This window comes from Thioclava sp. SK-1, assembly GCF_001705665.1.
In the GTDB taxonomy this organism is placed as follows: Bacteria; Pseudomonadota; Alphaproteobacteria; order Rhodobacterales; family Rhodobacteraceae; genus Thioclava.
Genome location: NZ_MDHA01000080.1, coordinates 1 through 45,506 on the forward strand (window position 1 = coordinate 1; position 45,506 = coordinate 45,506).

General features: G+C 57.1%; 42 protein-coding genes, 1 tRNA gene and 1 pseudogene. 11 read left to right on the forward strand and 33 right to left on the reverse strand.

Annotated elements, in window-relative coordinates:
• The 6 genes and pseudogenes from istA to BFP70_RS18395 all read right to left on the reverse strand — a co-directional run.
• Positions 1 to 1,379 (reverse strand): annotated as a pseudogene (gene istA / locus BFP70_RS18370) (IS21 family transposase); the annotation flags it as partial.
• 258 nt (positions 1,380 to 1,637) lie between these two features.
• A complete protein-coding gene (locus BFP70_RS18375; protein WP_066013280.1) occupies positions 1,638 to 2,573 on the reverse strand; it encodes a hypothetical protein in 936 nt (311 codons plus the stop codon).
• A gap of 344 nt (positions 2,574 to 2,917) precedes the next feature.
• The gene (locus BFP70_RS18380; protein ID WP_066013282.1) at positions 2,918 to 4,162 is read right to left on the reverse strand and encodes a saccharopine dehydrogenase family protein; all 1,245 of its coding nucleotides are present in this window, start codon (positions 4,160 to 4,162) and stop codon (positions 2,918 to 2,920) included.
• 49 nt (positions 4,163 to 4,211) lie between these two features.
• Positions 4,212 to 5,303 (reverse strand): carboxynorspermidine decarboxylase, encoded by a 1,092-nt coding sequence (locus BFP70_RS18385; protein WP_066013360.1) that lies wholly within the window; start codon positions 5,301 to 5,303, stop codon positions 4,212 to 4,214.
• A 94-nt stretch (positions 5,304 to 5,397) separates the two neighbouring features.
• Complete coding sequence (locus BFP70_RS18390; protein WP_083217614.1) at positions 5,398 to 6,126, reverse strand: helix-turn-helix domain-containing protein; 729 nt, start codon at positions 6,124 to 6,126, stop codon at positions 5,398 to 5,400.
• A complete protein-coding gene (locus tag BFP70_RS18395; RefSeq protein ID WP_066013361.1) occupies positions 6,074 to 6,358 on the reverse strand; it encodes a hypothetical protein in 285 nt (94 codons plus the stop codon). Before BFP70_RS18395 ends, BFP70_RS18390 begins: the two co-directional genes overlap by 53 nt.
• A gap of 169 nt (positions 6,359 to 6,527) precedes the next feature.
• On the opposite strand from BFP70_RS18395, the gene BFP70_RS18400 reads away from it, so the two are divergent.
• From BFP70_RS18400 to BFP70_RS18410, 3 genes are all read left to right on the forward strand, one after another.
• Entirely contained in the window at positions 6,528 to 7,070 is a 543-nt protein-coding gene (locus tag BFP70_RS18400) for a hypothetical protein (RefSeq protein ID WP_066013285.1), read from the forward strand.
• Between the two features lie 146 nt (positions 7,071 to 7,216).
• Entirely contained in the window at positions 7,217 to 7,846 is a 630-nt protein-coding gene (locus BFP70_RS18405; protein WP_066013287.1) for a ribonuclease HII, read from the forward strand.
• A 167-nt stretch (positions 7,847 to 8,013) separates the two neighbouring features.
• Entirely contained in the window at positions 8,014 to 9,129 is a 1,116-nt protein-coding gene (locus BFP70_RS18410; protein ID WP_066013288.1) for a site-specific DNA-methyltransferase, read from the forward strand.
• 216 nt (positions 9,130 to 9,345) lie between these two features.
• Here BFP70_RS18410 and BFP70_RS18415 read toward each other — a convergent pair whose 3' ends face one another.
• Positions 9,346 to 11,607 (reverse strand): NADP-dependent malic enzyme, encoded by a 2,262-nt coding sequence (locus BFP70_RS18415; RefSeq protein ID WP_066013289.1) that lies wholly within the window; start codon positions 11,605 to 11,607, stop codon positions 9,346 to 9,348.
• 129 nt (positions 11,608 to 11,736) lie between these two features.
• Between BFP70_RS18415 and mutS the strand changes: the two genes are divergently transcribed.
• Entirely contained in the window at positions 11,737 to 14,382 is a 2,646-nt protein-coding gene (mutS, locus tag BFP70_RS18420) for a DNA mismatch repair protein MutS (protein ID WP_066013291.1), read from the forward strand.
• 60 nt (positions 14,383 to 14,442) lie between these two features.
• On the opposite strand, the gene BFP70_RS18425 is transcribed toward mutS, so the two are convergent.
• From BFP70_RS18425 to BFP70_RS18440, 4 genes are all read right to left on the reverse strand, one after another.
• Positions 14,443 to 15,048 carry an outer membrane lipoprotein carrier protein LolA gene (locus BFP70_RS18425; RefSeq protein ID WP_066013293.1) on the reverse strand — a complete coding sequence of 202 codons (606 nt, stop codon included), beginning with the start codon at positions 15,046 to 15,048 and terminating at the stop codon, positions 14,443 to 14,445.
• Positions 15,049 to 15,135: 87 nt separating this feature from the next.
• Positions 15,136 to 18,540 (reverse strand): DNA translocase FtsK, encoded by a 3,405-nt coding sequence (locus tag BFP70_RS18430; RefSeq protein ID WP_066013296.1) that lies wholly within the window; start codon positions 18,538 to 18,540, stop codon positions 15,136 to 15,138.
• A 12-nt stretch (positions 18,541 to 18,552) separates the two neighbouring features.
• Positions 18,553 to 19,731, reverse strand: a complete 1,179-nt coding sequence (locus BFP70_RS18435) for an aminotransferase class I/II-fold pyridoxal phosphate-dependent enzyme (RefSeq protein WP_066013363.1) — start codon at positions 19,729 to 19,731, stop codon at positions 18,553 to 18,555.
• Positions 19,732 to 19,851: 120 nt separating this feature from the next.
• Entirely contained in the window at positions 19,852 to 21,174 is a 1,323-nt protein-coding gene (locus BFP70_RS18440; protein WP_066013301.1) for an amidase, read from the reverse strand.
• Positions 21,175 to 21,294: 120 nt separating this feature from the next.
• Between BFP70_RS18440 and BFP70_RS18445 the strand changes: the two genes are divergently transcribed.
• Positions 21,295 to 22,521 carry a UbiH/UbiF/VisC/COQ6 family ubiquinone biosynthesis hydroxylase gene (locus tag BFP70_RS18445; protein WP_066013303.1) on the forward strand — a complete coding sequence of 409 codons (1,227 nt, stop codon included), beginning with the start codon at positions 21,295 to 21,297 and terminating at the stop codon, positions 22,519 to 22,521.
• A gap of 71 nt (positions 22,522 to 22,592) precedes the next feature.
• Here the strand turns inward: BFP70_RS18445 and BFP70_RS18450 are convergent, their stop codons facing one another.
• The 11 genes from BFP70_RS18450 to dapF all read right to left on the reverse strand — a co-directional run bounded on the left by BFP70_RS18450 (position 22,593) and on the right by dapF (position 32,183).
• Positions 22,593 to 22,778, reverse strand: coding sequence for a Trm112 family protein (locus tag BFP70_RS18450; protein ID WP_066013305.1), 186 nt, complete (start codon positions 22,776 to 22,778; stop codon positions 22,593 to 22,595).
• The gene (locus BFP70_RS18455) at positions 22,775 to 23,413 is read right to left on the reverse strand and encodes an LON peptidase substrate-binding domain-containing protein (protein ID WP_066013307.1); all 639 of its coding nucleotides are present in this window, start codon (positions 23,411 to 23,413) and stop codon (positions 22,775 to 22,777) included. The genes BFP70_RS18450 and BFP70_RS18455 overlap by 4 nt, the downstream gene beginning before the upstream one ends.
• Before the next feature lie 26 nt (positions 23,414 to 23,439).
• Positions 23,440 to 24,354, reverse strand: coding sequence for a co-chaperone YbbN (locus BFP70_RS18460; RefSeq protein ID WP_066013310.1), 915 nt, complete (start codon positions 24,352 to 24,354; stop codon positions 23,440 to 23,442).
• Positions 24,355 to 24,417: 63 nt separating this feature from the next.
• The gene (locus BFP70_RS18465; protein ID WP_066013313.1) at positions 24,418 to 25,206 is read right to left on the reverse strand and encodes an exodeoxyribonuclease III; all 789 of its coding nucleotides are present in this window, start codon (positions 25,204 to 25,206) and stop codon (positions 24,418 to 24,420) included.
• Between the two features lie 66 nt (positions 25,207 to 25,272).
• A complete protein-coding gene (locus tag BFP70_RS18470) occupies positions 25,273 to 26,754 on the reverse strand; it encodes an inorganic phosphate transporter (RefSeq protein WP_066013316.1) in 1,482 nt (493 codons plus the stop codon).
• A 78-nt stretch (positions 26,755 to 26,832) separates the two neighbouring features.
• A complete protein-coding gene (locus BFP70_RS18475) occupies positions 26,833 to 27,276 on the reverse strand; it encodes an NUDIX hydrolase (RefSeq protein WP_066013317.1) in 444 nt (147 codons plus the stop codon).
• Positions 27,277 to 27,285: 9 nt separating this feature from the next.
• Positions 27,286 to 28,254, reverse strand: coding sequence for a phosphotransferase enzyme family protein (locus BFP70_RS18480; RefSeq protein ID WP_066013318.1), 969 nt, complete (start codon positions 28,252 to 28,254; stop codon positions 27,286 to 27,288).
• The gene (locus BFP70_RS18485; RefSeq protein WP_066013320.1) at positions 28,248 to 29,513 is read right to left on the reverse strand and encodes an aspartate aminotransferase family protein; all 1,266 of its coding nucleotides are present in this window, start codon (positions 29,511 to 29,513) and stop codon (positions 28,248 to 28,250) included. Before BFP70_RS18485 ends, BFP70_RS18480 begins: the two co-directional genes overlap by 7 nt.
• Complete coding sequence (gene arfB, locus BFP70_RS18490; protein WP_066013322.1) at positions 29,506 to 29,928, reverse strand: alternative ribosome rescue aminoacyl-tRNA hydrolase ArfB; 423 nt, start codon at positions 29,926 to 29,928, stop codon at positions 29,506 to 29,508. The genes BFP70_RS18485 and arfB overlap by 8 nt, the downstream gene beginning before the upstream one ends.
• 168 nt (positions 29,929 to 30,096) lie before the next feature.
• On the reverse strand, positions 30,097 to 31,353 hold the full coding sequence (mtaB, locus tag BFP70_RS18495; RefSeq protein ID WP_066013324.1) for a tRNA (N(6)-L-threonylcarbamoyladenosine(37)-C(2))-methylthiotransferase MtaB: 1,257 nt from the start codon (positions 31,351 to 31,353) through the stop codon (positions 30,097 to 30,099).
• A complete protein-coding gene (dapF, locus tag BFP70_RS18500) occupies positions 31,350 to 32,183 on the reverse strand; it encodes a diaminopimelate epimerase (protein WP_066013366.1) in 834 nt (277 codons plus the stop codon). Before dapF ends, mtaB begins: the two co-directional genes overlap by 4 nt.
• 138 nt (positions 32,184 to 32,321) lie before the next feature.
• Here dapF and BFP70_RS18505 point away from each other — a divergent pair.
• Positions 32,322 to 32,397, forward strand: a tRNA-Lys gene (locus BFP70_RS18505).
• Between the two features lie 4 nt (positions 32,398 to 32,401).
• Here BFP70_RS18505 and xerC read toward each other — a convergent pair.
• The 3 genes from xerC to BFP70_RS18515 are packed head-to-tail and all read right to left on the reverse strand — an operon-like array spanning position 32,402 to position 33,946.
• Positions 32,402 to 33,520: a tyrosine recombinase XerC gene (gene xerC / locus BFP70_RS18510; RefSeq protein WP_066013326.1), complete on the reverse strand. Its 1,119-nt coding sequence runs from the start codon at positions 33,518 to 33,520 to the stop codon at positions 32,402 to 32,404.
• Positions 33,517 to 33,684, reverse strand: a complete 168-nt coding sequence (locus BFP70_RS21155; RefSeq protein WP_176715604.1) for a hypothetical protein — start codon at positions 33,682 to 33,684, stop codon at positions 33,517 to 33,519. Before BFP70_RS21155 ends, xerC begins: the two co-directional genes overlap by 4 nt.
• A gap of 22 nt (positions 33,685 to 33,706) precedes the next feature.
• Positions 33,707 to 33,946, reverse strand: coding sequence for a hypothetical protein (locus BFP70_RS18515; RefSeq protein ID WP_066013327.1), 240 nt, complete (start codon positions 33,944 to 33,946; stop codon positions 33,707 to 33,709).
• 142 nt (positions 33,947 to 34,088) lie between these two features.
• On the opposite strand from BFP70_RS18515, the gene BFP70_RS18520 reads away from it, so the two are divergent.
• From BFP70_RS18520 to BFP70_RS18540, 5 genes are all read left to right on the forward strand, one after another.
• A complete protein-coding gene (locus tag BFP70_RS18520; RefSeq protein WP_066013329.1) occupies positions 34,089 to 34,511 on the forward strand; it encodes a helix-turn-helix domain-containing protein in 423 nt (140 codons plus the stop codon).
• A 3-nt stretch (positions 34,512 to 34,514) separates the two neighbouring features.
• The gene (locus BFP70_RS18525; protein ID WP_066013331.1) at positions 34,515 to 34,850 is read left to right on the forward strand and encodes a hypothetical protein; all 336 of its coding nucleotides are present in this window, start codon (positions 34,515 to 34,517) and stop codon (positions 34,848 to 34,850) included.
• A gap of 77 nt (positions 34,851 to 34,927) precedes the next feature.
• Positions 34,928 to 36,469: a hypothetical protein gene (locus BFP70_RS18530; protein WP_066013334.1), complete on the forward strand. Its 1,542-nt coding sequence runs from the start codon at positions 34,928 to 34,930 to the stop codon at positions 36,467 to 36,469.
• Between the two features lie 73 nt (positions 36,470 to 36,542).
• Positions 36,543 to 36,917 (forward strand): hypothetical protein, encoded by a 375-nt coding sequence (locus tag BFP70_RS18535; protein WP_066013337.1) that lies wholly within the window; start codon positions 36,543 to 36,545, stop codon positions 36,915 to 36,917.
• A gap of 3 nt (positions 36,918 to 36,920) precedes the next feature.
• A complete protein-coding gene (locus tag BFP70_RS18540) occupies positions 36,921 to 39,437 on the forward strand; it encodes an Hsp70 family protein (RefSeq protein WP_066013343.1) in 2,517 nt (838 codons plus the stop codon).
• A gap of 62 nt (positions 39,438 to 39,499) precedes the next feature.
• Here BFP70_RS18540 and BFP70_RS18545 read toward each other — a convergent pair whose 3' ends face one another.
• From BFP70_RS18545 to BFP70_RS20860, 8 genes are all read right to left on the reverse strand, one after another.
• The gene (locus BFP70_RS18545) at positions 39,500 to 39,688 is read right to left on the reverse strand and encodes a hypothetical protein (protein WP_066013346.1); all 189 of its coding nucleotides are present in this window, start codon (positions 39,686 to 39,688) and stop codon (positions 39,500 to 39,502) included.
• Complete coding sequence (locus tag BFP70_RS18550; RefSeq protein ID WP_066013348.1) at positions 39,681 to 39,866, reverse strand: hypothetical protein; 186 nt, start codon at positions 39,864 to 39,866, stop codon at positions 39,681 to 39,683. The genes BFP70_RS18545 and BFP70_RS18550 overlap by 8 nt, the downstream gene beginning before the upstream one ends.
• Positions 39,867 to 40,041: 175 nt before the next feature.
• A complete protein-coding gene (locus BFP70_RS18555; protein WP_066013349.1) occupies positions 40,042 to 41,271 on the reverse strand; it encodes a hypothetical protein in 1,230 nt (409 codons plus the stop codon).
• A 2-nt stretch (positions 41,272 to 41,273) separates the two neighbouring features.
• Positions 41,274 to 41,567 carry a type II toxin-antitoxin system HigB family toxin gene (locus BFP70_RS18560; RefSeq protein WP_066013351.1) on the reverse strand — a complete coding sequence of 98 codons (294 nt, stop codon included), beginning with the start codon at positions 41,565 to 41,567 and terminating at the stop codon, positions 41,274 to 41,276.
• 337 nt (positions 41,568 to 41,904) lie between these two features.
• The gene (locus tag BFP70_RS18565; RefSeq protein WP_066013352.1) at positions 41,905 to 43,458 is read right to left on the reverse strand and encodes a relaxase/mobilization nuclease domain-containing protein; all 1,554 of its coding nucleotides are present in this window, start codon (positions 43,456 to 43,458) and stop codon (positions 41,905 to 41,907) included.
• Positions 43,452 to 43,880, reverse strand: coding sequence for a plasmid mobilization relaxosome protein MobC (gene mobC / locus BFP70_RS18570; RefSeq protein ID WP_255356783.1), 429 nt, complete (start codon positions 43,878 to 43,880; stop codon positions 43,452 to 43,454). The genes BFP70_RS18565 and mobC overlap by 7 nt, the downstream gene beginning before the upstream one ends.
• A gap of 19 nt (positions 43,881 to 43,899) precedes the next feature.
• Positions 43,900 to 44,751, reverse strand: coding sequence for a helix-turn-helix domain-containing protein (locus BFP70_RS18575; RefSeq protein ID WP_066013353.1), 852 nt, complete (start codon positions 44,749 to 44,751; stop codon positions 43,900 to 43,902).
• A gap of 638 nt (positions 44,752 to 45,389) precedes the next feature.
• Positions 45,390 to 45,506: IS3 family transposase (locus tag BFP70_RS20860; protein WP_218059655.1), on the reverse strand; the 117-nt coding region annotated here is incomplete at its 5' end.

Genomic DNA, 45,506 nt, shown 5'->3' on the forward strand with positions numbered 1-45,506 from the left:
AGCTCCACCGCGCAGAGGACATCTTCTTCGTTGTGCTGGAGCACCAGTGACAGGATGTCGACCATCTCTCGGTCGCCACCTTCTTTACGCGAGCCATGTGATCCTGCAATTGACGGAAGGCATCGGGCATCTGCGTGAACGGCGCACCATTCCGAAGTGCGCCCGGTTTGCGTTGGAGCGAGGCCTTGTCCGCCATTGGTCCGAGGACAATGGACGAGCGCGAGATAGTGGCGCCAGCCATAGATGACCTTGCCGGGTTTGCGATGAGAACGCTCAATGATCCGCGCATGCTCGCACACCGTTTGCCCTTCAGCGACCACGACCAGCCGATCAGGGTAGACATGCAGGCTGATCCGGCGGTTCGCAAAGCTGGCGGGAACGCTGTAGCGATTGCGTTCGAACGTGATCAGGCATGTGGGTGACACACGCTTACTGTGTTCGATAAAGCCATCGAATGCCAGCGGAAGTGCCATTAGCGTGGGCTTCTCGGCCTCCCACACGTCAGCGATGGACCCCGGTAGAGCCTTGTGCGGTGTCTCCGTCCAAAGGGCGATACAGCGATCTTCAAGCCATTGGTTCAGCTCTGCCAGATCGGCGCAGACCGGCATGACCTGCCACATACGGTTGCGCGCATCCTGCACATTCTTCTCAACCTGACCCTTCCCCCAACCGGCCGCCGGATTGCAGAACTCGGGCTCAAACACATAGTGGCTGGCCATAGCTTTGAAGCGTGCATTGACGTCTCGCTGCTTGCCTTTGCCAACGCGGTCAACTGCCGTCTTCATATTGTCATAGATGCCACGTCCGGGGACGCCGCCAAAAACCCTGAACGCATGCCAATGAGCGTCGAACAGCATCTCATGCGTTTGCAACGGATAAGCGCGTACCAAGAACGCGCGGCTGTGTGACAGTTTGACATGTGCGACCTGCAGTTTGACCCGCTCACCACCGATGTTTGCCCAGTCCTCGCTCCAGTCGAATTGGAACGCTTCGCCGGGTTGGAATACCAAAGGTACAAAGGTGCCGCGCCCCGTCGTCTGTTCCGCTCGATGCCGATCTTCACGCCATGCCCGGGCGAAAGCTGCCACGCGTTCATAGGAGCCGTCATATCCCAGCTTCACCAGATCAGCATGCATTTGCTTCACTGTCCGCCGCTCTTTGCGTGACTTCCGCGTCTGGATTAAAAGCCAAGCTGCCAGCCGATCCGCGTAGGGATCCAGCTTGCTTGGACGCTTGGGCGTCTTGAACTGCGGCTCAACCGCGCCTTCCCGCAGATACTTCTTGATAGTATTCCGAGACAAACCCGTCCGCCGGGCAATCTCGCGTATCGGCATTTTGTCACGCAATGCCCAGCGTCGAATGACACTCAAAAATCCCATGTCGATCACTCCAAATCACCCCAACCAAAACCGTCGGGGAAGTGTGTTCACATGGGTCAATTCTCAGTGACAATTTATGGGGCTACCGGGTCAGTTCTCAGTGACAATCAACAATCCTTACTTCTGGGCCTCCGGCAAATAAGGCGCGGTTCAGTCAGAGATGCGTCGATAATACCGGCTCAATTCTCGGTGACGATCAACCGCCACCTTTGAAGTTTCGGCTATTTATGTGGGGGCCTGTGATCGCCACTCGCGGCGCTATTGCAAGCGTGCAAGCTGCGTTGAAAACGGGTCAAGTGGCAGCACCACACTACCGCCGACCTCGTCACAGTCTGGCATCTCAAGGCGCAGCTGTAATGGTGGTCCTTGCACCGCTGAATTGGCGCGGATGACATCCGCTGTCAGTCGCTGATCGCAGGTTTGCGCCGTGACATCCGCATCAAGCTCCAGCCGGACATCGGTCAATTCCACCGGGGCGGAATAAATCTGCGCATGTCCGTCTGCCGTTTGCAATATTGTCATGAAGCCGCCTGATTGCGCCTGCGCCTCTTGCATGCTGGCTGCGCTCAAATGGCCTGCGGCTCCCCATGCGGCCCCGTGTTCAAACGCGTTCAATCGCAGCCCATCACGGCCTTGGCTGATAACACCCAGCCGGTTCCAGTTTTGCAACTGCGGCACTTGGATCGTACCAAGATAGGTCGCATCGGCCAAGATCAGGCTTGCGTCGATTTCGCGCGCCATCGCGGGCACCTGACCAATCCACAAACCCGAAGAATCCAACGCCACATCCAGGCGCAATCCTGCCACATCCACTTGCGCGGATTGATCCGCATAGCACGGCGCAATCACCCCGATTGAGACCATCGCTTGCGCATCCGCGGTCAGGGTAAACAGCGGCGCGTCGCATCCTTCATCGCCCTGCATAAAGCCGCCGATCACTTCAGAATGGGTCAATGCGGGCACACCAATATCATTGGCTGCCACACGCTGCGGCAATACCGGAAAATCAGTGGCATAGGTTTGGAACACATCCGTTCCAGAACGAAAAACGGCAGACGTTTGGACGATATTCTGCACCTTCAGCGCATGTTGACGTGGCGCATTCGGGGCCTGAACTGTTTGCATGACATGCCCGGTGGTCGCCGCCAAAGCGAATGTCGCCCCGAGAAGCATCAATGTCCGCCAATTTCTCATAGTTGCCTCCGGAATCATCTTCTTCGGAGTATTATCCATGCCAAAAGCGGCAAGCCGATGGCCTCGTCAGGGCATTGTTTACACATTCTTAACCAACTTCCCCGCATATTTGGGGGGTCGAAAGACATCCTCCCCTAAATGCAGGGGCGGCGCATCGGATCTTTCCTTGCGCCGCCCTAATTTCGTCACGGTACAGCCTGAACGGCTTCACAGGTGTTTCCCCAAAGTTTACAACACCACAGATGCCCTGATTGGCCAAAAAAATACTGCCGGTTCGCAAACCGGCAGTATCATACTCATTCAACAGACCACCAAGACCCCTGACGGGGCAGCCCCCGTCTGCCTTAGGCGTTCCAGGCCTTGTCCTCACCACCCAGGCCACCAACCTGAACCCGTGTCGGCAGACCTATGCGGTCCAGCTCGGTGAAGAAGGGTTTAGGGTCCAATTCTTCGACATTTTTCATCGTCTTGGCATCCCATTCTCCGCTTGCGACAAGCAGCGCGGCCGCAACCGGAGGCACACCCGCAGTATAGGAAATACCCTGACTGCCAACCTCTTCATAGGCTTCCTTGTGATCGGCAACGTTATAGACGAACAGCTCAATATCCTTGCCGTCTTTGGTACCTTTCACCAAATCCCCGATGCAGGTCTTACCCGTATAATCGGGCGCCAAAGACGCCGGATCAGGCAAACATGCCTTAACCAGCTTCAACGGCACAACCTCTTGTCCCTCGGCCAAGGTGACGGGCTGCTCAGACAACAAACCGATATTTTTCAAAACGGTAAACACATTGATATAATGCTCACCAAAGCCCATCCAGAAGCGCACGTCGGCCTGCGGGTAGTTGGTTGCCAGCGAATGCACCTCGTCGTGACCCGATTGATAGGCCTGCGACGGACCAACAACCGGCAGATCCCAAGACTTGCCCGATGCGAACATCGACGTCTCTTTCCACTGCTGATCTTCCCAGTAATAAACTGTCCCGGTAAATTCGCGGAAATTGATCTCCGGGTCGAAATTCGTGGCGAAATACTTGCCATGCGAGCCGGCATTGATGTCAACGATATCGATGGATTTCACCTCGTCCATCTGGTCAATCGCAAACCGGGCAAACGCATTCACAACGCCCGGATCAAACCCAGCGCCAAGGATCGCCGTGACCCCTTTTTGGGCGCATAGATCGCGCTTCTTCCACTCGTAATTGGCATACCACGGCGGCGCTTCGCAGATCTTATCAGGCTCTTCGTGGATCGCCGTGTCGATATAGGCCGCGCCTGTTTCGATACAGGCATCAAGCACATACATATTTACAAAAGCCGAACCAACATTGATAACGATCTGCGCATTGGTCTTGCGGATCACTTCAACCACAGCGGCGGTGTCACGCGCATTGACCTCATGCGCGTCAAACGTTCCCTTGACCTTCATCGCGCCTTTATCGTGAACGCTGGCGATGATCGCATCACATTTCGACTTCGTGCGCGAGGCAATATGAAGATCGCCGAAACGATCGTTATTTTGGGCACATTTATGCGCCACGACCTGCGCCACGCCACCGGCACCGATAATCAGCACGTTCTTCTTCACTTCGGCTGTCTCCTTGTTGTTTGCGACAGGGGAAGGGGGCTTTTAACCCTCAGGACAATGAGGATGCGTAATCCTCATAGGTGAATTCGCGGACCGGCGTAATCGTGCCATCCAACTCGCGGATTGCAATTGCGGGCATGGCCACGCCATTGAACCAGTTTTTCTTAACCATCGTATAGCCGGCGGCATCCGCAATACTGACACGGTCGCCAATCGCCAAAGGCGACGCAAAACCTGCATCGCCGAAAATATCCCCCGCCAGACAGGTTTTACCGGCGATTTCATATTCATATGGACCGTTTTTGGGCAATTTCGCGGTTTCGCGGTAGATCAAAAGATCCAACATATGCGCCTCGGTCGAGCTGTCGACGATAGCGATTTTCTTACCGTTATCCAAAATATCCAGCACCGAAACCTCAAGGCTGGCAGCCTGTGTAATCGACGCCTCCCCCGGTTCCAGATAGACTTGGACACCAAGCTTTTGAGAAAATGCTTTCAGCCGCGCGGCGAGTTTCTCCAGCGGGTATCCCTCACCGGTGAAATGGATCCCACCACCCAGGCTGACCCATTCCAATTGCTGCAAGATCGCGCCAAAATCCGTCTCGATCCGGGTCAGCTGCGTGTCAAACAGATCGAAATCGCTGTTTTCACAATTGTAGTGGATCATCACGCCGGAAATCATCGGTAGCGCCTGTTCCAGCCGCGCCAGATCCCATTCACCCAAACGCGAAAACGGCCGCGCCGGATCGGCCAGATCAAAGCCAGAGGTGGAAAACCGTGGATTCAACCGAAGCCCGCGTTCGATATGCGCGGATTTTTCGGCAAAACGTTCCAGCTGACTAAGCGAATTAAAGATGATCTTATCCGCATGGGTGATCGCCTCGTCGATCTCATGATCGGCCCAGGCAACGGAATACCCATGTGTTTCGCGGCCAAATTTTTCGGCCCCCAAGCGCAATTCAAACAGTGACGATGATGTCGTCCCGTCCATGTAATCGCGCATCGTGTCAAAAACCGACCAGGTCGCAAAACATTTCAAAGCCAACAGCGCCTTGGCGCCGGACAGCTCGCGCAATGTTGCGACTTTTTCCATATTCTGGATCAGGCGGGCCCTGTCGAGCAGGTAAAAAGGCGTCTGCATTGGCGTCCCCCGGTTCAGCGTGTATTGCGCCATATAGGCAAGTGCCTTGTCAGGGGCAAGCGACAGCTCTGTGACACTTGCCCAAAAAAGCGGCTTACTCTACCTTCAGCCGCCCCGGGGCCACTGTCAACGTATAGCCCTTGCGGGCGATGTTGCGCACCAACAGCTCTGCGACCAATTGATTGCCCAGCGCGTCGCGCAATCGTTTGATCCGCGTCGCCCCCGCAGATTCGTCACAATCCACCTCGGGCTTGCCCGAAATAACCGATTCGATCTGGCTGCCAGACAGGATTTCATCATCCAATCGCGCCTCGGCCAGAACGGCCAGTGTTTCGATTGCGGCAGGGGTTAGGGTAAAGCTCATATCATTCAACATGACGGCATTTTGCGCACGCAAGATGCGCAAAAATTGCACCTCGATCCCCTGCTTTTGGATCTCGCTCATACGGCGATTCAGCACCACGATCAGCATCAGCAGCACCAGCGCCGCGATCAACAGCGCGCTGGCAAAGATCAGCAGAATGAAAATGATCACCCGGTAGCTTTGCAACACTTCGGAAAATGCAGTGCCCGATTGTGCCAAAACCTCCAACAGCCGCAATTCCGTGGGCGCAGTCAGCGCGTCATTGGCAACAAAGATCCGCTCTACCCGTGCGTTGAACACATCGGCATCGGGCAATGACAAAAACAGAAAGCCTGCCGCCAGTGCCAAAATCACGGCGATCGCCACCACCCCCCAGACCACCGCCCGCTGGCCTGCCCGTAAGCTATCAGTAACGGAGGTAATAGGGCCCGGCACTGGCTTTCCTTTCTGCAAGACCATCTTCGCCAAATGTGGACAAGATTGTCAAAAGATGCCAGCCCGCCGCCTGTAAGCGCGGCGTCAATACGCGGGCCGCTGCTGGTTTTGTACAGGCCTCATCAGGGAGCTGCGCCACCCCATAATGCAGCCGCAAGGGATTGTCCTGCTTTGCCTTATAATCGGCATAGCAAGCAGCCTGCGCCGGGGCAGACAAGGCCATGACAGCCGCAAGAAGGATCAAAAGATGTTTCATGCGCCCAACCCTGCGCTTTTGCCAATTGTCATTCAATAGCAAAGGCTTTGCACGGGTTGTCATCAGATAACAAGGCGCTGTGATTGCCTGTCTTGGCAAGAACGCACGACGGTGGGCGTATCGAAACTGCGGCGCCATGCAACTGGCCCGCCTGACAGGAGATCCTGCTATGATCCGCCTTAAACAACTGACCACCGCTGTGACCTGTATCGCACTGGCCTGCGCCGCAGCCAGTCCCGCAGCGGCCCTTAGCGCGAAAGAAAAGCAAGCCTTGGGTGTTTTGCTGGGCATAGGTGCCGTGGCTGTGCTGGTCGACAAGATGGACGACGACAAAGACAAGAAACGTGTCCGCGCCCATGCCCAGTCCCAGCGCGGCCCAAGCCCCGCCGAAATCCGCCGCCAACAGGCCCTGCAAGATGCCGCCGCCCAGCGCGATGCACGCCGCCGCGCAGAAGCACAGGCCCGCCGCGATGCCGAACGCCGGCATACGACGCGCTTTGATCGTCGTGACCCTGTTCCTGCCGCCTGTCTTCGTAACGTGCAGGCACGCCACGGCACCACCACTGTCGTCGGCAAACGCTGCGCTGATCGTCGCACAGACACCCGCCTGCCCCAAGCCTGTGCCTTTGATATTCGTGACCAGGGCCGCACTCGCGCAGTTTACGGCACTGGTTGTCTGCAAGATCGCGGGATCCGCATCAGTCGCCGCTAAGCCCTGCGGCCCGGTCTTTTGATGCACTCCACCGTGGCCAAGGACGAAAGGCAGGGCCAATGTGCCCTGCCTTTTGCGATGCCCCCTGCCCCGAAAGATGGGCGCGGATGGCTTGACCTGCCCGCCGCGCCACGGCAGGGAAAGACATGAGCAAAACCGTCCCAGATTTCAGTTTCGAACAGGCCGCAATTTTGCGCGGCTTTCATCATATTGCAGGCGTAGATGAAGTCGGCCGTGGCCCCTTATGTGGCCCCGTCACCGCTGCTGCCGTGATCTTGCACCCCGATCACCTGCCAGACGGGCTGAACGATTCGAAAAAGCTCAGCGCGAAACGCCGGGCGGCATTGGTCGATCAGATCAAAGACCACGCGATATGGTGCATTGCCGAAGCCAGCGTGGAAGAGATCGACACACTTAATATCTATCACGCGTCGCACCTGGCAATGGTACGGGCGGTGGCCGGCCTGTCGACGCAACCCGACCATATATTGGTCGATGGCAACCGTATTCCGGCTGCTTTGACCCAATCGGCAGAGGCCATCGTAAAAGGTGACGCAAGGTCAGCGTCGATTGCAGCCGCTTCAATCCTCGCGAAAGAGGCGCGCGATGCCTTGATGGTGGATTTGGCGCAACAGTATCCTGGCTATGGCTGGGAGCAAAACGCCGGTTACCCTACGGCCGCCCATCTAAAAGCGTTGCAAAAAAACGGCGTCACCCCTGTTCATAGACGTTCGTTCAAGCCAGTCCACAATATATTGTGCAAGCCCAAAATCTAAGCCGCTGATTTAATAAAGAAATTGACCCTCTGAACGCAAAGCCGCATCATTAGGGCACAAGATCGGGAAAAATCCCGGCAACTATCGAGCAAGCAGACCAATACAAGAAATTGACCGGGAAAACCCGGCGGTTGTCCTTTTGGCGACGGGCAGTATACGAGGCAAGAATGACCAAAGCGAAGACGCGGACGGCGCAGGCCGATCTTCCGCTCAACCAGATTTTGGCTGGCGATTGCATTGAACATATGAACGCACTGCCTGAAAGCAGTGTCGATCTGATCTTTGCCGACCCACCCTATAACTTGCAATTGCGTGGCGAATTGCACCGTCCCGACAATTCACGCGTGGATGCGGTGGATAATGATTGGGATCAGTTCCAATCCTTTCAGGCTTATGATGAATTCACCCGCGCATGGCTGGCAGCGGCACGCCGCATCCTAAAGCCAAACGGGGCGATTTGGGCCATCGGATCCTATCACAACGTGTTCCGTATGGGCGCAGAGCTGCAAAATCAGGGGTTCTGGATCCTGAATGATGTGGTTTGGCGCAAATCGAACCCAATGCCGAATTTCCGTGGCAAACGGTTCACCAATGCGCATGAAACGCTCATCTGGGCCTCAAAATCCGAAATCGCGAAGCCCACCTTCAACTATGAGGCGCTGAAGGCGCTTAACGAAGGCGTGCAGATGCGCTCTGACTGGGTCATTCCAATTTGCAACGGTGGCGAACGTCTGAAAGACCATATGGGCAACAAGGCCCATCCGACGCAAAAGCCAGAAGCCCTGCTGCACCGTGTAATCATCGGCACCACCAATCCCGGCGATGTTGTGCTGGACCCATTCTTTGGCACAGGCACATCAGGTGCAGTCGCCAAGATGCTGGGCCGCAATTACATCGGGATCGAGCGCGAAGAAACCTATCGTCAGGTCGCACAAGAGCGTCTATCGCGTGTGCGCAAGCTGGATAAAGAGGTTCTGCAAGTTACCAGCTCAAAACGGGCCCAACCGCGTGTTCCCTTTGGCCAGCTGGTCGAACGTGGCATGCTGCGCCCGGGCGAAGAGCTGTTTTCGGCAGGCAATCGGTTCAAAGCCAAGGTCCGTGCAGACGGCACCTTGATCGGCGACGATGTCAGCGGCTCCATCCATCAAGTGGGTGCGCAGCTGGAAGGCGCCCCAAGCTGCAACGGCTGGACCTATTGGCATTACAAACGCGACGGCAAAATGGTGTCGATCGACAGTTTGCGTGCCCAAATCCGCGCCGAAATGGGCGAACGCCTGAACTAATCCATTCTTACAGTCACACGGATAACCCCGCGCGCGGCTTGCTGTGGGGTATGTGACCGCCAGTGCCCGAGGGTCCGCCTCGTGGGCACGAACTTGCCCCGCCATTTTTATGGCGGGGTCTTTTTGGTTTTGAACCGCGCGCACAGATCACAGCATCAAAAAAGCGGCCACGCATAGGCGCAGCCGCTTTTGAAGGATTTCAGGACCAAGTGGCGATTAATGCCCGATATTGCACGCGGCAATCGCTGCGAGGTTCAAGATATCATTCACCGTTGAGGTGCTGGAGCAGATCTGAATCGGATGGCTGATGCCCGTCAACATCGGGCCAATCACGGTTGCCCCAGCCATTTCCTGCAGCAACTTGACCGAGATAGAGGCCGAATGTCGCGCCGGCACCACCAAAACATTGGCCGGCCCCGACAGACGGCAGAATTCATACTGCTTCATCACCTCGGGGTTCAATGCGACATCCACGGCCATTTCGCCGTCATATTCAAAATCAACGCCGCGCGAGTCCAAAACCTGCGGCGCAAGATGCATCTTGGTCGCGCGTTCTGACACCGGATAGCCAAATGTCGAGAATGAGCAGAAGGCCACTCGCGGCTCAAGCCCAAGGCTGCGCGCAACATGCGCCCCACGGATCGCGATATCAGCCAAATCGTTTTCATCAGGCCATTCATGGGCCAGCGTATCGCCAATCAGGACGATTTTACCCTTGTATAGCAGGGCAGAAATGCCAACGGCACCGCCATCGACATCGGCATCGACAACCTTATTGATCCGCTCCAGCACATGTGCAGATTTCCGTGTGGCGCCGGTAATCATCGCATCGCCATGTCCACGCACCAATTTAAGCGCCGCAAAAATATGGCGGTCACGCGTGGCCATTTTATGGGCATCTTCTTGGTCAACGCCTTTGCGCTGCAACCGCTGATATAGATAATCGCGGTAATCATCCAAATGTTTGGAATTGGCAGCGTTGACGACCTGCAGCTCGCGGTAGGCATCGCCCATCCCGGCCGCTTCGAGCTTTTCACGCACCTCTGCCTCACGGCCCACAACGACCGAACGGCCCATACCAGAGCGCTGCCACGCCACTGCAGCACGCAGCACACGCGGGTCATCACCCTCGGCCCAGATCATCCGTGCCTGTTTTGCCCGCGCCCGGTTATGGATCCCCTCAAGGATGGACGCCGTCGGATCCATACGCGCCTTCAGACTTTGGGCATAGCCATCCATATCAATGATCGGGCGCCGCGCCACGCCAGTGTCCATACCCGCCTTTGCCACCGCTGGTGGGATCACATGAATCAAACGCGGATCGAACGGGGTTGGAATGATATAATCACGCCCGAAGGTCAGCTTCCGGCCATAGGCCACGGCAACCTCATCCGGAACATCCTCGCGTGCCAATTCCGCCAAGGCCTGTGCGCAGGCAATCTTCATCTCATCGTTGATCGCGCGGGCATGAATATCCAAAGCCCCACGGAACAGATAGGGGAAGCCAAGAACGTTATTCACCTGATTGGGGTAATCTGAACGCCCTGTGGCGACAATCGCATCCTCACGGACCTCATGTGCCTCTTCGGGTGTGATCTCTGGATCGGGGTTCGCCATCGCAAAGATCACCGGGTTGTCCGCCATCGAAGCAACCATTGCCTGGGTCACCGCGCCCTTGGCCGAAACGCCCAAAAAGACATCGGCGCCCGACATCGCCTCTTCCAAGGTACGCGCGTCGGTATTGGCGGCATGGGCGGATTTCCATTGGTTCATATTTTCGGTGCGACCTTGATAGATCACACCTTTGGTGTCGCACATGATGCAATTGTCATGCTGCGCACCCATCGCCTTGACCAGCTCTAGGCAGGCGATCCCCGCAGCGCCAGCCCCGTTCAAAACAATCTTACAATCTTCGATCTTCTTACCGGAGATTTCCAACGCATTCAAAAGCCCAGCGGCGCAGATGACCGCCGTTCCATGCTGATCATCATGGAACACGGGAATATCCATCTGTTCCTTCAGCGTCTGCTCAATGATGAAACATTCCGGTGCTTTGATGTCTTCCAGATTGATGCCGCCAAATGTCGGCTCCATCAATTTGACGGCGCGGATGATCTCATCAGGGTCTTGTGTGTCCAGCTCGATATCAACCGCGTTCACATCGGCGAATTTTTTGAACAGTACCGCCTTACCTTCCATCACGGGCTTGGACGCCAAAGCGCCCAGATTGCCCAGACCAAGGATCGCAGAGCCATTGGAAATCACGCCAACCATATTGCCTTTGACGGTGTAATCATACGCGCGCTCAGGGTCTTTAGCGATTTCTTCAACCGGAACCGCAACGCCGGGGCTATAGGCCAGCGAAAGGTCACGTTGCGTGGTCATCGGGGTCGACGGCGTGATGTCGAATTTTCCCGCACGCGGTTCAAGGTGGTAACTAAGCGCATCTTCGCGCGTGATCTTGGTTTTGCTGGACATAGGGCCATTCCTCCTGCAGACGACCTGTCTTAACCAAGCGGTGCCGCGCGCTCAATGGAATTGCGGTATCGGCACTGCTTTTGTAGGGTGCGCGACGGATTGAACGCGTGCGTTTTCAAAGGGGATCTCATGGCAAAGCCGACCGTCACACCTATGATGGAGCAATATTTGGGGATCAAAGCCGCCAATCCGGGCGCGTTGCTGTTCTACCGAATGGGCGATTTCTATGAGATGTTCTTTGACGATGCGGTGGCCGCAGCCGCAGCGCTGGATATCGCGCTGACCAAACGCGGCACGCATGAGGGCAAGGATATCGCCATGTGTGGCGTGCCCGTCCATGCCGCCGAGGGCTATTTGCTAACATTGATCCGCAAAGGGTTTCGCGTGGCCGTCGCAGAGCAGCTGGAAGACCCGGCAGAGGCAAAAAAGCGCGGCTATAAGGCGGTCGTGAAACGCGATGTGGTGCGTCTGGTCACGCCGGGCACCTTGACCGAGGAATCCTTGCTGGAAGCGCGGCGCCATAATTTTCTGGCCGCGTATTCGTGCATGCGAGATGAGGGCGCATTGGCCTGGGTCGATATTTCAACGGGCGAGTTTCGCGTTATGGCCTGCCCCCTGCCACGGCTTGGCCCCGAGCTGGCCCGGCTAAGCCCACGAGAGCTGTTGATCAGTGATATGATCGAACCGGATGTCGCGCCAATCGCACAGGATATGCAGGCGGCCCTGACGGTGCAGCCGCGCGCGTCATTCGACTCTGGTGCCGCGCAAAACCGGTTATGCGACCTTTATGCCGTGGGGGCGTTGGACGCTTTTGGCAACTTCTCCCGGGCGGAAGTGTCCGCCATGGGGGCCATCGTCGATTATCTGAATATGACCCAGCGCGGCAAATTGCCATTGCTGCGCCATCCCACCCGTGAAGAGGCCGGACAAATCGTTCAGATCGACGCCGCGACCCGACGCAATCTGGAATTGACACAGGCGCTGTCAGGGGGGCGTGACGGATCGCTGCTACATGCAATCGACCGCACGGTGACCGCCGGTGGCGCGCGACTTTTGGAACGCAGGATCGCTGCCCCTTCACGCGATTTGGCACAAATCCATGCGCGCCACGGTGCGGTGCGTTTCATGCTCAATGACGGTCGCTTTTCTGAAGATCTGCGTAATAATTTGAAACGCTGTGCGGATATGGATCGGGCCCTGTCGCGGCTGGCGCTGGACCGGGGCGGCCCGCGCGACATGGCGGCCATCCGGAACGCGCTGGCGCAATCCGGGATCATTGCAGAACAAATCCTGCGCTCTGACGCGCCAGAGCTTTTGAAATCTGCAGCCAATGCCCTGTTGGGCCATGATAACCTTGTTGCCCTGCTGGATGCTGCCCTGATTGCAGAGCCACCTTTGTTAAACCGCGATGGCGGATTTATCGCGCCAAGCTATGACGAGGATCTGGACCAAACCCGCAAACTGCGCGATGAGGGCCGCGGCGTAATCGCTGGAATGCAGGCACAATATGCCCAAGACACAGGCATTTCCGCACTGAAAATCAAGCATAACAACGTGCTGGGATATTTCATCGAATGCACGGCCACCCACGCAGAAAAAATGCTTAGCGCGCCGCTGTCAGAACGGTTCATCCATCGCCAAACCACGGCCAATCAGGTCCGTTTCACAACCGTCGAATTAAGCGAGCTGGAAACCAAAATCCACAACGCCGGGTCGCGTGCGCTGGAAATTGAAAAACGGCTATATGACAGCCTGAAACAGGCGATCTTGGCGCAGGCGGGGCCGATAGGCGACGCATCGCGCGCATTGGCAGAGGTGGATCTGACCAGCGCTTTCGCAGATCTGGCACTGGGCGCAGATTGGACCGAGCCGCGCGTCGATGGCTCCCGTGCGTTCGACATCACAGGCGGGCGCCATCCGGTGGTCGAAGCCGCGCTTAAACGCTCGGGAGAGCCTTTCATCGCCAATGATTGCGCACTGACCGATGACAGCACCCCTGCTATCTGGTTGCTGACCGGCCCAAACATGGCAGGTAAATCCACATTCCTGCGCCAGAACGCAATTATTGCGCTGCTGGCACAAGCTGGCAGTTTCGTGCCTGCAACCCGGGCGCATATCGGTCTGGTCAGCCAACTGTTCTCGCGCGTAGGTGCCGCAGATGATCTGGCGCGCGGGCGGTCGACTTTTATGGTGGAAATGGTCGAAACCGCTGCAATTTTGAATCAGGCCGATGACCGCGCCCTGGTGATCTTGGATGAAATCGGCCGTGGCACAGCAACCTATGACGGGCTGTCGATCGCCTGGGCCGTAATGGAGCACCTGCATCAGACCAACCGCTGCCGTGCGCTTTTCGCCACCCATTACCATGAGATGACGGCCCTATCGGCCAAGCTGGATGGCGTAGAAAATGCCACCGTTTCGGTCAAGGAACATATGGGCGATGTGATCTTCTTGCATGAGGTAAAAAAGGGTGCGGCAGATCGGTCTTATGGTGTGCAGGTCGCCCGGCTGGCCGGGTTGCCGCAAACGGTGGTGGACCGTGCCCGCGTGGTGTTGGATGCGCTGGAACAAGGCGACCGTGAAAGCGGATCACGCAAACAGATGGTGATTGATGATCTGCCGCTATTTTCGGCTGCGCCACCACCACCCCCTACCGCCCCTGCCGCACCCTCAGATGTGGAGGCGCAACTGCGCGATCTCAACCCAGATGACCTAAGCCCGCGCGAAGCGTTGCAAGCGCTGTATGATCTGCGCCAGCTCCTGCCCAAGGCATAAAAAACCGCCCCGCACCATATTGGCGCAGGGCGGTTACAGCTTTCCCGAATTGAGGCAGGTTTAGCCCCCGCGCTTAATTTGTTCTGTCTTGATCGAAAATAGCGAAGCGCCCATCGTGCCGCCTTTTTGTAAATCCCCCAGAATCACAGTGGTTTTCGCGCCGGTATCATCGGTCACGACCCATTGGCGCAATTCTGTCGGTTGGGCGGTGAACACCATCTGAATATTACCATATTCCGGATGCGCCGGATCTTGCGCCGTGACGATAGTCTTGGCGCCATCCTCACGGTGGTTGGTGACCATCCCCGATTGCGCCAAATTTACATTCCGATCCAAGATCAGCTTCAACGGCGTCTTGGACAGCGGATATTGTTCAGGCCGCGACAGGTTCGACTTTCCATCGAAAATCCCGACCTGACTACCGCCAGCAATCACCAATGTGTTGTCATTGTCATATTCAAACCGCGCCCGACCGGGGCGTTTGATATAGACAGTCCCGGTTGAGATCGAGCCATCGGCATTCACCTGGGTGAATTTCGATTGCACGGTCGTCAAGCCGTTCAGATAATTTGAAATTTGTCCCAGCGGGATCGCATCCGCAACTGCGGGTACGGCCAGGGCAAGGGCGAAAACGGGCGCAAGCGCGATGCGAAAAATCTGTTTCATACAGCCTAAGCTAGGTAGATTTTCGGAAATAAAAAGCCCCACCAGATCAACTCCGGCGGGGCTTTGATCACATAAGATCCAAGAATGTTACGTTTCAGGGATCAAGATCTCTCGTTTGCCGACATGATTGGCGCTGGACACGACATGCTCTGCTTCCATCTGCTCCACCAAACGGGCAGCTTTGTTATAGCCGATGCCTAGTTTTCTCTGGATATAAGAGGTTGAGCATTTGCGGTCCTTCGCCACAATCGCCACGGCCTGATCATACAGCGCATCTTCGCCGCCGGTGTTCCCCCCGGTGTTCAGGCCCAGAACTGCGTCGATATCGCTGGCTTTTTCATCCTCGGGGCCTTCAACCACGCCAGACATATAGCTTGGCGGACCGAAAGATTTCAGATGGTTGACGATTTCCTCAACCTCTTCATCCGATACGAACGGGCCGTGAATACGGGTCAGGCGTGAACCGGTGCCCATATACAGCATGTCGCCCATGCCAAGCAGCTGTTCTGCGCCTTGTTCGCCCAAAATCGTGCGGCTATCAATTTTCGACGTAACCTGGAAAGAGATCCGGGTTGGGAAGTTCGCCTTGATCGTTCCGGTGATCACGTCCACCGACGGTCGCTGTGTCGCCATGATCAGGTGAATCCCCGATGCCCGTGCCATCTGCGCAAGACGCTGAATGCAAGCTTCAATCTCTTTGCCCGCAACCATCATCAGGTCGGCCATTTCGTCAACGATCACGACAATATAGGGGAAAGGCTCTGGCTGGAATTCATCGGTTTCAAACACGGGCTCGCCGGTTTCTTCATCAAAGCCGGTCTGCACGGTGCGCTTGAACATCTCTCCCTTCGCAAGGGTTTCTTTCACGCGGCCGTTATACCCTTCGATATTGCGCACGCCCATTTTGGACATTTTGCGATACCGGTCTTCCATTTCACCCACGACCCATTTCAACGCGACAACCGCCTTTTTGGGGTCGGTCACAACCGGGGATAACAGATGCGGGATACCGTCATAGACCGACAGTTCCAACATCTTCGGGTCAATCATGATCATCCGGCATTCTTCTGGCGACAGCTTATACAGCAGCGACAAAATCATCGTGTTGATTGCGACGGATTTACCCGAGCCGGTGGTCCCTGCAATCAGCAAATGCGGCATCTTGGCAAGGTTGGCAACAATCGGGTCGCCGCCAATATCTTTGCCCAACGCCAAAGGCAAACGCATATTGCTGTCGCCAAAATCGCGTGCTGACAGAATCTCGCGCAGCACCACCTTTTCGCGATGATCATTTGGCAATTCGATACCGATTACGGTGCGCCCCGGCACGGTCGACACGCGCGCCGACAGCGCCGACATGGACCGCGCGATATCATCGGCCAAACCGATCACACGGCTGGCTTTCAGGCCCGGCGCTGGCTCCAGCTCATACATGGTGACAACGGGGCCAGGACGCACCGAGACGATTTCACCCTTAACGCCGTAATCATCTAGAACATTTTCCAACATCCGCGCATTTTCTTCCAATGCCTCATCGGCCAATTGGTGGCGTGTGATCGATGCGGGGTTGGTCAATAAGTTCAGCGGCGGCATTTCATAAGCCAGTTTCGGCTTTGGTTCAAATGCCAGCTTCGGCTGTTGTTCTTCAATCGCCTGTTTTGACGGGGCGATTGGCTTTTTCACCGGAGCCATCACGCGGCGCGCAGGGGCTTCAGGGATTACCTTGCGATCCAGCCCGACAGGGCGAACCGAGGCCGGCAGAGACGGGATATCATTATCCTCATCTGGCATGCCAAATTGCGCCATATCACCGTGGTCGTCACCGTCATCATCGGCGCTGGGATCAAATTCCGGTTCAATCGCCGCAGGCATATCGTTGACAGCACGGCGCTGCAGCGGCTGATAGCCCGCAGCTTCGGCAACAGGCGCTTCGGCAGATGTGTCTGGTGCAGCGGCGCGGGCTGACACGGTGCCGAATTCTTCCCCCAATGGGGCGAATGCGTCGACCTCGAAGCTATCGAATTCGGTCGGCATCGGCTCGATCTCATCCATATGATAGCCCTGATCGGCCCAATGCGCGTCTTGCATGCCCAGCGCCGTCTCTTGCGCCATGGGGGGCACAGCCGCCGGACGCGGTGCCGGAGGGGCCGTCGCCACCCGCGGCGCGGTGCCCGGCATAAAGCGTGGTGTCGCCTTCAGCGGTGGTTCAACCTTCAAGGTGGGTTCGATGCGCGGTTCAACACGGGCAGCCGGCGCAAGCTTGGGCCCGCGTGCCAGACGGCGTGCCACCGCAGCCATCACCGAAGCAGGCGCAGCAGGCTCTGGTTCTGGCGCTGCGACAGGCGCGGAAACAGGGGCATAGGCCACTGGTTCACGCTCTGGGTCCGCCCATGCCATTGGCGCTTCCTGGCCGCGATAAACCTCGTCATAGATCTCGTTATCGGCCGGTGCATACAGCGCGGGTTCGGCCCGCAATTGTGGCTGCGCGCGACGTTGATGCACGGCCTCTGCAATGCGCGCCTTGATGCGATCTTCGGTCGGCGCAGCCGCTGGTACAGGATGATAGCTGTCGTAATCTGCCTCGACCAATTCGGGCGCCAGGTCTGCATAGTCCGGTTCGGCATACTGCGTTTCAGGGCGGATGATCCGCGACAACAGGCCAGACTTCGCAACAGGCTGCGGCGCATAGTTGTCATCCGCATAGGTTTCATTGTCATAATTAGCCTGCAGCAATGCCTGCTGCTCATCCCACACGGCCTGTTCTGCGGCACGCGCCCGTGCGGCCTCACGACGATCGCGCGCACGTTCTGCCGCGTGGCGTGCCGCCAGCACCGATGCCGACGCCCCACGTCCCAACAAGGTCATCAACCCCGCATAGACCGCCGCGGAACCAAGATACAGAAAACGACCGATGGTTTTCAGCTCTGGCTTGGTGAAGCCCAACACGAACACCGCCATGCCGACGCTAAGCACCGTGAACAGTGCAGATAGGAATTTAAGCCCAAAACCAGATGACACACCCAGGATTTCAATCACAGACCCGGCAATCATATCACCGAAATTGCCACCCATCCCGTAGATGACACCCCATTCGGCATCCGGTTCCAAAAAGGCCGCATGCACAGACACAAGCGCAATGGCCAATGGCAGGAAAATTGCGCGCGACATCACGCGTTCTTCCCCACGGTGCAAGATAAACCGCAGCCCCCATGCACAGGCACCCGCAGGCAGCAGCCATGCACCGTGGCCGATGATGAACATCAAAGGAGAGGCGATCCCAGCCCCGATCCGCCCCAGCCAATTCGCCACAGGCTGATCCGATGACGCCATCCAACTGGGATCTTCAGGCGAATAGCTGCCCAACAACATGGCAAACAGCAAAGCAGCAAAAACCAGTGCCGCCCCCATCAATTCTTTACCGCGACGTTCTAGGGCGGCTTGGGTATTGCTGTCGAACAGCGGATCGCGTTGTCTCATCGGAAATGATGCCATCTTGTCCCGTCCTCAACCGTAGAGGCAGTCGCGGAGCTTGACCAACCCGCGCTGCGTTTCTTCTTTTGGGGCAACCAAAGCCACCCGAATATAGCCTGCACCGGGGTTTTCCCCGTTCACATCGCGCGACAGATACGCGCCGGGCAGCACCCGCACACCGGTTTGCTGCCACAACCGCAAGGCTGCGGCCTCACCATCCTTTACCGGCAACCACAGGAAAAACCCGGCCTCTGGCATGGTGATATCGGGGATACCCGCAAAGATTTCTTCCGCATCAAGGAATTTCTCAGCATATAGTGCACGGTTGACCACGACATGGTCTTCGTCTTCCCAGACTTTCTGCGCAACATGTTGCAATGGTTGCGCAATCGGCGCACCGGCATAGGCCCGTAACTGCCGGATCTGCCCCATAGCTGCAGTCCCAGCCGCCACGAAGCCAGAGCGCAACCCCGGCAGGTTTGACCGTTTCGACAGGGAATGGAAGATCACCACACGTTCAGGATCTGCGCCAATCTCATGTGCCACCTGCAATAATCCTGGCGGCGGATCAAAGCGATACAGCTCAGAGTAGCATTCATCTGCAAAAATGCGGAAATCATGCTTTTGTGCAAGCCGTAGCAGCTGCGCCAAATACTCCTTCGATGCCACGGCACCCTGCGGATTAGCGGGGGAGCAAATGTAAAGGATCGCGGTCCGGTCCAACACTTCGGCAGGCAGGCTGGCGTAATCGGGCATAAACCCGGTCGCCGCCGTGGCTGGCACAAACACGGGCTGCGCGGCCGCCGTCAATGCGGCAATCGCATAGACCTGATAAAACGGGTTCGGCATCAAAACGATCGGCTTTTGGCCGTTTTTCTGCTCGGGGCACAGGGCGATGGCAGCATTAAACAGCCCCTCACGAGTGCCATTCAATGTCATCACACGATCTGTGTCGATGCGCACACCATAGCGGCGGTCGATCCAATCCGTAATGGCGCCAAGCAATGCGTCGGTTCCGTGATTGGCCGGGTAACGCCCAAATTCAGCAATATGCGCTGCCAAAACATCGCCCACAAACGCAGGCATCGGATGACGTGGCTCGCCAATCGTCATCGCAATCGTATCGCCGCCCGGCGCATGCGAGTCCAGCAGCGTGCGCAAACGCGGAAACGCGTATTCGGGCAGGTTCGAGAACCGCTCGGGAAAATCCATCATCGCCTCATGTATCAGGGTCATTTTAGCGCCCTGTTTGCAAACACGTTACCGAAAAGGCACAGGTTTTGTCCAGCCGTGCGGCCGGTCCAAGACGATTCGCCCCAAAATTGTGGCATTTCAGCCAAGCGCGTGCTCGGCCGCCATGCCCAGCCGCAACAAGCGATCCTCTTGCATCGGGGCGGCCATCATGCTGATCCCCGTCGCCGGGTGTCCCGTTGGCAGGGTTAAAACGCATAGGTTTAAAATATTGCCAATCCGCGTATTGCGCAGCGCGAGCAGGTTCTCCGTCGCGAAATAGGCAGGATCAATCAGCAACCGTTCTGCATCGGGCGGCATAATCGGCGCGGTGGGCAATAAGACAGCATCGAAATCCGCCGTCGCCTCCAGATATTGCGCACGCCACTGGCGCAAATCTGCCCAGCCCTTTGTATAATCCGCTGCGGAAATATCGCGTCCACTACGAAATCTGTCACGGATCAACGGATACATGTCATCCGGGCGGGCCTCAATCAGGTGCTTCCATGCGCCATATGCTTCGGGCGCAAACAACACACCCGACAAATCCATCGCCATATCCACCATTGGCAGGGCGCAGCGCTCAATCGCGGCTCCGGCCGCCGCCAACCGGTCAACCGCCAATTCAAACCCTTCAATTGGGGCGCTGCGGGCATCTTGAAACGGCAGGCCTTCAAGCACCATCAGCCGAGTGCCCTTCAGTGAACAGTCTTGCAAATCCGGCGCGCGGCGGTTCTCCATCACGGCCAACACATGAGCGCAATCTTCCACCGTGCGACACAAAGGACCGATTGTATCGAACCCCTCACACAAGGGCACAACCCCGCGTTTACCAATCCGGCCATGCGTGGTTTTCAAACCAACCAGATCATTCCATGCGCTTGGCACCCGCACAGACCCCCCTGTGTCAGATCCAACAGCCGCCGCCGCCATCCCCAACCCCACAGACACCGCCGCACCCGAGCTTGACCCCCCCGGCGCAAGCCGCGGATCATGCACATTGGGCGGTGTCGCTGTCATCGGGTTCACCCCAAGGCCAGAAAAGGCCAGCTCTGTCATATGGGTTTTGCCCAGACAGATCGTGCCGTTGGCCGTCGCGCGCTCCAGAACCTGCGCATCTTTCTTTGGCACCCGACCTTTCAGCAGCCGTGTGCCCGCCTCGGTGGCCACCCCGGCCGTATCGAACAGATCCTTCCAGCTTAGAACGACCCCATCCAGCGGACCCAGCAACAGCCCCCGCTTGGCGCGTGTGCGGGCCGCCATTGCCTCGGCCCGTGCCCGGTCCGGGGTCAACCGCGCATAGGTCAAACGCCCATCTGCAGTATTGGCCGCCTCCAGGTAGGTTTCGACCTGATCAACAGGATCAAGTTTGCAATCCGCAATCAAACGGCCCTGTTCTGCCGCAGGAAGAAAACGCTTGTTCATCGGCCACCCCTTACTTCGCTTCGCGCCACGCTAAATGGCTGACGTTGGGCTGTCTATGCTGCACCCGCAATGCTGCGCACAGTGCATGGACAATTCCCGAAATAAGCCCATATTGGCAGCATGAAAACAGAATGCGACATCATCATCGTGGGCGGCGGGCTGAATGGGCCAGCGTTGGCATTGGCCGTGGCAGGGATTGGCCTGTCGGTCACCGTTGTAGACGCCGCCCCTGCGCAGGCGCGCGGTGAGCATGCGTTTGATGGGCGGGCCTATGCTTTGGCAGCCGCCTCAAAGAACCTGCTCAGTGCGATTGGTCTGTGGCCGCAGCTGGCTGACAAGGCGCAGCCGATGATGGGGGTCAAAGCCTCCGACGGACATCCCGGCGAAGGGGCTTCGCCGCTCTTTTTGCATTTCGACGCACATGAGCTAGACACCCCACCAGTTGGCTGGATGTTGGAAGATCGCTTTTTGTCGCGCGCACTGTGCGATGCCATGTTGGCCCATGACAATATCACGCTGATCAGTGATACACGCGTCATTGCCCAAGACATCGAAGCCAGCCATGTCAGCGTTACGCTGTCGGATGACCGCCGGTTAACGGCACGTATGCTGATCGGTGCCGATGGCCGCGCTTCTGGTGTGGGTGCGCGCGCCGCGATCAAGCGCGAGGGTTGGGGGTATGGTCAGACCGCATTGGTTGCCGCCATCGCGCATGAGCTGCCGCATGACGGTATCGCGCATCAGTTCTTTATGCCCACCGGGCCGTTGGCCATCTTGCCCCTTACAGGCAATCGTTCCTCGATCGTGTGGAGCGAAACAGACAACAACGCACACACCATCGCTGCGCTAGATGACGGTGACTTCCTTGGCATCTTACGCCCGCGCTTTGGCGATTTTCTGGGCCAGATCGAATTGGCTGGGCCACGGTTCAGCTATCCGCTGTCGCTGACACTGGCCACGTCTTATGTAAAGCCGCGTCTTGCGCTTGTGGGCGATGCCGCACATGGGGTACACCCGATTGCCGGTCAAGGGTTGAACCTTGGGCTGCGCGATGTGGGTGCCTTGGCCGAGGTAATCGCGGACGCGCTGCGCCGTGGCGAAGATATTGGGGCCCTGAACGTGTTAGAACGCTATCAGGGATGGCGTCGGTTCGATGCGACATCGCTGGCACTCGGGATGGACACTGTCAACACGTTGTTTTCAAACACCAACCCATTGCTACGATTGGGACGTGATCTGGGGATGGGGTTGGTCAATAAGATCGGACCAATGCGCCGTGGCTTAATGCGTCAGGCCGCGGGCCTGTCAGGCCCCCTGCCCCGGCTCATGTCTGGGAAACCACTGTAACCAAAAACACTTCATAAATGGATGCCGCGGGCTGACACCCAACCGCTTACCGCCCATTTATCCATAGTGTATCAGTCCAGTGTTCGGGCTTCGTCTACCAACATAATTGGAATGCCGCCGCGAATGGGAAAGGCCAGACCGGCAGGCTTTGACACCAACTCTTGCGCATCCACGTCATAGCTAAGCACCGATTGGGTCACCGGACAGACCAGCGCCTCTAACATCCGGCGATCAAACAGGGGTTTCGTGTCAGTCATTGCAGATGCTCCTCACCGCCGCTGCGCAAAGCGAATTCCAAAAGCGTCACTAAAGTTTCGCGCCGGGTTTGCAAGCAAGGTGCTTCTAGCAGCGCTTGTTTATCCTCTGGCCCCAGTGGCAACAGCATGGACAGAGAGTTGAGCAGAAGCTCATCCTCGGCCTCTCTCAGCGATTCCCAATCCGTATCCATCCCCTCAGCATGGAAAAACCGCGCCAGCAGCTCAAAAAATGTGTCGCGGTCCAAATCCGGATCATGCTCCGGTTTGCCAAGATCCTTCTCAAAGGAAGACCAAGTGACCTTGGCACGCAGATAAGGCGTATCGCTGTCCAATTCCTCCGTCACGCGAAAACGCGAAACCCCGGACAATGTGATCATATAGCGACCATCCTCGGTTTCCGAAAATCCGGTCAGACGCCCCGCACAGCCGATCTGCGACAGACTGCCGGTTTTGCCCGGCCCTGTCGATGGCTGGATCATTCCCATCAACCGATCTGGCGTTTTCAGGACATCATCAATCATTTGCAGGTAACGCGGCTCAAAAATATGCAGCGGCAAGCGTCCCCGGGGCAGCAAAAGCGCCCCAGGCAGCGGGAAAAGCGAAAGTGTCTGTGGAAGATCGCCGTGTCTCATCATATCCGTAAGCTAGGTCAACAAACGCCTCAGGCAAATATCATCGACGTTAATTTGCGACGACCTTTTCCAACCAGCGGATCTTTTGCGGGCAAAGCATCGAAGATCGTGAACAACTGGGTTTTTGCGGCCGCGTCATTCCATTCCCGGTCACGGCGGAACAGCTCTAGCAGCTGGTCAATCGCATCCTCTGTCCGGTCCGCCGCTTGCAAAGCCAACGCATAATCAAACCGCGCCTGATGATCATCAGGATTGGCGGCCACTGCGGCCTCCAGATCATCCAATGGTCCGGCATTGGCCGACTGCTTGGCCAGTTCCAGCTGCGCGCGTGCGGCCTCTATCGGGGCGGAATTCATGATCGCACTGGGCGCGGTTTGCAGATTGCCCTCAGCCTTGGCCAAATCACCAGTGGCCAGATGGGCGCGGATCAACCCACCAAAAGCTGCGGCATTTTCGGGATCTTCGTCCAAAATGGCTGCAAAGGTTTCCACCGCATCTTCTGCCGCGCCTTCCGCCAACATTTCTTCGGCGGCAGCAATCGCCTCTTCCAGACCGCCATCATCACCCGACAGCGCGGCCAGCTTGTCAATGAAAGCGGAAATTTCGGATGCTGGCTGCGCCCCTTGGAACCCATCGACAGGCTGCCCCTGCCAGAACGCATAGACCGTCGGCACCGATTGCACACGCATCTGGCCCGCAATCATCTGGTTCTTATCGACATCGACCTTGGCCAGCACAACTTTACCGCCCGCTTTGGTCACGGCAGCTTCCAATGCTGGCGTTAGCTGTTTACACGGGCCGCACCATGTGGCCCAGAAATCGACAATCACTGGAACCGTTTGCGATTTTTCAATCACATCGGTCATGAAATTGGCTTCGGTGACGTCGAAAATCAGTTCAGCCGCAGGTGGCTGCACCGCACCCAAAAGATCGTTGCCTTGCATGTCAGTCTCCTTCCGGAATTCCTTTTGCCCCTATATGCGCCCGCGATCGGGCCGCGCCAAGGGTTACAGATCGAATGTTGCAAACACCGGCGCATGGTCAGAGGGTTTCTCCCAGCCGCGTGCCGCGCGCACAATCCGCGAGCCGCGCGCCGTGGCAGAAATGTCCGAGGTCGCCCAGATATGATCCAGCCGCCGACCCTTATCAGCGGCGTCCCAATCCTTTGCACGGTAGCTCCACCAGCTATAGAGCAGCCCATCTGGAATATCTTGCCGCGTTACATCGACCCAGTCGCCTGCTGTCATCACATCTTGCAGATGCTCAACTTCGATCGGGGTGTGCGACACGATTTTCAACAGCTGCTTGTGATTCCAAACATCATCTTCGCGCGGCGCAATGTTCAAATCCCCAACCAGAATGGATTTTTGCGGCTTGGTGGCCGCGAAATCATCGCGCATTTGGGTTAGGAAATCCAATTTCTGGCCAAACTTCTCATTCACCAAACGGTCGGGCGTATCGCCCCCAGCAGGCACATAGAAATTATGGATGGTAACGCCATTTTCCAACTGCCCCGCGATATGGCGAGCGTGATCCAGATTTGCATAATCTGTCGCGCCGACCTCTTTGATCGGCAATTTGGACAAGATTGCGACGCCGTTATACCCTTTCTGGCCCCGCGCCACCATATGGCCATAGCCCAAGGCGCGAAACTGCTCCAGCGGGATCTTATCCACCGGGCTTTTGCATTCTTGCAAGCACAGCACATCGGGCGCTTCTTCGCGCATCAATTTGCAGACAAGTTCCTCGCGCAAGCGGACCGAGTTGATGTTCCAAGTGGCCAGGGTGAATGTCATGTCGCTCTCCATTTTGCGGCGCGATACTGTCGTGCCATGACGACAAGCGCAAGCCGATAGGCAGGCTTACGTCAGCGCGTCCAACACCAGATAGATCACCGCGGACAGCCCGGCAGAGGCAGGAACCGTCACGACCCAGGCCGCGGCCACCGTCATCATATGCGAGCGGCGCACCAATAACCTGCGTTTGCGTTCCTCTGGCGGCACCGGCTTGCCTTTTTGGATGCCCAGCCGGCGCGCGCGTTTCTCGGCATCATATTCGCGATAAAACCCAACACCGAAAATCCCGCCCACAGCAATATGGGTAGAGGACACGGGCAGACCCAGCCATGACGCGAAAATAACCGTAATAGCGGCAGACAAAGCCACACAAAAAGCACGCACCGTATTCAGCTTTGTGATTTCAGATCCGACCAGACGGATCAAACGCGGGCCAAATAGCAACAGACCAACAGAAATCCCCAGGGCACCCACCGTCAGCACCCAGATTGGCAAGGACACCTCTTGCGCAATTGCCCCAGCCTGAAGCGTGTGGACAATCGCAGCCAGCGGGCCGACCGCATTGGCCACATCATTGGCACCATGAGCAAAAGACAGCAACGCCGCGGATACGACAAGCGGCAGGCCGAACAATTTCTTAAGCGACTTCTTACGGTTTTCCAGACCTTTGGATTTCAACCGCACGAAAGGAACCGCAAACGCCCAGCACAAGATTCCCACCATACCACCAATGCCCAGCGCCGAAACCAACCCGATTTGCAGGACATGTTTCAACCCCTTAAGCGCAAGATAGGTGGCAAATGCCCCCGCCATGACACCCATCAAAACAGGCACCCACACCCGCGCGGCCGCTATTTTATCTTCGACATACAGCACTTTGGCTTTGATAAATGCCAGGAAACAGGCCGCAATCACCCCCCCCATCATCGGAGAGATCACCCAGCTTGCAGCGATCATCCCCATAGAGGACCAGTCGATGGCGCCAAATCCAGCCGCAACAATTCCCGCCCCCACGACACCACCAACGATGGAATGCGTGGTGGATACGGGGGCGCCAAACCACGTCGCAAGGTTCAACCAAAGCGCGGCTGACAACAAGGCCGCCATCATCGCCCAGACGAAATGCGCCGGATCTGGCAGCGCGGTCGGATCGATGATCCCTTTTGCAACAGTGTTTACCACGTCGCCGCCCGCAACCAAGGCGCCGGCACTTTCAAAAATCGCAGCAATACACAGGGCCCCCAGCAACGGCAGCGCCTTGGCCCCCACCGCCGGTCCCATGTTATTGGCAACATCGTTGGCACCGATGTTCAGCGCCATATAGGCCCCGATCACAGCCGCGGCGACAATCACCCAGTTTCCCGGTTCGCCCTGTACCAAAATCGCCGCGCCAACCCCCGCCAGAACAACGAAGGCCAGCGCCAGCCCTGGCGCAACCATCGGCCGCGATACGAATTGGGCGCCGTCTTCGACACGGCCAATGCGCTGCAAATCTTTATCCAGCGTCTTCCATTGGTTGACGGGCGTTCCGTCCGGACCTTCGACCATTGTCACAAACCTGCAATGAAACTGTCACATTTCGCGTTGCCCTACCCTCTTGCAGGCATCTGCGCAATGTTTAGCCCACTACAAGCTACGAATTAGTTTCTGTAATCCCGGTTCATCAACTTTTTCGGCCGCGTGCTTGGGCGCAAACCATTCCCGGGTGCGCTCTTGCGCCTCAGGGAAATCGTCATGCACGGCTTTGACATCCAGCTTGAACACCTTGACTTCAACCGGGATCGCCAAGCCAGACTCCAGGACCTTGTCATAGGTATAGGTGCCACAAGCTTTCGTGGTGATCTTACCTTTGACGCCCGCCTCTTCCCAGGATTCCTGCTCCGCCGCGCCTGAAAGCGAGCGCCCCCGCATTGGCCATCCCTTGGGGATTACCCAGCGCCCGGTCCCGCGTGAAGTGATCAGCAAAACCTGCTTTTCACCATTGTGCTGACGCAGGCAGACAGCTGCAACCTGCATTTCCGGTGGACGACGCCCTACCATCCCAGACATGATTTTCCCAATCCAGCTCATAGCTGTCATTTAGGGCCACGGGGACGTTCCGTCCAGAACATGCTGCGCCATAAATACGGCGCGTTGCGCATAGGTGCGCATATTCGGGTGGTCGGCAGGGATCCTGCTTATGGCCCATCCAGCAGAGGCAAACGTGCGCAGGGCAACAAAAACCGGCAATAAATCAGCCTGGTTCTGTGGCAATTCACGCAGGCTGCGATAGCCTAAGATAATACCGCCGACCAAATCCGCCAGCGCCGGCTCATGTAAAGACTGGACCACAGCCGTCGCCAGATCATACAACCTAAAGCCTATACCCGAATCATCAAAATCAATCAGGGATAGCCCACCTGCGCTACGCATCACATTTTCGCGCAATACATCGGCATGGATCGGACCGATATCATGCGCTTGCCTGACCACAGTCTTGGCGCGCGCGCGCGCGCGCTGTAGCAGCGCGGTGTCCTCAGCTGTGAGTGCCGGATTTTCCCAAAAACGCCCCCAATTCGGCTCCTCACCCAACAATCCATCACTGTCCCAGCGTTGCCGATCAAAACGCGCCGGACATGCCCCGGCATCTGTCAGATTGTGCAGCTGCGCCAACAGCACCCCCTGATCGTACCCCAATTGCGCAATCTTATCCCGGTCTTCGCCCAAGGAACGTTCCGCGGCACCTATGGGATCACCGCGCAACCAGCTAACACAGCTGACCAGCCGATCGTCAATCTGCCCCACCAACGCCCCGGTCGCATTGCGCACAGGCTGTGGCACCGGAAAACCCTTAGCAGCCAGTTGCTCGCACCAGTCCAGCTCTGTCTCAATGCCTTGCACATCTTGATACCCAGGTCGATGCAGCCGCAAAGCCACCCGCTGGCCATTGGCCAAAGCCGCGTCAAACACGATATTTTCGCGGTTTTTTACCAATTTGGGAGCCGCACCACCGCCCCACTGCTGTAGCGCCAGTCGCGCAAGATCGCCCGCCTGCGCATCGCTTAGCATAGATCCAGCTCCAGCAAGGTTTCCGACAGCATTTCAACAACAGTTGCCGCATTTTGTCGTGAGAACGGCATGGGTGGACGCAGTTTCAAGATATGCTGGGCACGCCCGACTCGACCCAGCAAAACCCCGTGATGTTTCATCCGTTCAACAACTTTACCGCAAAATTCAGTGGCCGGAACGCCATCTTGTGCAAATTCCACACCGAAAAACAGACCAAATCCGCGCACATCCGCAATCAACGGGTGGCGCAACTCCCGCAAGCTGGCCAAGGCATACGCCCCAACATCGCGCGCGTTATCGATCAATCCGTCTTCTTCTATCACCTGCAACGTCGCCAGCGCCGCAGCACAAGACACCGGGTTGCCACCAAAAGTGTTGAAATAGCCAAATGCATTCCGAAAGGCCGCCATGATATCGGGCCGCGTGACAACCGCAGCCACCGGATGGCCATTGGCCATTGGCTTGCCAAGCGTGACAACATCAGGGGCAAAGCCCATCAGCTCATGCCCCCACCAGGCCCGCCCTACGCGGCCAAACCCTGGTTGAACCTCATCACAAAGGATTAGCCCACCGGCACGGCGCACCACCTCAACCGTCTTATCCAAAAAGCCCGGCGCAACGCCTGGCGTGCCCTCATTGGCAAAAATCGGACATAGCATGAAGCCGGCAAACCCATGGCCTGCCGCGTTCAGCTCATCAATCGCGGCCTGAACATTCGCCGCAAATGCATCGGCCTGGGCCTCTAATGACCCTCCCAGCGGCGTCAAACTATCCGGGGCCGGCACACGCTTGACATGATCAGGATAGCCCCCGATCGGTGGCCGGCGCGTCGACAAATGCGCAACAGCCGTGGTATTACCGTGATAGGTATTGTCAGTGGCAATTATCCCGGTCTTACCCGTTACCGCCTGCGCCATGCGCAGCGCGACATCATTGGCCTCAGACCCGGTGCACACCATGATCAGCTGCGTCAGATCATGACCAAATTTCGCCGTCAGCGCCTCACCATATTGCAAAATACCCTCGTGCAGATAACGCGTATGCGTATTCAACGTCGCCGCCTGGGTAGAAATCGCTTCCACCACCTTGGGATGGCAATGCCCCAGATGCGCGACATTATTATAGCAATCCAGATATTTGCGCCCCGCTGCATCCCAAAGCCAAACGCCTTCTCCGCGCACAATATGTACAGGCTCTTCATAAAACACGGGCACATTCGGCCCCAACAAAGCCTCACGACGCGCCAAAAGATCACTCATCTCGGGATACCTTTCCTCGTAAAGACTTAACTTCACCGCGCTGGGTCTTGGCCTGCAATCGCCGCCGCTGCGATCCTTTGGTGGGCTTGGTCGCAATCCGCCGCTTGGGCTTATGCGTCGCTTCCAAAATCAGGGCCGCAAGACGCTCACGCGCCATCTCACGGTTTCGCACCTGCGACCGCGTTTCCTCTGCCCGGATGATCAGCGCCCCATCATTGGTCCAGCGCCGCCCAGCCAGCCGCTTCAACTTCGCCTTCACAGCCGGCGACAAATGTGGCGAGCGCTCCGCCTCAAAGCGCAACTCAACCGCAGTCGAAACCTTGTTCACATTTTGCCCGCCAGGCCCCTGAGCCCGGGTGAAGCTCTCTGTCAGCTCCCAATCGGCAATGATGATAGAGTCGGTAATACGCAACATGCGCCGCAGATTAGCGCCTGACGCCAAAAGCGAAAGACCCAACTTCAAAAATTGTCGACAATTATTCAGCGTCTTTCAGCTTGCGCCAAATATCCCGGGGTGAATTGGGGCATAGCCCCAAAAGGGGCAGCGCCCCTCCCCAACCGGCACCCTCAGCCCAGCGCAACCTCAGGCGATCAGCTTTCCGCCATCATGGCCAAGAATGGTCACATCCATCAAAGACCCTTCTGGCATATCACGATCAAAGGACACCTCTGCAAACCCCTCGGTCCGCGCCACGCGCGCACCTTCGGTCAGAACCCGATGCTTATGCCCAACTTGTGCCGTCAAATGCCGCTCCAATGCCGCTTGCCCCGCGCCACGCAACCGGCGCGCACGATCCTTGATCGCGGCACCATTTACTGCAGGCATCCGCGCCGCAGGCGTTCCCTTGCGCGCGGAATAGGGAAAGACATGCAGAAATGTCAGATGGCAATCCTCTACCAGCTTCAGGGAATTGCCAAACATGTCTTCCGTCTCGGTCGGGAAGCCTGCGATAATATCGGCCCCGAACACGATGCCGGGCCGAAGTTTCCGCGCCTCTTCACAAAAGGCAATCGCATCATCGCGCAAATGACGGCGCTTCATCCGCTTTAAGATCATATCATCGCCATGTTGCAACGACAGATGCAAATGCGGCATCAACCGAGGCTCAGAGGCGATCGCCAACATCAAATTATCATCAGCTTCAATGGAGTCGATCGACGAAATGCGCAGACGCGGCAGATCCGGCACCAGCTTCAAGATCCGCATCACCAGATCCCCAAGGCGCGGCTTCCCCGGCAGATCCGCCCCCCAAGAGGTCAAATCCACCCCCGTCAGCACCACCTCATTGAACCCACGATCGCGCAGCCGCTTTATCTGTTCCACCACTACGCCAGCAGGCACGCTGCGCGAATTTCCACGGCCATAGGGAATAATGCAAAATGTGCACCGATGATCGCAGCCATTTTGAACCTGCACATAAGCCCGGTGCCGCCCGAACCCATCAATCAGATGCCCCGCCGTTTCTTTGACGGACATGATGTCGTCAACCTGCACCTTCTCGGTCAGACCAATGAAGTCTGGCCCAGCGCGCAACCCTGCCCATGTCTCCGGCAGCATCTTCTCATGATTGCCAATTACCTTCGACACTTCCGCCATGGCAGCAAAAGTCTCAGGCTCCGTCTGTGCCGCACATCCCGTGACAATCACCGGCGCGTCCGGGTTCTCGCGCTTCAAACGCCGGATCTCCTGCTTGGCCTTGCGTACAGCCTCGGCGGTCACCGCGCAGGTGTTGACCACCACGGCCCCTTCAACACCGGCGGCGCCTGCCAGCTCTTTCATCGCCTCTGTTTCATAGGCATTCAGCCGGCAGCCAAGCGTAGCAAACACAGGCGGTTTCATAGCGCGGCCATAAAATCGGGGGTCAAACGCCCCTCAAAAACATATGTGGTCGGGGCCGTCATCCAAACACCATCATCGCGCCAATCAATTTCCATCTGCCCGCCGTCCACATCCACAATCACACGCCGACCGGTCAGCCCACGCAGCGCACTTGCCACAGCCGTCGCACAGGTGCCAGACCCGCAGGCCAGCGTCACACCGGCACCGCGTTCCCAAACCCGCATCCGCAGGTGATCCGGCCCAATTACCGACGCAAATTCAACATTGGTCTTCTCGGGAAAACGCGCATGTGTTTCGTATCTTGGGCCAAGTGTGCTCAGGTCAACCGCCTCGGCATCTTCAACGAAAAACACGCAATGCGGATTGCCCATCCCCACAGCCACCGGGTCGCCATCCAGCCCCGTTGCCACCGGATCCCCAACAAAGGGAATCAGCGCCGCGTCCAAAATCGGCGCGCCCATATTAACCGACACCAGCCCATCTGCCCGCCGAACCGCGGCCAAAACGCCACGCGTGGTGGTCAAAGACACATTAGTTTGCCCCAATTGCCCCATCATCCAATCACTGACACAACGTGTCGCATTCCCGCAGGCTCCTGCCTCAGACCCATCTGAATTGTAAAATTTCAAATGAAAATCAGCGCCTTGTGATCCACTCACCACCGCAAGCTGGTCAAAGCCCACCCCACGATGGCGATCGGCCAGCGCCTGCGCCAAGGCAGGCGTCACCGGATCGGCACCCTGGCGGGCGTCAATCACAACGAAATCATTGCCAAGCCCATGCATCTTCATAAAGGCCAGCCCGGAGCGTATATCGATCAGATCTTTCATGCCTGCGATATACGCCTGCTTCAAAGTTTTTTCCAGTCATGTGATTTTTTATGAAAAAGGCGGTTGACGCCCCCCAATAGTGTTCGTAAAAGCCGCCCCACAGAGACGGCGAAACACTGCCGGATCAAATGAGAGAGTGGGCCGTTAGCTCAGTTGGTAGAGCAACTGACTTTTAATCAGTGGGTCGCAGGTTCGAATCCTGCACGGCTCACCACTTCTCATAAATTTTCCTTTCCCTGTTTGGGTTTGGTGTTGGATTTGACGAACCTCTTGGGAAGGTTCGCCAAATTGCGCTCGCCATTTGGGCGGGCGACCAGTTTCTCAATCGCGGAATCGGCCATGCCTTCGCGGCCTGCGGCCTCGGTGTAGCGCTGCACAAGAGCCAGCGCTTTGTGGCCCGTGACTGCGCCGATCTCGTGCGCGGTGGCTCCGGCCTCGGCCAGACGTCGCGCGCAAGCCTTGCGCAGCCCGTGGGCGGAACACTGAGGCAGCTCGGCCTCTTCGGTCCAACGCTGCATGAGATTGCCCAGCCCACCGGCAGATCGCATCGTGCCTTTCTGGGTCGCTAGGAAGGGCCGGTCCTTCGGCAACTTGTCCAGAACCTCCGCCAAATCCGGGTGGATCGGCACGGACACAAGAACACCGCCAGACCGTTGCGTCTTCTGCCGCCGATACTCGATCTTGCCGTTGTGGACGTTCTTCGGCCCCAGCTTCACTGCATCGACCCGCGCCGCGCCGGTGTAGAGCATCAGCGTCACCGCCGTATGTGCCAGCGTGCCGGGCTTGTGGACCTTGAAGAACTGCGCCAGCTCGTCCTCGTCCCAGGTATGGAAGCCGTCCCCGCCCACACGAAACGGCTTCGTTGCGCGTGCAGGGTTGTCGCCTCGCCAGTCCAGCGTGATCGCGAAATCCATCAACTGGATCAGTCGCTTGCGCAGGTTGTTCGCCGCTGTCGGGGTCTCGGCCTTCTCGGCCAGGATTGTCTGCACATGCCGCCGCTGCATCAGCCGCACCGGCTTGTCTCCGTGTTCTTCCCGAAACTTTTCCACAATCCCGCGATAAACCTTCTGCGTGCTCGGCGCGAGATCGAGGAACTCGGGCGACCGATACCAGAGCGCCACAAGCTGACTGACACTGTAGGGTTTGGTCCGGTCCGCCCCGATCAGCCCGCGCGTCTTGTGGCCGTTGACCGGGTCTTCATACCGGCGAACGAAATCCTCGGACCCGTAATCACTCCCCAACTCCGCCGAAAACCTACCCTTCCGAAACCGCCACCGCCGCTTCCCGTGCCGGTCGAAATAGGCCGTCGCGCCGGGAAACTGCTTTCGGCGTTTCATGGGCGATCCCACGGGTTGTTGACCTCGTCGGTCTGCCTCTCGGTGCTGTAGATCACGACCTTGCCGTCACGGCTGATCTCTGACCGCACGACCGGAATGCCTGCGTCCCTGTATGCCTTGAGGTATCGTGTCAGCTCTGTCTGCGTCAGCGACGCGCGGGGCATGGCCATAGGGTGTCCCTTTCCGTCAAAGGCTGTGATGCTGCGGATCGCCCAGGGGCAAGCGCGGCTGGTCGTCTTCGGGGCGTTTCACCCTGGTCGCGTTCTTCTGGAACCGCTCCCAGCCGCTCATGGTTAGAAGCTTGGTTTTCGCGGAAATCTCAACGAACTCCAGCCGCCCATCGTTCATCAACGCGCGAACTTGCGCGGCGCTTAATCCAACGAGATCACCCAGCTCTTTCGGTGAAAGCAGTTTTTCCTGTGCCAAAACCCTCTCCCTTTCATAAGGTAGTGCGAATCGGGTTGAAAGTGCTCGCGTCCGGTGGTCCGATAACGAAACACAATGAATAACGTTCATTTGTGCGTATAGCACTCATATGAACGCAACCGCAAGTGGATTGCTATAGAAAATGGTGGATCGTCCCTATGACTATCTGCGTGCCCTCGGCGCGCGCATCGCGATTGCGCGCAACGAGTTGGGTATGTCGCAGGCGAAACTGGCTGAAGCGCTCGGAATCTCGCTACGCGCCTACCAGAGCTATGAGCTGGGCAAGCGCTCGATCCCGGTCGAGGCGTTGGTCGAGATGCACCGAAAATTCGATGTGGACCTGAATTGGATTCTGTTGGGAGTTGAAGCTGTTCGTATGAAACATGACATTGCCGCCCTTGAGGAGTTCGAGGTCGCGCTGGACAAGTACCTGTCCGACAGCGACACAAAGCTGAAGAGCGAAAAGCGCGGTGCGATTGCCGCGCGCTGGTACCGGTCCTTTTTGGAAGGAAAAGAGATCGCGATGGACGACGTCCACACCTGGATCGAACTGCTGAGAGAGTAACGAATGGATCTGAGACAACCCGAGGCATGGCAACGCCATAAACTGGCGTCAACCGAGCGAATGCAGGCCGACCTTGGCCGATATACCCGCCCAGTGATGAGCACCATGGCAACCTGTTCCTTGGTCTATCTGATGACCTGGGGACCGCTATACGCGCTCTGGGAGGTGGGACACATGCCTTGGCTTCCGCTTCTCGCCGCCGCCTTCTCAGGCCTCGTTGTCACGATGACCTTCCCGGCCTTCGTAATGGCGGTTGGGATTGAAAGTTATTTCTGCCGCCGCCTGCGTAGCCTGCAGGTATGCGAGTTTCGCACTCCTGCGAGTGAAGGTGCCGATTGATGCGGCGCGATAGTCTGTAATACGTTCTTAATCAACGCCTTGGATGGGCGGGAGCATAAGTCAGAGGAATAATTTTTTTGGGTAATGAACATTTTAGCCTTTCTTTGAATGCCTTTTCGGTTCTGAAGGCCAGTTTCGGATCAAACCATGCTGAGATTTCCGACCTAGTCGAGGATGCTGAGTTCGATGAACTTCATTCCCAAGAGATTATTCAGCGATCTCAGCAAGCGCTGTTGTCCCCGATTGCTCGCTTAGATCAGGAATTAAGTTGGCTCCCAGAGCTCAGCAATACGCAAATCAATGAGATTGGCTCTCTGTTGGAAGCAGGAAGGATAGCCAGCCTGCGTGAAGCAATTGCATTTCTGCCCGATTTGCCAAAAGCCAACGTTCTTGCGCATTTATGTGGCACCAATTCTGCGGATGAAACGCTCCTTCAAGACCTTCTTCGTGCATGGGATGATGTTGACCAACTCAGTCTCCTGCAATTCTTGAATACACAACGCAAAGCGGCTGGCTTCCCACAAGTCGAAAGGAGCCAACTTGCGGCGTCGATCAACGTTCTCGAAAGCACTCATGCGCGAAGCGCTGCGCTGTCCGTCTGGCGATTGGGTGAACCCGGAAAGGTGATGGAGAGCCTGGTTGAGGCGGAGCTCAAGAAAGGCCGCGCAAGCAGAATTTTGGCCGAGTTTGTTCGTGAATACGACATCTTGAGCGAACCCCACTTGGCGAGGATTAGCGAAGCTATTGATCAGCAGATCGAACTTGCCCGTCAACCGACACAACAGCTTGAGGCCGTGACGAGTGAAATCGCTGAACTCCTGCGGCAGTGGGATGATGTCAACCAGCCCGTTCAAGTATTTGAGCAGCATCAAGGCCATGAAGAAGGTCGGTCCAAGCAAATCTACGAAAGACTTCGATTACTATGCCTCGAACTCGCGAACGAAAGAGGCGAGTTTCATCACGCAAAGCGGTTGTCTGAAGCGCTGTTGCACACGTTTCCAGAGCTGGAATCAGTTGCTGAGGTGCTCAAGGGTGATGTCGAGGCGCTGAAGAATCTCGATAACCAGCAAAAGCAGTTTGCAGTTCTGGAGCCGCTCGTTGCCACCTGTGAGGCCGCCAAATCACAAGTTCCGAAGCTGAGGTCTGCGTTGCAAAGCTCAGGGTTTTCGCAAGCGCGCATGGGGGCTGTGAAAGACATCTTCGCAGCATTTGATGCTGCTGCCAAAGCCCCAGGCGTTGGCGACGCCGCATTCCTCGTGGTCCGAGACCTGGCGCTGTTCGTGAACAATGATCGGAATGACCCTGAAACGGCTTTCAGATTGATCGACGGGCTGATCACATACCGTGGCGCGAAACCGTCCCAAGATGTGAGTAGTAAACTCGATGAAGAGCGGTCCGTGTTGCATCGTAACTGGAAAATGTCGGAGCTTGAGCGTCATCGAGGCAACGTTGGCGCCATGTCGAAGACTATTGATGAAATGCTGGTTTACGCCAAAGGGAAAGATAGGGCTGAGCTAACTCAGCTTAAATCGGCAATTGATCAAAAGAAAAATGAGCGCATAGGTTGGTGGGTTACAATTGGCGTTGTGATCCTACTGATAGCAATTTTCGGGGGTTGACCGTCGTGAAGCGAGATTTCTCACAAAGGGTTTTGAGAACGCGTTTGGGAAAGTACCCTGAAAGGTTTTTGCTGTGAATAAGAAAGATGCCCCTTTTCGCCCCGAACTCGTCGCCCAGCTTTGCGTTGAATACTGGAAGCTTGCGGCCGCGACTGAGAAAGCGTTGAGCGTCGTTCTTGCCAGCGATGGAAAGCGCTTAGTGGCGCAGTTGAAATTCTCCAAACGCCAGTTGGATGTGCTCCTCCAAGATTTGGGACTGCGACTAGTCGACTTTTCAGGTGAGCGTTTCCATCCTGGCTTGGCGGTATCGGTCGATAATCCAGGCGATTTTGAAGAAGATGAAGCACTTGTCGTTGGCAAGACAATAGAACCCACAGTCATGTCCGACATGACTGTAATCCGGCTAGGGCGCGTGATCGTTGCGCCAGTTAAACAAGAAGAGGAATAGGCTGTGTATCTAGGTATCGATCTCGGAACATCGAACTCTGCTGTTGTTGGGCATGTCGATGGGGCGCTCCGTCTCTTCAAGACTGCCGACGGCACCGATGTACTGCCAAGCGTTATCTACCTGGATAAGCGCGGACATCGGTTCATCGGAAAGACGGCCTATGACCGTTTGCTCTCTGCGCCAAAGAACGTCGCGCATGGCTTCAAGCGCTCCATGGGAACCAAGAATCCAATTTCCCTAGCTGGGGAAAACTGGACCCCGGTGGAGTGCTCGGCAGAGATCATCAAAACGTTGGTTGGCCAGGCCATGACTGAGGCCGGTTCGCAAGAAATCGAAGGCGTAGTCATTACGACACCGGCCGCGTTTAATCAGATGCAGAGCGAGGACACTATTTCAGCCGCGCGGCTCGCAGGGTTGGAAAAGGTCAGCCTGCTGCAAGAGCCGGTTGCTGCTGCTTTGGCCGCAATCTCCAACAGCAAGCAGAAAGACGGCGTTTTCCTTATCTATGATCTTGGCGGCGGGACATTCGACCTCGCCCTCGTGATGAGTACCGCTGGCGTTGTTAACGTTGTTGCCCACGAGGGCATCAATATGCTCGGCGGCAGAGACTTCGACAGGATTATATTCGATAGCGTCGTCCGGCCATGGCTTTCGCAGAATTTCAGCCTGCCGGCCAATTTTCAGGCCGACGAGAGATACAAGCATCTTGCCGATGTCAGCAAACACGCAGCTGAAAAGGCAAAGATCCAACTGTCTGCATCCGAGACGGCTTCCATCTTTGCCACTGAAGATGAGGTCCGTGCCACAGATGAAAACGGCGAAGAGATTTACATCTCTATCGACCTTTCCCGCGACGAGATGACTGAACTGGTTCGCGACCGGATCGAAGATTCAATTGCTTTGTGCCGGAAGATCATCGCCGCAAACGGCTACAAGAACGAAGACATCTCGAAGATTGTGCCGATCGGCGGACCTTCGAAGATGCCCATCATCCGGGAGATGCTGGAAGCGGAACTTGCTATTGCTGTAGATAGCGGACTGGACCCCATGACCGCCGTTGCCACCGGTGCGGCGATATTTGCTGAGAGCCGAGAATGGGAAGGTAACAGCTCCACTCAGAAAACATCCAAGCACCGGGAAACAGTCACAGGTGACATCAGTCTTTCGTTGGACTTTAAGTCCCGCGTCTCGTCCGAAAGCACAAAGATTCGGGTTAAACCTGCGGGCGATATTCCCAGTGGCTTCGAACTCGAAATCCTTGATGAAGAAGGCTCGTCTTCTGGTCGGATACCGTTGAACGGTCCGCTAAACGTTGGTGTTAGCGTTCGAAAGAACGGCAAGAACCGATACATGGTCAACGTTTTCGATCAGACCGGTAGCAAGGTTGAAAGCGCTTCACGAGAAATCAGTATTACGCGAGCCGAAGCCAGCGCGGCTAGCGTTCCGATGACCTACAACCTAGCCGTGAAAGTTCAACATGGCATGGTTGGGTATGAGCGAAACAAGCTGGACGTATTGGTCAAGAAGGGAACGGCGCTGCCAGCGCAAGGTCGGCAGAAGTTTCGTTCTGGCAAAACGCTCATTGGCGGGGATGATGACTTCATTGCGGTGGAATTCTATGACATGGCGGATGACGTAGACAGCCCTGAACATAACCTTCACATCGGCAATTTCCGCTTGAACAGCGTAGATGAGCTTGAGCGCGGAGAGCGGATCAACCGCGGTGACGAGTTCATTATTGACTGGAAAATGAGTGACAACGGCACGCTTAGCTTTGCTGTAGAGCTTCCCGCGCTTGGCCGGATAATTGACGCTTCGAATCTGTATCGCCACGACGATGGTGGGATAAATTATGAAGGAGAACGGGGCGCTGAGGTCGCGACAACAATGCTGTCGAGGGTGGAAAGCGATCTGCAAGAGCTTGAGAGTGCGCTGGACGACGATCCTGACCCGTCAGGTGGCATTCGGAAACGTATCGAGCGGCAGCATGCGGCGCTATCCACTTCGGTGGATGCTGACACCCATCGTTCCGTTGCGGAGGAAGCTCGAAAGCTGCGTCAGGATGTTGCATTATTGAAAATGTCCCCCGCGAATGAAGAGCGAGTGCTGGCAGACGAAGCGGCTAAGGCCGAACTGTCGTTTGATGAATTGAGGGATTTAGCACAGCCCGTCGATGCGGAACGACACGACAAGCTGCTTGTTACGGCACGTCGGTCAATTCGTGAGAAGAATTTCGATTCCGCGCGAAGATCGCTGGGCGAAATGCATGGCATCCGAATGAAAGTGTTGGCGGAAACCCCAGATTTCTTGATCGAGATACTGAGACTTCTTGCAAATGAGAGACATTTGGTCGTCGATGAGGAACTGCACAATCAACATGTCGCTGCTGGCGTAGAAGCTGCTAAGTCCGGCGACGTGGATCGATTGAGATACGTGATTGGTCAAATGATGAACAACAGGGTGTCCACGGGTGCTGATGCAGCTGACATTGTTGAGCTGGCGCATCTTTTGGGCTCATGAATGTGACTTCACCGACTCAAACGCGGCTCGGTTTTTCCGAGCCGCGCAGCTGCTTCATGATTTCAGTTTTTGCGCCGATGTTTTGTTGGGTCCACCAGACGATACATCTGACCTTTCTGCTCTGGCGGCGGAAGAGGTTCATTGCGTGTGACCGTGCGTTCGACCCCAGTTCCACCCCCACGCGGGCCGGTGATTTCATACTGTCCAGAACGTGGCGCTTTTTGACCTGGCTTGAGAAGCTTGTCAGACATGAGACGCCTCCTGTGCTGCAGGAGGGACATTTGCAAAGCGCTTTCTGGTCGCGATCTCGCTGATGCGCCCCTGATTGAGATCAAAATCGGCGGCGATCCGATGCTGAAAATCGCCCTTCGCAAGGCGAGCCTTGATGATCGACACCTGCTCAGGCGTCAGAGTTTTGATAGTAGCCATCTGGCGTACTCCTTGGCGCTTGTTAAAACATTTGCCCTGGAGTCCCGAACCGTCTATCCCTTGCTTACCACCACAAGAGCGCTTCGGTCTCCGGAGCCACGACGAAGAGGGTGCGCCTGTATCCTTTCGACGTGTTGTGAAAGCGGGGACGCCTTGCCGGGCGCCCCCGCTAAACTCAGCAGATTGAATCCTCCAACAGCAATGGCCGAACTTGTTTCGCGCCAACGAACTGCGAAAGTAGCCTGTAGTTCTGCTTCTCGTGGCGTATGCGGCCTGCGACGATGGCAGGATGAACCTTTGCTTGCCGCGAAAGGGAGATAACGTTCTGCACACTGGGGCTAGAGCGCACTGGATGGCCGTCCCACAGCTCCGAGGGAATAAGGGCTTCTTGCGCCCACTCGTCAGCCTCCTGTTCGCGGATATCATCTCGTTCATGGTTCCGCTCACGAAGTTGCAGATCGTCAATGAAGACCTCGCCGTCTCCATTGTTGAAGTGCCGCCCCAAGTGGGCCAGTTCATGAAGTAGGCAGAACCAGAAATTATCCAGACGATCATATCGAATCGTCATGCCCACAACTGGAACACTATCCACTGTCCAAAGTGCTGCGCCGTCCAAATAGGTCTTTGGCAGGTGCGAAGCGACAACAAGCGCGATGCCATGCTTGGCCAGTCTTTCCTTGGCGAGCTTTGGACCCTCGTCAAATTCACTCAAGCGGGCCAAGTCACGGAGAAAATCTTGGTCGATAGTTCCTTGTTCATAGACACCTTCCAGTCCCGCTTGCCGTGCTTTGCAAAGAATGTGCAGGCACCAAGCTTGTAAAGCATGAACATCCGTTTTGGCGTTGGCTCGTGAACCTCCGCCTTGGCGGAACAAAGCCTGTGGTAGCGCTTGCTGCCCCCCAACGCACGCGACCATCTTCTGCACGATTTCTTCGGTGCGATCCTTGATGTCTGCTGTTTTCTTGATCCAGCCTAGTTTGGCCATTTGCATCACAGGAAAACGCTCGAAATCAATCCCCGCCGGAGCGGTCGGCAGAGCGCCACCATCTCGTATCAGCACATCGGCCGGAATGCCTAAATGTTCATTCAAAGCCCGGATCATCTTGAGCGTCAGGCTTCGTTTTCCACTCAGAACTTCCGATGCCTTTGCGCGGCTTCCAAAGATTGGAGCCAGGTCGCTCTGATTCATGTCGAGCTGCTGCATGCGGAACTTGATTGCTTCGATTGGATCTGGAGCGTCCATTGGAAAGTGACGATCTTCGTAGACCTCGATTAGTGTCGCCAGCACATCAAGCTCATCATCTTCTGCTACGGAGCGATCAAGGTCCATCAGCGCTTCAACACGAGCAAGAGCAGCGGTGTAATCCTGCTCGGAATTAATTGGCCGAATATGATGCTCGTTCATAGTCATACTTCCTCCGCGTCGATTTGATCATATTCCTCGTGAGTTCCGAGGAACCGAACAAAGCCAATACCCTTCTCGTAGTCGAACCTGACAATCAGTCGATATTTGTTGCCACAAATATTGAAGACCACTCGTCCGCCCTTCAAAATGCTTGCGTTGCGATACTGCGCTTTGACCTCGGCTGGCGTTTTCCACTTCGCGCGATGCGCTTCCGCCCACCAAACATCCAGCTGCGACTTCGAGTCTGGGAAGCGTTTGGAAAAGGCAATCAACTTCGGTCGGGCAATGATTCTCATCGTCTATCTAATCCAACGTTCCCGTGCAGTCAAGTTATACATCGCTCCCTATGGGGGAACAGATACCTGATTCGTGCTTTGGTGGCAAGTTCGGCAGTGAAGGGAGTTTCTTGATCCACTCTTGATGCCGATGTCTACAATGGCGCAGAATACAACCTAAGGGCAACGCTCAGTACTAAGTTTTGAGACGTGCTAGCTGGGAAAACACTAAATCTCGTTCTATTCGCCTTTGATCACTTCTTGATTGTCTATGCCGCACGCGCCGTGAACGCGCGTTCAGCCTACCTGTAGCATGGCAAATGGCGCGGACCTGCCAATCTGTAGCTTGGCAACACCTTCAATGCGTCAGCCCTTGGTCCATGTCCCGCTCCCGCGCTTCTAGTGTTTCAGCCACTCTTCGGCGTCCCTCGCTAAGCTCAAGCTCTCGTTCAACTTCGCGTCCAGCGCGTTGTAGGTGGCCTCTTCGCTCAGCAAGCCACGCAACGCCTGCATTGACGCGATCTGCGAGCGTATGAGCAACGTCGCGCAACCCACGATACCATCCAACTGGGCTTGCAGCCTCATCGTCGAGCGCGCTTCCAAGCCGCTCAATTCCGCGGCTGAGGTTTCGCAGACCGTCACCAACCGCTCGACGCAGGCGAGCAAGTCGCGCTCCAAGGCTGTCAGGGGCGTCGTCATTCATTTCTCCTCTATCTTGATGCAGATGACCGGCGTCCCGGCCAGTGTGCAGGTCTTTAGTTCGGTCCTGCCGGGGTCCAGCGTCAGCCAGGTCTGCTCCCCCTGGTCGATCCGCGTCAGGCCCAGTTTCGCCATCTCCGAGCGTGTCAGCAGGACCGTCCAAAGCCAGCTCGCGGCCATCATCGAGGCGATCCCCGTCAGGATCAGCCCCGAGATCACCCAAGGCGAGATCGTCAGCCAGCGCCTGATCTGCTCGGTCCGCGTCTCGAACAAGCTCCTGTTCTCGTTCAGGAAGCGGCGCGTATCGTTCTCGATGGTACGCCGCGCGTCGGTCGCAATGGCTGTCAAATCGGTCCTGAAGCTCTCCAGCTGGGATGCCATCGAGGCGGCGTAGTCTTGGCGTATCGTGTCCAGCTCCGCGTTCAATTTCTCGCTCAGCCGGGTCGGCTTGCCAGTCTTCATGGAAAATCTCTCCTTTCAGGCGCCAGCGTTCGCCGGTCTCGGGGTCTTGGGCGGTGAGGTAGGCCTTGCCCGCGCGGGGCAAGTCGAAACCAGCGTCGGTGAGCGCTTCGACCATGCTGGCGCGATCCTCGATCAGACCCATCGAAATCTGATCGAGGATCCACGCATGCAGCTCGTCGCGGCCCTGGGCGCGGGTTGAGGCCTCGATGGTGTCGCGCGCCTCCTGGGCGCGCTCCAGCTCCATCGGGTCGGCCCAGCCGTGGCGCTGATTCATCAAGTCGCGAAGACTGTCATAGGCGTCCTGGTAGCCGGGTGGGGCGATGTTCAGGCTGCGCCCGGTGGTCAGCTCCAGGCGCGGGGTGCAGAAATGCAGCTCGACGCGATCTTCGTGACTGTGCCGGACCCAGAGCATGTCATATTGCTCGCCGTCCAGTCCGGCGAAGGCCAGCTGTTCGAAGGCGTCCATCACCTCGGCCTGCTGCGCCTCATTCGGTGTATCCTCGGCGGCAAAGCTGATCACTCCCGCGCGGTAGGTCCACCGGTGGCGGCTGGCGTCTATCAGTGCCTCAGTGCGGCTGGGATCGCCGCGCAGCACCTCGGGCAAGGGGTCGCGCGTCACCATCAAGGGCTGGCCATCGGCATCGCGGATCAGGTCGCGGTTGCCGTCATAGGCCAGCACGCGTTCGGCCACGAGATAGCCGACCGGCCCCGCGCCTGCACCCTTGCCGTTGGGAAAGAACTTGATCAGCATCGCCGCGCCTCATCGAGGAGCTGGGCAAGCTGGCGTTCGATCACCAACAGGCGGCGGGCAACGGTGAGGCTGTCGAGATCGGGGCACCCGACCAGCATCGCGCCGTTCAGCCAGCGCGCGATCTGGTTGAGGTTGCCGCCGATGCGCCCGACGGCCAGCACCAGCGCCGGATCGACGCGCGGCACGGGCTTGCGGCGGCGCGCCTCGGTCCGGCCAAGCGCCTCACGCAGAAGCGTCGCGGCAGGCAGGCCTGCGGCTTCGGCCTTGGCGCGCAGCTCAGCCTTCTCCGCCGCCGTGCAACGGAAGACGAAAGTCTCCGTCAGCGGCTCCTTTGCGCGGGCTTTTCCCGCGACGGTGGGGTTCGAAGGGGAGGCTTGCCGCCCCTCGCAAGGTCCCGTGTCATCCGCGCCAGCGTATGACATGGGTCGCCTTGCTGTTTCCTCAGACCGCATGACGGTGCTCCCCCTCGGTCGGGGCAACATCCTGCGGAAGACGCGATGCGCGCTGCATCTGACGCGGGGCATAGGACGTGATGCGGGGTGCGGCGGACATGGCGCATTCGCCGTCCTGCGCCTGACGGCTGACATCCCGCAGAAGACGCAACTGCGCCGGCCATTCCGCGCTGCCCGCCGGGGCCGGTATCTGCGCTGGTAGCCAGAAACCCGAATGCCGCCCGTGTGGTACGATGGGCAGGCTGCGTTCCAGCGACGTCATTCCCTCCCGCTCCAACCTATCGTCCCAATCCCGGACAAAGCAGATGCCCCTCGGGACAAATACCAGGTCCGAGCGCGTTCCGCCGGATTGCCCTTCATCAGGCAAATCCGGCGCGGACGCGCGCCCGTGTTCTTTTCTAAGTTCTTGTTCTCTGTTCGGGGGGCGATCCTGTCCCCCTTTGCCGGACAGGTCTGTCCTGCTTTGCGGACAGGAGTGTCCCCCTTTGGCGCGACCAAGCGGGACAACCTTGTCCCCCTCCCGGCGGCGATCCGTGGCCCGTTTCAGGGCCGCTTCGGTCGGGCGGTAGCGCGATGATTTCCCCTTATTGGTTCCGCGCTCCACGGCCATATAGCCCGCCGCCTCGACCTTGTTCAGCGCTCGCTTGACCGACTTGGCGTGCTTGCCGATGGCCGTGCCGATGGTCTCGAAAGACGGGCGGCTCTCGCCGGTCTCGTGGTCGGCGTGAGCGAGAGACAAGTAAAGGGCCACGCGCAAGGCGTTGTCGTCCAGCTCGTGGTCGGTGACCATCTCCAGCAGGTATTGCAGCTTGATCTTGCAGAAGGGCAGAACCTCAGACATCGACCCCTCCCGCGATTGCGATCACGGGTGCGATCTGGTATCCAGTCTGAGCAAACTTTTCGATTTGGCCGTTGACGCGGGTGCCAGCCCGGTCAGCGGCCTTTCGGTTTCTGGGACTCCTGAAACGGTTCGCCAGAGGCCCGAAAAGCCCAATCAAATCAAAGGCTGGGGTTTTCTGGTTCGCCAGCGCAAGCCGTTGATTTCCCTCACCCCGCACAGTCCTGCACGGCTCACCACTTTCCATAATTGACGAACGACAGTAAGTTTGTCGTTTCCGACAAAAGTTAGGCGCCTTTCGACACATCGATCGGCGCATTTGCTTTATCTGGCGATCATATCGCAGGCAAATACCTCGAGAGATTCGTAGGCCTCCCATGGAGGTTCGCGAACAGAATCAAGGTCACTCACGGCCGAGGCTGTGTGGAAACGGGCCGGCAGGGGCTGTCGGCTGCTGGTTGGTCGCGCTGCTTGCTTTCAGCCGCCTCCGACGCTCTTTGCGCGCGTGACGGCTTGGTGATCCCTTTCTCGCAAGGCGTGACGTCTGCGCTTGAGGCTCGGCAGCCCCCGATCAGGCGGCAATGGCCCGCATCAGGCCCCGAATGGACCTGCACCGTTTCTGTTCCGGTGTGTTGCTCATCTTAGGCGGCGATCTTTTCGAAGGCCACGGGTGATTTTCCGTCCAAGGCTGAATGGCGCCTGCGCGGGTTGTAGAAGCCGTTGATGTATTCGAACACCGCGACCTCAACATCCCGGCG

Excerpts from the sequence above, each read along its gene's own strand:
- BFP70_RS18550 (WP_066013348.1), bottom strand. The coding sequence starts at position 39,866 with ATGGCTACTATCAAAACTCTGACGCCTGAGCAGGTGTCGATCATCAAG.
- BFP70_RS18480 (WP_066013318.1), bottom strand. The coding sequence starts at position 28,254 with ATGCTAAGCGATGCGCAGGCGGGCGATCTTGCGCGACTGGCGCTACAG.
- BFP70_RS18520 (WP_066013329.1), top strand. The coding sequence starts at position 34,089 with ATGGTGGATCGTCCCTATGACTATCTGCGTGCCCTCGGCGCGCGCATC.
- xerC (WP_066013326.1), bottom strand. The coding sequence starts at position 33,520 with ATGAAACGCCGAAAGCAGTTTCCCGGCGCGACGGCCTATTTCGACCGG.
- BFP70_RS18375 (WP_066013280.1), bottom strand. The coding sequence starts at position 2,573 with ATGAGAAATTGGCGGACATTGATGCTTCTCGGGGCGACATTCGCTTTG.
- BFP70_RS18425 (WP_066013293.1), bottom strand. The coding sequence starts at position 15,048 with ATGAAACAGATTTTTCGCATCGCGCTTGCGCCCGTTTTCGCCCTTGCC.
- BFP70_RS18400 (WP_066013285.1), top strand. The coding sequence starts at position 6,528 with ATGATCCGCCTTAAACAACTGACCACCGCTGTGACCTGTATCGCACTG.
- mobC (WP_255356783.1), bottom strand. The coding sequence starts at position 43,880 with ATGTCATACGCTGGCGCGGATGACACGGGACCTTGCGAGGGGCGGCAA.
- BFP70_RS18385 (WP_066013360.1), bottom strand. The coding sequence starts at position 5,303 with ATGCAGACGCCTTTTTACCTGCTCGACAGGGCCCGCCTGATCCAGAAT.
- mtaB (WP_066013324.1), bottom strand. The coding sequence starts at position 31,353 with ATGAAACCGCCTGTGTTTGCTACGCTTGGCTGCCGGCTGAATGCCTAT.
- BFP70_RS18450 (WP_066013305.1), bottom strand. The coding sequence starts at position 22,778 with ATGACTGACACGAAACCCCTGTTTGATCGCCGGATGTTAGAGGCGCTG.
- BFP70_RS18460 (WP_066013310.1), bottom strand. The coding sequence starts at position 24,354 with ATGCAAGGCAACGATCTTTTGGGTGCGGTGCAGCCACCTGCGGCTGAA.
- BFP70_RS18390 (WP_083217614.1), bottom strand. The coding sequence starts at position 6,126 with ATGGTCTTGCAGAAAGGAAAGCCAGTGCCGGGCCCTATTACCTCCGTT.
- BFP70_RS18455 (WP_066013307.1), bottom strand. The coding sequence starts at position 23,413 with ATGATGAGACACGGCGATCTTCCACAGACACTTTCGCTTTTCCCGCTG.
- BFP70_RS21155 (WP_176715604.1), bottom strand. The coding sequence starts at position 33,684 with ATGCCCCGCGCGTCGCTGACGCAGACAGAGCTGACACGATACCTCAAG.
- BFP70_RS18405 (WP_066013287.1), top strand. The coding sequence starts at position 7,217 with ATGAGCAAAACCGTCCCAGATTTCAGTTTCGAACAGGCCGCAATTTTG.
- BFP70_RS18465 (WP_066013313.1), bottom strand. The coding sequence starts at position 25,206 with ATGACATTCACCCTGGCCACTTGGAACATCAACTCGGTCCGCTTGCGC.
- BFP70_RS18475 (WP_066013317.1), bottom strand. The coding sequence starts at position 27,276 with ATGAGCTGGATTGGGAAAATCATGTCTGGGATGGTAGGGCGTCGTCCA.
- BFP70_RS18440 (WP_066013301.1), bottom strand. The coding sequence starts at position 21,174 with ATGAACAAGCGTTTTCTTCCTGCGGCAGAACAGGGCCGTTTGATTGCG.
- BFP70_RS18435 (WP_066013363.1), bottom strand. The coding sequence starts at position 19,731 with ATGGATTTTCCCGAGCGGTTCTCGAACCTGCCCGAATACGCGTTTCCG.
- BFP70_RS18525 (WP_066013331.1), top strand. The coding sequence starts at position 34,515 with ATGGATCTGAGACAACCCGAGGCATGGCAACGCCATAAACTGGCGTCA.
- BFP70_RS18565 (WP_066013352.1), bottom strand. The coding sequence starts at position 43,458 with ATGCTGATCAAGTTCTTTCCCAACGGCAAGGGTGCAGGCGCGGGGCCG.
- BFP70_RS18395 (WP_066013361.1), bottom strand. The coding sequence starts at position 6,358 with ATGAAACATCTTTTGATCCTTCTTGCGGCTGTCATGGCCTTGTCTGCC.
- BFP70_RS18575 (WP_066013353.1), bottom strand. The coding sequence starts at position 44,751 with ATGTCTGAGGTTCTGCCCTTCTGCAAGATCAAGCTGCAATACCTGCTG.
- BFP70_RS18485 (WP_066013320.1), bottom strand. The coding sequence starts at position 29,513 with ATGAGTGATCTTTTGGCGCGTCGTGAGGCTTTGTTGGGGCCGAATGTG.
- BFP70_RS18555 (WP_066013349.1), bottom strand. The coding sequence starts at position 41,271 with ATGAACGAGCATCATATTCGGCCAATTAATTCCGAGCAGGATTACACC.
- BFP70_RS18415 (WP_066013289.1), bottom strand. The coding sequence starts at position 11,607 with ATGTCCAGCAAAACCAAGATCACGCGCGAAGATGCGCTTAGTTACCAC.
- BFP70_RS18430 (WP_066013296.1), bottom strand. The coding sequence starts at position 18,540 with ATGGCATCATTTCCGATGAGACAACGCGATCCGCTGTTCGACAGCAAT.
- mutS (WP_066013291.1), top strand. The coding sequence starts at position 11,737 with ATGGCAAAGCCGACCGTCACACCTATGATGGAGCAATATTTGGGGATC.
- BFP70_RS18445 (WP_066013303.1), top strand. The coding sequence starts at position 21,295 with ATGAAAACAGAATGCGACATCATCATCGTGGGCGGCGGGCTGAATGGG.
- BFP70_RS18545 (WP_066013346.1), bottom strand. The coding sequence starts at position 39,688 with ATGTCTGACAAGCTTCTCAAGCCAGGTCAAAAAGCGCCACGTTCTGGA.
- BFP70_RS18410 (WP_066013288.1), top strand. The coding sequence starts at position 8,014 with ATGACCAAAGCGAAGACGCGGACGGCGCAGGCCGATCTTCCGCTCAAC.
- dapF (WP_066013366.1), bottom strand. The coding sequence starts at position 32,183 with ATGAAAGATCTGATCGATATACGCTCCGGGCTGGCCTTTATGAAGATG.
- BFP70_RS18560 (WP_066013351.1), bottom strand. The coding sequence starts at position 41,567 with ATGAGAATCATTGCCCGACCGAAGTTGATTGCCTTTTCCAAACGCTTC.
- BFP70_RS18470 (WP_066013316.1), bottom strand. The coding sequence starts at position 26,754 with ATGGTCGAAGGTCCGGACGGAACGCCCGTCAACCAATGGAAGACGCTG.
- arfB (WP_066013322.1), bottom strand. The coding sequence starts at position 29,928 with ATGTTGCGTATTACCGACTCTATCATCATTGCCGATTGGGAGCTGACA.